Source organism: Nocardioides palaemonis (assembly GCF_018275325.1).
Classification (GTDB): domain Bacteria; phylum Actinomycetota; class Actinomycetes; order Propionibacteriales; family Nocardioidaceae; genus Nocardioides; species Nocardioides palaemonis.
In genome coordinates this window covers 1137757-1192866 of sequence record NZ_JAGVQR010000004.1, presented here as the reverse complement: position 1 = coordinate 1192866, position 55110 = coordinate 1137757, and the positions used below count along the sequence as shown (strand labels likewise).

General features: G+C 72.3%; 60 protein-coding genes (2 of these 60 cut by a window edge). 28 read left to right on the top strand and 32 right to left on the bottom strand.

Annotation, left to right across the window (positions count from 1 at the left end; genetic code table 11):
- Positions 1-193 carry the final stretch of an alpha-glutamyl/putrescinyl thymine pyrophosphorylase clade 3 protein gene (locus KDN32_RS21515; protein WP_307854294.1) on the top strand. 626 nt of this gene lie to the left of the window's left edge, so only the last 193 of its 819 coding nucleotides appear in the window; its start codon lies beyond the left edge, outside the window; its stop codon occupies positions 191-193.
- Here KDN32_RS21515 and KDN32_RS21510 read toward each other — a convergent pair.
- The 6 genes from KDN32_RS21510 to KDN32_RS21485 all read right to left on the bottom strand — a co-directional run bounded on the left by KDN32_RS21510 (position 165) and on the right by KDN32_RS21485 (position 6859).
- Positions 165-1190, bottom strand: coding sequence for an ImmA/IrrE family metallo-endopeptidase (locus KDN32_RS21510; protein ID WP_211734706.1), 1026 nt, complete (start codon positions 1188-1190; stop codon positions 165-167). The two genes, KDN32_RS21515 and KDN32_RS21510, sit on opposite strands and share 29 nt — an antisense overlap.
- 64 nt (positions 1191-1254) lie before the next feature.
- Entirely contained in the window at positions 1255-1575 is a 321-nt protein-coding gene (locus KDN32_RS21505; RefSeq protein ID WP_211734704.1) for a hypothetical protein, read from the bottom strand.
- A gap of 383 nt (positions 1576-1958) precedes the next feature.
- Positions 1959-3260, bottom strand: a complete 1302-nt coding sequence (locus KDN32_RS21500) for an HNH endonuclease signature motif containing protein (RefSeq protein ID WP_211734702.1) — start codon at positions 3258-3260, stop codon at positions 1959-1961.
- A gap of 428 nt (positions 3261-3688) precedes the next feature.
- Positions 3689-4630, bottom strand: a complete 942-nt coding sequence (locus KDN32_RS21495; protein WP_211734700.1) for an Ltp family lipoprotein — start codon at positions 4628-4630, stop codon at positions 3689-3691.
- A gap of 250 nt (positions 4631-4880) precedes the next feature.
- Positions 4881-5525, bottom strand: coding sequence for a hypothetical protein (locus KDN32_RS21490; protein WP_211734698.1), 645 nt, complete (start codon positions 5523-5525; stop codon positions 4881-4883).
- 143 nt (positions 5526-5668) lie between these two features.
- Positions 5669-6859, bottom strand: a complete 1191-nt coding sequence (locus tag KDN32_RS21485) for a RimK family alpha-L-glutamate ligase (RefSeq protein WP_211734696.1) — start codon at positions 6857-6859, stop codon at positions 5669-5671.
- A 61-nt stretch (positions 6860-6920) separates the two neighbouring features.
- Between KDN32_RS21485 and KDN32_RS21480 the strand changes: the two genes are divergently transcribed.
- Entirely contained in the window at positions 6921-7418 is a 498-nt protein-coding gene (locus KDN32_RS21480; protein ID WP_211734694.1) for an ATP-dependent zinc protease family protein, read from the top strand.
- A gap of 6 nt (positions 7419-7424) precedes the next feature.
- On the opposite strand, the gene KDN32_RS21475 is transcribed toward KDN32_RS21480, so the two are convergent.
- On the bottom strand, positions 7425-8783 hold the full coding sequence (locus KDN32_RS21475) for a hypothetical protein (RefSeq protein WP_211734692.1): 1359 nt from the start codon (positions 8781-8783) through the stop codon (positions 7425-7427).
- A 167-nt stretch (positions 8784-8950) separates the two neighbouring features.
- Here KDN32_RS21475 and KDN32_RS21470 point away from each other — a divergent pair, with 167 nt between their 5' ends.
- The 8 genes from KDN32_RS21470 (at position 8951) to KDN32_RS21435 (ending at position 16863) form a co-directional block, all read left to right on the top strand.
- Positions 8951-9880: a phosphodiester glycosidase family protein gene (locus tag KDN32_RS21470; RefSeq protein ID WP_211734690.1), complete on the top strand. Its 930-nt coding sequence runs from the start codon at positions 8951-8953 to the stop codon at positions 9878-9880.
- A gap of 4 nt (positions 9881-9884) precedes the next feature.
- Positions 9885-11003: a bifunctional glycosyltransferase family 2/GtrA family protein gene (locus KDN32_RS23465; RefSeq protein WP_211734688.1), complete on the top strand. Its 1119-nt coding sequence runs from the start codon at positions 9885-9887 to the stop codon at positions 11001-11003.
- Between the two features lie 18 nt (positions 11004-11021).
- Positions 11022-12542, top strand: a complete 1521-nt coding sequence (locus KDN32_RS21460) for a carbohydrate-binding domain-containing protein (RefSeq protein WP_211734686.1) — start codon at positions 11022-11024, stop codon at positions 12540-12542.
- A gap of 170 nt (positions 12543-12712) precedes the next feature.
- Positions 12713-13090, top strand: coding sequence for a hypothetical protein (locus KDN32_RS21455; protein WP_211734684.1), 378 nt, complete (start codon positions 12713-12715; stop codon positions 13088-13090).
- A gap of 112 nt (positions 13091-13202) precedes the next feature.
- Positions 13203-14150, top strand: coding sequence for a succinylglutamate desuccinylase/aspartoacylase family protein (locus tag KDN32_RS21450; protein ID WP_211734682.1), 948 nt, complete (start codon positions 13203-13205; stop codon positions 14148-14150).
- Positions 14151-14160: 10 nt separating this feature from the next.
- Positions 14161-15363, top strand: a complete 1203-nt coding sequence (locus KDN32_RS21445; RefSeq protein WP_211734680.1) for a cysteine desulfurase-like protein — start codon at positions 14161-14163, stop codon at positions 15361-15363.
- A 122-nt stretch (positions 15364-15485) separates the two neighbouring features.
- Positions 15486-15839, top strand: coding sequence for a PadR family transcriptional regulator (locus KDN32_RS21440; RefSeq protein ID WP_211734678.1), 354 nt, complete (start codon positions 15486-15488; stop codon positions 15837-15839).
- Entirely contained in the window at positions 15832-16863 is a 1032-nt protein-coding gene (locus tag KDN32_RS21435; RefSeq protein WP_211734676.1) for a hypothetical protein, read from the top strand. Before KDN32_RS21440 ends, KDN32_RS21435 begins: the two co-directional genes overlap by 8 nt.
- On the opposite strand, the gene KDN32_RS21430 is transcribed toward KDN32_RS21435, so the two are convergent.
- Both KDN32_RS21430 and KDN32_RS21425 read right to left on the bottom strand, forming a co-directional pair.
- A complete protein-coding gene (locus KDN32_RS21430; protein WP_211734674.1) occupies positions 16848-17087 on the bottom strand; it encodes a hypothetical protein in 240 nt (79 codons plus the stop codon). The genes KDN32_RS21435 and KDN32_RS21430 overlap by 16 nt on opposite strands.
- 179 nt (positions 17088-17266) lie before the next feature.
- Positions 17267-18004 carry a slipin family protein gene (locus KDN32_RS21425; protein ID WP_249217285.1) on the bottom strand — a complete coding sequence of 246 codons (738 nt, stop codon included), beginning with the start codon at positions 18002-18004 and terminating at the stop codon, positions 17267-17269.
- A 357-nt stretch (positions 18005-18361) separates the two neighbouring features.
- Between KDN32_RS21425 and KDN32_RS21420 the strand changes: the two genes are divergently transcribed.
- Complete coding sequence (locus tag KDN32_RS21420) at positions 18362-19402, top strand: DNA polymerase IV (RefSeq protein WP_211734672.1); 1041 nt, start codon at positions 18362-18364, stop codon at positions 19400-19402.
- Positions 19403-19512: 110 nt separating this feature from the next.
- Here KDN32_RS21420 and KDN32_RS21415 read toward each other — a convergent pair whose 3' ends face one another.
- The 4 genes from KDN32_RS21415 to KDN32_RS21400 form a co-directional block, all read right to left on the bottom strand.
- On the bottom strand, positions 19513-20220 hold the full coding sequence (locus KDN32_RS21415; RefSeq protein WP_211734670.1) for a ZIP family metal transporter: 708 nt from the start codon (positions 20218-20220) through the stop codon (positions 19513-19515).
- Position 20221: 1 nt separating this feature from the next.
- Complete coding sequence (locus tag KDN32_RS21410) at positions 20222-21700, bottom strand: peptide MFS transporter (protein ID WP_307854276.1); 1479 nt, start codon at positions 21698-21700, stop codon at positions 20222-20224.
- Between the two features lie 75 nt (positions 21701-21775).
- Positions 21776-24328, bottom strand: a complete 2553-nt coding sequence (locus KDN32_RS21405) for an ABC transporter permease (RefSeq protein WP_211734668.1) — start codon at positions 24326-24328, stop codon at positions 21776-21778.
- The gene (locus KDN32_RS21400; RefSeq protein ID WP_211734667.1) at positions 24328-25107 is read right to left on the bottom strand and encodes an ABC transporter ATP-binding protein; all 780 of its coding nucleotides are present in this window, start codon (positions 25105-25107) and stop codon (positions 24328-24330) included. Before KDN32_RS21400 ends, KDN32_RS21405 begins: the two co-directional genes overlap by 1 nt.
- A 97-nt stretch (positions 25108-25204) precedes the next feature.
- On the opposite strand from KDN32_RS21400, the gene KDN32_RS21395 reads away from it, so the two are divergent.
- Complete coding sequence (locus tag KDN32_RS21395) at positions 25205-25807, top strand: LysE/ArgO family amino acid transporter (protein ID WP_307854275.1); 603 nt, start codon at positions 25205-25207, stop codon at positions 25805-25807.
- 203 nt (positions 25808-26010) lie between these two features.
- On the top strand, positions 26011-26403 hold the full coding sequence (locus tag KDN32_RS21390; protein WP_211734665.1) for a DUF1801 domain-containing protein: 393 nt from the start codon (positions 26011-26013) through the stop codon (positions 26401-26403).
- Between the two features lie 129 nt (positions 26404-26532).
- Here KDN32_RS21390 and KDN32_RS21385 read toward each other — a convergent pair whose 3' ends face one another.
- The gene (locus KDN32_RS21385) at positions 26533-26703 is read right to left on the bottom strand and encodes a hypothetical protein (RefSeq protein WP_211734664.1); all 171 of its coding nucleotides are present in this window, start codon (positions 26701-26703) and stop codon (positions 26533-26535) included.
- Between the two features lie 50 nt (positions 26704-26753).
- Here KDN32_RS21385 and KDN32_RS21380 point away from each other — a divergent pair, with 50 nt between their 5' ends.
- Positions 26754-27386: a hypothetical protein gene (locus KDN32_RS21380; protein ID WP_211734662.1), complete on the top strand. Its 633-nt coding sequence runs from the start codon at positions 26754-26756 to the stop codon at positions 27384-27386.
- Here the strand turns inward: KDN32_RS21380 and KDN32_RS21375 are convergent.
- Positions 27376-28344 (bottom strand): helix-turn-helix transcriptional regulator, encoded by a 969-nt coding sequence (locus tag KDN32_RS21375; protein WP_211734660.1) that lies wholly within the window; start codon positions 28342-28344, stop codon positions 27376-27378. The two genes, KDN32_RS21380 and KDN32_RS21375, sit on opposite strands and share 11 nt — an antisense overlap.
- 208 nt (positions 28345-28552) lie before the next feature.
- Between KDN32_RS21375 and KDN32_RS21370 the strand changes: the two genes are divergently transcribed.
- The 6 genes from KDN32_RS21370 (at position 28553) to KDN32_RS21345 (ending at position 34410) form a co-directional block, all read left to right on the top strand.
- Positions 28553-29233, top strand: coding sequence for an alpha/beta fold hydrolase (locus tag KDN32_RS21370; RefSeq protein WP_211734649.1), 681 nt, complete (start codon positions 28553-28555; stop codon positions 29231-29233).
- Positions 29234-29355: 122 nt separating this feature from the next.
- Complete coding sequence (locus KDN32_RS21365) at positions 29356-29682, top strand: ArsR/SmtB family transcription factor (RefSeq protein ID WP_211734648.1); 327 nt, start codon at positions 29356-29358, stop codon at positions 29680-29682.
- A 42-nt stretch (positions 29683-29724) separates the two neighbouring features.
- Positions 29725-30213, top strand: a complete 489-nt coding sequence (locus tag KDN32_RS21360) for an SRPBCC family protein (protein WP_211734645.1) — start codon at positions 29725-29727, stop codon at positions 30211-30213.
- Positions 30214-30271: 58 nt separating this feature from the next.
- Positions 30272-30835, top strand: coding sequence for a dihydrofolate reductase family protein (locus tag KDN32_RS21355; RefSeq protein WP_211734644.1), 564 nt, complete (start codon positions 30272-30274; stop codon positions 30833-30835).
- A 48-nt stretch (positions 30836-30883) separates the two neighbouring features.
- Positions 30884-32728 carry a Na+/H+ antiporter gene (locus tag KDN32_RS21350; protein ID WP_307854274.1) on the top strand — a complete coding sequence of 615 codons (1845 nt, stop codon included), beginning with the start codon at positions 30884-30886 and terminating at the stop codon, positions 32726-32728.
- Positions 32729-32751: 23 nt separating this feature from the next.
- On the top strand, positions 32752-34410 hold the full coding sequence (locus KDN32_RS21345; RefSeq protein ID WP_211734642.1) for an NAD(P)/FAD-dependent oxidoreductase: 1659 nt from the start codon (positions 32752-32754) through the stop codon (positions 34408-34410).
- Positions 34411-34434: 24 nt separating this feature from the next.
- Here the strand turns inward: KDN32_RS21345 and KDN32_RS21340 are convergent, their stop codons facing one another.
- On the bottom strand, positions 34435-34812 hold the full coding sequence (locus KDN32_RS21340) for a DUF1304 domain-containing protein (RefSeq protein ID WP_211734640.1): 378 nt from the start codon (positions 34810-34812) through the stop codon (positions 34435-34437).
- Between the two features lie 107 nt (positions 34813-34919).
- Here KDN32_RS21340 and KDN32_RS21335 point away from each other — a divergent pair, with 107 nt between their 5' ends.
- Positions 34920-35129 (top strand): hypothetical protein, encoded by a 210-nt coding sequence (locus KDN32_RS21335; protein ID WP_211734631.1) that lies wholly within the window; start codon positions 34920-34922, stop codon positions 35127-35129.
- 4 nt (positions 35130-35133) lie between these two features.
- On the opposite strand, the gene KDN32_RS21330 is transcribed toward KDN32_RS21335, so the two are convergent.
- The gene (locus KDN32_RS21330) at positions 35134-35733 is read right to left on the bottom strand and encodes a mycothiol transferase (RefSeq protein WP_211734629.1); all 600 of its coding nucleotides are present in this window, start codon (positions 35731-35733) and stop codon (positions 35134-35136) included.
- 85 nt (positions 35734-35818) lie between these two features.
- Here KDN32_RS21330 and KDN32_RS21325 point away from each other — a divergent pair, with 85 nt between their 5' ends.
- Both KDN32_RS21325 and KDN32_RS21320 read left to right on the top strand, forming a co-directional pair.
- The gene (locus KDN32_RS21325) at positions 35819-36937 is read left to right on the top strand and encodes a WD40/YVTN/BNR-like repeat-containing protein (protein ID WP_211734627.1); all 1119 of its coding nucleotides are present in this window, start codon (positions 35819-35821) and stop codon (positions 36935-36937) included.
- 35 nt (positions 36938-36972) lie between these two features.
- Positions 36973-37200 (top strand): hypothetical protein, encoded by a 228-nt coding sequence (locus KDN32_RS21320; RefSeq protein ID WP_211734626.1) that lies wholly within the window; start codon positions 36973-36975, stop codon positions 37198-37200.
- Between the two features lies 1 nt (position 37201).
- Here the strand turns inward: KDN32_RS21320 and KDN32_RS21315 are convergent, their stop codons facing one another.
- Complete coding sequence (locus tag KDN32_RS21315) at positions 37202-37495, bottom strand: putative quinol monooxygenase (RefSeq protein WP_211734624.1); 294 nt, start codon at positions 37493-37495, stop codon at positions 37202-37204.
- Between the two features lie 56 nt (positions 37496-37551).
- Here KDN32_RS21315 and KDN32_RS21310 point away from each other — a divergent pair, with 56 nt between their 5' ends.
- Complete coding sequence (locus KDN32_RS21310) at positions 37552-37863, top strand: hypothetical protein (RefSeq protein WP_211734622.1); 312 nt, start codon at positions 37552-37554, stop codon at positions 37861-37863.
- Between the two features lie 26 nt (positions 37864-37889).
- Here KDN32_RS21310 and KDN32_RS21305 read toward each other — a convergent pair whose 3' ends face one another.
- Together KDN32_RS21305 and KDN32_RS21300 are read right to left on the bottom strand one after the other, a co-directional pair.
- Positions 37890-38126, bottom strand: coding sequence for a DUF1059 domain-containing protein (locus tag KDN32_RS21305; protein ID WP_211734621.1), 237 nt, complete (start codon positions 38124-38126; stop codon positions 37890-37892).
- A 147-nt stretch (positions 38127-38273) separates the two neighbouring features.
- Positions 38274-39137: a sigma-70 family RNA polymerase sigma factor gene (locus KDN32_RS21300; RefSeq protein ID WP_211734619.1), complete on the bottom strand. Its 864-nt coding sequence runs from the start codon at positions 39135-39137 to the stop codon at positions 38274-38276.
- A gap of 108 nt (positions 39138-39245) precedes the next feature.
- Here KDN32_RS21300 and KDN32_RS21295 point away from each other — a divergent pair, with 108 nt between their 5' ends.
- Both KDN32_RS21295 and KDN32_RS21290 read left to right on the top strand, forming a co-directional pair.
- Positions 39246-40355, top strand: coding sequence for an alpha/beta hydrolase family protein (locus KDN32_RS21295; RefSeq protein WP_211734617.1), 1110 nt, complete (start codon positions 39246-39248; stop codon positions 40353-40355).
- A 35-nt stretch (positions 40356-40390) separates the two neighbouring features.
- Positions 40391-40777, top strand: a complete 387-nt coding sequence (locus tag KDN32_RS21290; RefSeq protein ID WP_211734615.1) for a DUF5818 domain-containing protein — start codon at positions 40391-40393, stop codon at positions 40775-40777.
- Positions 40778-40848: 71 nt separating this feature from the next.
- Here KDN32_RS21290 and KDN32_RS21285 read toward each other — a convergent pair whose 3' ends face one another.
- From KDN32_RS21285 to KDN32_RS21270, 4 genes are all read right to left on the bottom strand, one after another.
- A complete protein-coding gene (locus KDN32_RS21285) occupies positions 40849-43281 on the bottom strand; it encodes an immune inhibitor A domain-containing protein (protein WP_211734613.1) in 2433 nt (810 codons plus the stop codon).
- A gap of 129 nt (positions 43282-43410) precedes the next feature.
- On the bottom strand, positions 43411-44829 hold the full coding sequence (locus KDN32_RS21280; RefSeq protein WP_307854271.1) for an MFS transporter: 1419 nt from the start codon (positions 44827-44829) through the stop codon (positions 43411-43413).
- 37 nt (positions 44830-44866) lie between these two features.
- Entirely contained in the window at positions 44867-45805 is a 939-nt protein-coding gene (locus tag KDN32_RS21275) for a homocysteine S-methyltransferase family protein (RefSeq protein WP_211734611.1), read from the bottom strand.
- 79 nt (positions 45806-45884) lie between these two features.
- Positions 45885-47075 carry an MFS transporter gene (locus KDN32_RS21270; protein WP_211734609.1) on the bottom strand — a complete coding sequence of 397 codons (1191 nt, stop codon included), beginning with the start codon at positions 47073-47075 and terminating at the stop codon, positions 45885-45887.
- A 131-nt stretch (positions 47076-47206) separates the two neighbouring features.
- Between KDN32_RS21270 and KDN32_RS21265 the strand changes: the two genes are divergently transcribed.
- Entirely contained in the window at positions 47207-47647 is a 441-nt protein-coding gene (locus KDN32_RS21265) for a MarR family winged helix-turn-helix transcriptional regulator (protein ID WP_211734607.1), read from the top strand.
- Here KDN32_RS21265 and KDN32_RS21260 read toward each other — a convergent pair.
- Positions 47644-48405 carry a Pr6Pr family membrane protein gene (locus KDN32_RS21260; protein ID WP_211734605.1) on the bottom strand — a complete coding sequence of 254 codons (762 nt, stop codon included), beginning with the start codon at positions 48403-48405 and terminating at the stop codon, positions 47644-47646. The genes KDN32_RS21265 and KDN32_RS21260 overlap by 4 nt on opposite strands.
- An 85-nt stretch (positions 48406-48490) precedes the next feature.
- Between KDN32_RS21260 and KDN32_RS21255 the strand changes: the two genes are divergently transcribed.
- A complete protein-coding gene (locus tag KDN32_RS21255; protein WP_211734603.1) occupies positions 48491-48928 on the top strand; it encodes an MOSC domain-containing protein in 438 nt (145 codons plus the stop codon).
- 1 nt (position 48929) lies between these two features.
- Here KDN32_RS21255 and KDN32_RS21250 read toward each other — a convergent pair whose 3' ends face one another.
- From KDN32_RS21250 to KDN32_RS21220, 7 genes are all read right to left on the bottom strand, one after another.
- Positions 48930-49292 carry a bleomycin resistance protein gene (locus KDN32_RS21250; RefSeq protein ID WP_211734601.1) on the bottom strand — a complete coding sequence of 121 codons (363 nt, stop codon included), beginning with the start codon at positions 49290-49292 and terminating at the stop codon, positions 48930-48932.
- 17 nt (positions 49293-49309) lie between these two features.
- Positions 49310-50047 (bottom strand): phosphotransferase family protein, encoded by a 738-nt coding sequence (locus tag KDN32_RS21245; protein WP_211734598.1) that lies wholly within the window; start codon positions 50045-50047, stop codon positions 49310-49312.
- An 87-nt stretch (positions 50048-50134) separates the two neighbouring features.
- Positions 50135-52393 carry a catalase/peroxidase HPI gene (gene katG, locus KDN32_RS21240; RefSeq protein WP_372446590.1) on the bottom strand — a complete coding sequence of 753 codons (2259 nt, stop codon included), beginning with the start codon at positions 52391-52393 and terminating at the stop codon, positions 50135-50137.
- Positions 52394-52404: 11 nt separating this feature from the next.
- Complete coding sequence (locus KDN32_RS21235) at positions 52405-52866, bottom strand: Fur family transcriptional regulator (protein ID WP_211734596.1); 462 nt, start codon at positions 52864-52866, stop codon at positions 52405-52407.
- 222 nt (positions 52867-53088) lie between these two features.
- Positions 53089-54051, bottom strand: a complete 963-nt coding sequence (locus KDN32_RS21230; RefSeq protein ID WP_211734594.1) for an SDR family NAD(P)-dependent oxidoreductase — start codon at positions 54049-54051, stop codon at positions 53089-53091.
- A gap of 4 nt (positions 54052-54055) precedes the next feature.
- Positions 54056-54925: an aldo/keto reductase gene (locus KDN32_RS21225; protein ID WP_211734593.1), complete on the bottom strand. Its 870-nt coding sequence runs from the start codon at positions 54923-54925 to the stop codon at positions 54056-54058.
- A gap of 10 nt (positions 54926-54935) precedes the next feature.
- Positions 54936-55110: the end of a response regulator gene (locus tag KDN32_RS21220; RefSeq protein ID WP_211734591.1), read on the bottom strand. It continues 461 nt past the right edge of the window; 175 of the gene's 636 nt are visible here — the last part of the coding sequence; its start codon lies off the right edge, out of view; it ends in the stop codon at positions 54936-54938.

Here is a 55110-nt window from a genome sequence, read left to right as displayed (position 1 = left end):
CGGTGCGAGCGGCCCACAATACGGCGCTCGGCTTCTGCTTACCGGGCACTCGAAGGGTCAACCGCGCAACCGGGAGATCGAGCGTCGGCTAGCCCCGCTACGAGACCGGTTGGGAATCGGCTATGACGTGTTCGAGGATGCTCTGTGCAACTGGCAGAAGAGCCCTAGCTCCTTCGTCGCGTTTCGAGGGTAGTGCCGTTCCAAACGTATCGACGTTTGAGGTAGTTGAATTGCTCACGCCTCAACAAGCCGCGGTGCTGCAATTGGCCGACGACGATACCTGGTGAGATCGAGTTCGCGTGGGCAGTTCGGATGATGTTTCGCCTATCAAGGGCACCTCGACTGATTGGGGCTCGACCGATCAAGAACTCCGACGCGAAGTCGTTCGCCTCCTCCTCGAAGCCGTCTATGTCTTCGCGGTCGTCCAAGTTGTCGATAAATGGCATCTCGAGGTTATGGCGCAAAACATGGCCGACCTCGTGGAAGAACGTGAACCAAAGGTGGTCATCGGTGAGGTGGCGCGCGCTGAGCTGGATGAGTGGATGCTGGCCCAGGCGGCGGGCAACCCCGCTTGCCGAGCAACCCTTAGGTGTCGGAAGAACAACCACGTGCAGACCAGCGCCCGCGCACAGCCTGACGAGGTCGCCAACGAATCTCTCCGGCTGCGGAACCCTAGTGAGATCGCGCAGCCGCGGAAGCAGTTCGTTGAGTGCATGGGAATCGAAGGGCGGAAGATCCGCGCGGCTCTCAGCGACGAGGTCGCCGGCTCGGAACCAGGCAGTGGTTGCACCGGCTTCCAAATCGAAACTCGGTGAGGACCGGAAGTGTGCGGCCTCGACCTGCCTGTCGTATCGCTGTTCCCAGGTGCCGATGTCCGGGACGTCGAAGAAGCGCAGACATTCGTCGATCTGGTCCACCCACGAAGACGGCTTCTCCATCCAACCAAACTTGACCATCTGCGCGACCGGCAGCCCTTGGGACCACTTGTCAGCTTGCACCCGCGCTAGGTCATCTTGGTATTGGGCCTCACGGGTCAACCAGAACTCGGTCGTTCCGCCAACTGTCGTGCTGAGGTTTCGAGCGATTGCGACCGTCAGGGGCAGAGCGCCGGCCAGCAGTCGGCGAGCGTCGCTGGCGCTCAGACCAAGAGAGGGCGCCAAGTCGTCGAGATCGAGGCGTCGCTCGCTCATCACCGCTTCGAGAGTCTCTCCCGGGGCTGAGGCCCACCGAGGGGTCAGTCCTCCGGTGTGCAAGTCAGATCACCTCAATCTTCATGAGTTGAACGTACGTCGTTCGGGACCAGTCGATCATCCCAGCGTCGTCGACGCGCGGCTTCGTGTGGTTTGCGATCCACAGGGTGCTCGCGCCACTCGCGAGATCCAGGCTGAGCTCGCGGTTGCTCGGTCCCCCCGTCCGGGGCCTCCCGACGAGGAGGTCAGCGATCGTCGCGGCTGCACGCAGGTCTGCAAGGCGACCGCGCAGACCAGCGCCTACCTGCTCGCCGAATCTCGCGACGGCGGCGGAGTTGTCCTCGCAGAGCCGCCGCAGGGTGGGCGTGTTGAAAGCAATGATCAAAGATAGTCCCCGATGTCGAGCGTCGAACATACCGACGCGCCGCGGCGAGGAGCCGTTTCTCGCCTTGACACGCCGAGACTTGCTTTCGTAATTGTCGTAGCTGCGCGTGGGCGGACGCCCGAGCCGCACCGGTCCTTATCACGTTGCCGCTACATGCTGCCCTAGGTTTTGGAGACCTGCCACGTTCGAGACGCCGGTGCGATGGGCCACGAACCTGTCATCCGTGTGCGCACGGGCGTCGTGACTTGCGGCGACGATCGACACCGGCTGCCGGTGCCGCGGGTCTCACTCGCGTCATTCTGGGCGGTTCGCCGCTGCCGACGAACCCACATCCTGCGATCCAGCAGCGACCGAGCTTGTGGTCACAGGCGGGCAAGGTCTCCTCACGTCCGCATCACGAAGGTGACCGCGTTGTTGGCGTGGATGGTCCTCGCGTAGCGCGGATCGTGGGCCAGCCGGTGGTGGTGCGGGCACAGCAGGCGCCCGTTGGCGACATCCGTGGCACCGCCGCGAGCCCACGGGTCGTCGTGGTGGGCGTGACAGCCCGCCGCCGTCGTCTCGCATCCACGAGCCGTGCAGCCGCCGTCGCGCAGCCCGAGCGCGATCCGCTGCGCTTTCGAGAACAGCCGGCGTGAGCGGCCGAGGTCGAGGACCTGGCCGTCGCCGCCGAGGACGACGGGGATGATCCCGGCCTCGCACGCCAACCGCCGTGCCTGAGCCGCCGACATCCGCGTGCCGTCGTCCAGCAGCGCGACGCCCCGCTCGCCGAGCAGGTCCTGCAGCGTCATCGTCACCACGACCGTGGCGTTGACGCCCGCGGTCTGCGGCATCGCTCCGAGCGGGTACCGCTCGATGAACTCGACGAACGCCTCGCCCATCCGCCGACGCGTCGACTTCCCCCCGCCGGTCTCGTCGCGCAGGTCGGCTTCGGTGTGGCGCGCCGGATTGGCCAAGGCCTGCAGGATTCGCCGCAGCGTCGACCCCACGCTTGAGGGCACCGTGAACGAGCCGTGGCTCCGACCCTCGCCGTCGTCGCTCATCGAGAACCCGACCTGTTCGGCGGCGCGACGCTCCTCGTCCTCCAAGTTCTTCGCCTCGGCCGCCTCCCCGACCTCCGGGGCCACTGCGTCGAGGATCCGCTTGCCGATCTGCTTCAGCCCCCGGGCGTCGTGCTGACGCGCGAAGCCGAGCAGGGCTGCCTCCGCCTGGTCGCGTACGTCGGCGCCGACCTCGGATGGCATGGCCTCGACTGCCTCGACGATGGCCCGGGCCTGCTCCAGCCGCAGCGTCCCGTCCGCGAGCTGACGGGCGACGTCCGCGTGCCGAGGCTCGTCGAGCGCGACACCGAGCCGCGTCAGCCGGCCCGCCTCCGAGCGGGTCAGGCGACTGCGCTGCGCCCACCAGTGGTGGGTGTGCCGCGCGCCGACCGCGTCGCCGAGGCTGCGCCGGTCGGCCTCCGCCACCGCGCCGCACTCCACCCCCGCGACCCGGCTCGCCGCCATCGTGGCCGCGTCGAGCAGCCGCACCACGTCCACATCCACGAGGCCACCTGCCGACAGGTCACCCAGGTCGGTGAGCACGGCGTCGAGGCGTCCGAGCAGCGCGTCCAGCGGCGAGGCGCCCGCACCGGGCACCTGCCACGCGCTCCGTCCCGTGAACTCGGGATCTGCCGGAACCGCACTCATCGGACCACACCCTCACCGCGCCCCGAGGGCGCGTCGACGATACTGGATGGCCTATGTCTGTGGGTGTGTACAGCCTGTTTGGTGGCTAACTGAAGGGCCCGAGCTCACGCTCGATTAACACCTCAATCCTAGCCGTGGGGTCCGACAGTCGCCCTGTGATCGAGCTCGGGCTGGGAGGTCTCGTGACGGGACCCTTCGAGACGGCCGCTGGCGGCCTCCTCAGGGCGGCGTTTCGTCCCTCCTCGACCAGCGAGAGAGATCTTCCCAAGCCCGCCCCCGCGCCTCACGGCGAGCGGCGACCCCGACGGCTCGGGCAGCGCGCGGATCGCGGCACACCCGCGGCGCTACTACGTCAACGTGCACAACGCGACGTACCAGGCCGGAGCCGTGCAGGGGACCCTGCACGGCTGAGCCGGTTGGCGTGGGTGTCAGTACGCCTTGTTCGCGCCGTAGGACGCCTGCTCGTAGGTGAAGCCCTCGAACACCAGCTGGTCGATCAGACCCTGCAGAGAGAAGCTCGTGTAGTCGAGGTAGTTCTTCGCCGACTGCACCGCCTGCTCGTTCCAGTTGACCTTCAGGTAGTCGACGGCGAAGGTCGCGTCGCCGGTGGCGTAGCCCTCGAACTCGAGCTGATCAATCAGGCCAGTGCGCGAGAAGGCCGTGTAGTCGAGATAGTTGGACGCAGTGTCGATCGCATTCGACATGGCCGGGGTGATCTTCGAACGACTGGGGTCAGCCGGGAAGTCGTCCACCGAGTCAGCGACCTTGTCGCCGTCCGAGTCCTTGCTGTAGCGCTCGTCCTTCGGGAAGTCGTCGACCTGGTCCGCGACACCGTCGCCGTCCGTGTCCTTGCTGAACCGCGCGTTCTTGGGGAATGCGTCCTTGTAGTCCGGCACGCCGTCCTTGTCGGAGTCGATGTCGTCCTCGGTCTGGACCCGCTTGTCCTCGGGGGCGACGTCCTCGTCGTCCGGCACTCCGTCACCGTCGGTGTCGACCGGCTCCGTCTCCGTCGCGGGCTCGACATCCGTCCCGGCTTCGGCCCCGGTCTCGGAGGACGGCGAGGACGATGCCGCGGGCTTCTCCGCAGCGGCACTGCCCGACTCCTCGTCGGGCGCCAAGCTGCCGATGACAGCGAGACCGACGACCACGGCTGCGGCGATCGCCCACCAGCGGAAGTACCACGGCTTCTTCACGGTGGCGGCGGGCACGCCTGGCTGATTGACGAGCGGCGCGGCGCTGGGACCTGCCGCCTGCTGCGCACCGGGCATCGGCGCAGTGTGGTCCGTCCATCGCTGGCCGTCCCACCACCGCAGCTGTCCGCTGTCCTTCTGGTCCGGGAACCATCCCGGTGCAGGCGTGTTCGTCGGCATGAGTGCGTCCCCCGTGATGCTGATTGTGAGGTGCGGTCCCACCCCGCACGCTGAGGACGTCAGGATCACATTGACACGGGGTACTCGTCCTCGAATTCGAGGAATGTCACCTGTGTTGGGCAGATAGGGAGGGCCCTCGAGCCCAATGCGATCTTCCTGCCTGGTAGCCCGGGCGGGCTACGTGACGCCATGTAGGCCCCGCGCCGCGTTGATCGGCGGCGGCGGAGCCTGCATCGCGTCCGCCGGGGAACTACTCCCCAGCCGCCTTTGCCGGAACGACATCGGTGAAGGCGAACACGAACGTAGGCGACCTGACTCCACCTACGTCGGTCATCGACTTCTCACCGACACAGTCCTTCTTATCTCTCATGAACTTCCCGCTGAACTGAACCAGATCTCCCTCGCTCAGGTCTGCGACCTGCTCGTAGACAGGGGAATCGCGACTAATGAGCGACGATGCACCGTCGAGCGCATCCGAGAAGCCGTTGTTCCAGGTGCCAAGTGCGATGCGGTCATCAAGCTCAACCTCTAGGGTGCCTGAATCACCACCCATGGTCGTGTCGAGGTCACTCACGACGCCGTACCAGTCCTCGACCGCAAGGCTCTTGGGCAACATTCCGCAGATGGCGTCGTTACGGGTCTCGCGGAGTTGGACGACCTTCATCTCATTGGCCCCATCCGCAGCGTCCTTTGCCGTATTGACGGCGTCAACGAACTCGGCTTGATCGGCGGGGAACGATTCGGAGGCGTCGGCCACCGAGCAACCTGCAAGGAGTGCTGCGGCAACGAGTGTTCCTGCTGCGGCGAGTTGGCGTTCCATGCCCGCGTGGGGCCTCGCCTTTCCGAGCGAGCTGTGGTGACTGTTGTTGGGATGGCGCGAGATGCACTTGCGCATGGTCGAGTCGTAATTCACGCCGCATAGGCGAACACATCGCAGGATTGCACGTCAGGGCATTGGCAAAACTCGCAATGCCCACGCGTCTCGCCGGCCCCACGAACCAGGGCACCCACGGTCTCGACAGCCAACCCCTAAGTTCCTCAGCTGCTTTCCGGCGGCAGGTGCTTCTTCATCAGCCTCCGCACCCGCTTCTGCTTGCGGTCGGGGATCATCGAGCGCATCTCCTCGAGCTTGCCGAAGCAGAGCAGGCGGTCCTCGCCCTCGAGGACGGTCTTGTTGCGCGGGTTGGGGATGACCTGCGGGCCGCGGTGGAGCGTGAGGACGGTGATGTCGCGCTCGTCGAGGCCGGAGTCGCCGAGCTTCTTGCCGACCATGTCGGAGCCGGTGTGGACGACGATCTCGGCGACGCCGTAGCCGGTCGAGACGGTGAGGCGCTGGCGGACGTCGATGTCGGGGAAGGCGACCTGGTTGGCCATGTAGTCGACGATCGCGCCGGCGACGTCGAGCTTGGTGGCGGCCTCGATGCCCTCCAGGCCGGGCGAGGAGTTGACCTCCATCACCTGCGGGCCCTTGCGGCCCTCCAGCATGTCGACACCGGCGACGCGCAGACCCATGATCTGCGCGGAGCGCACCGCGACGCGCTCGAACTCCTCGTCGAGCTCGACCGGCTCGACGCTGCCGCCGCGGTGGACGTTGGAGCGGAACTCGTCGCCCTGCGCGACGCGGCGCATCGCCGCGACCACGCGGTCGCCGACGACGAGGGCGCGGATGTCGCGGCCCTTGCTCTCCTTGACGAAGCGCTGGATCAGCACGTTCTGCCGGGTGCTCTGCAGCGTCTCGATGATCGCCTCGGCCACCTTGATGGTCGGGGCGAGGATGACGCCGATGCCCTGGGTGCCCTCGAGCAGCTTGATCACGACGGGCGCACCGCCGACCCGCTCGATCGCCGGGATCACGTCGGCGCGGTCGCGCACGAACGTCGTCGCCGGCATCGGGATCTTGTGACGCGAGAGGATCTGCGTGGCGCGCAGCTTGTCGCGGCTGTTGGCGATGCCATAGCTGGTGTTGGGCGTGTAGACGTCCATCTGCTCGAACTGCCGCACGACGGCGGTGCCGAAGTAGGTGATCGAGTTGCCGATCCGCGGGAGCACCGCGTCGTACGTCGACAGCTGCTTGCCGCGGAAGAGCAGGTCGGGCTCGTCCCCCGAGAGGTCGATGCCGAAGCGCAGCGTGTTGAGCACCTTGACGTCGTGACCCCGGTCGATCGCCGCGGTGCGCAGGCGCTGCGTGCTGTAGGAGCGGGGCGCCCGGGAGAGGATGGCGAGCTTCATGGTGGGCCATACAACCACCTCGACCCCCGGCCCGACCCCACCCTCCTGAGAGGATGGACAGGTGTCCACGCCCTTCGAAGACCCGAACGACGCACCCGCGTCGAAGGTCGTCGTCGGCTGGCGCGAGTGGGTGGGCCTTCCGCAGGCCGGCGTCGACTTCATGAAGGCCAAGATCGACACCGGCGCGCGCTCGTCGTCGATCCACGCCTTCGACCTCGAGGCCTACGAGCACGACCGCGCCGAGTGGGTGCGGTTCTCCATCCACCCGTGGCAGAAGTCCGACGACGACCACGTCGAGCTCAGCCTGCCCGTCCTCGACATGCGCGAGGTGCGCTCGAGCAACGGCCAGGTCGAGAAGCGCTACGCCGTCGCCCTCGACGTCACCCTCGCCGGGCGCACCATCACCACCGTGATGACCCTCAGCAACCGCGACGAGATGGGCTTCCGGATGCTGATCGGCCGCGAGGCCCTCGAGCGCGGCTTCCTCGTCGACTCCTCGCTGTCCTACGCGGGCGGCAAGCCGAAGCGGGCCGTACGCCGCCGCAACTGGGGTCGCTGACCCGGCTCAGGCCTTCCGGGGCCGCACGATCATCGGGACCCTCACCTCGCAGCTCGAGAGCTTCTCGCCCGAGCAGCGGTCGCGGTTGGCCTTGCCCCGGACGGTGTCGCGGCCGCGGCCGCCGACGAGGAGGTCGCGCCCGCGCGAGCCGGTGATCGTGTCCTTGCCGTCCTCGCCGAAGATCCGGATCTTCGACTTCCGCGCGTCGCAGCCGATCTTGTGGCCGTCGTCGCTCCTCCGCGAGAAGGCCAGCACGTCGTTGCCACGGCGGCCCCTGACGGTCGCGGTGCACGCGTAGAAGCTGACGTGGTCGGCGTGCGCGGTGCCGCCGACGTAGAGGTGCCTGGCGCCGACCCGCACGTCCTCGAAGTAGTCGAAGGAGGCGCCGACCTTCGTGCCGTGCTGCCGGTAGTACATCCTGCCGGCGTTCATCTCGACGTCGAGCCGCTTGCCGCCGAAGAGCTCGATGGAGTCGTCGCCCAGTCCCCCGATGTAGGAGCTGCCCTTGCCGCCGACACCGTCCTCCGAGAGCAGCGTGTCGTCCCCGGCGCCGAGGTCGAAGCGCTGCGGCCCGTCCAGCACGCCCTTGCCGAACGAGCTGTGGACGTGCTCGTCGCGGTCGGTGCCGGTGAAGGAGAGCGACGTCGCGGACGATCGACCGATCAGCTCGAAGCGGGTCGCCTCGCCGGTCCAGGCGAGGACGGGCGCGCCGTCCTCCGTCCAGGACCCGGCGGCGTCGATCGCGATGTCGCCGTCACCGAGGGAGGGCTGCAGCGTGGCCCCGGTGCCCATGACGACCTGCGAGCCCGCGGTCTGGACGCCGCTCCAGCGGACCGTGTGGCCGACCCCGGCGAGCTGGAGCACGTCGGCGTTGGGCACACCGGACATCCCGGTCGTCCACTCGTCCCCGGTCTGGCTGGCGTTGCCGCCCGTGGTGGCCACCACCGTGTCCGGCTCGGTGTCGACGTGCCTGCTGCCCTCCCTCGACCCGGTCAGCACGGTGTCGTGCCCGGCGGAGGCCGTGTAGTGGTCCGAGCCGGCTCCGAGCTCGGCGTCGACCCACGACCCGGAGGCGGAGGCGTCGACGACGTCGTTGCCTGCGCCGGTGCGCAGCGTGACCATGCCCGGAGCGATCGCGTCGGTGACGCAGACCAGGTCGTCGCCACCGAGGGTGTCGACACCGATCGCCCCGTTCGTGACCACGACGTCCGGTCCCTCGGTCCCGACGACGCGCTGCAGCGGCTGGCCGACGATCGTCGCGGCCCTCCCCTGGCAGGTCTCGCCGGCGGCACCGGCAGGTGAGGCGGGGGCGACGCCGAGGCCGGTGGCCAGGAGGCTGATCGCGAGGAGGGGCATCGTGCGCATGAAGGTCTCTTCCGTCCGAGTGCGGGCAACCAGTGTGACGCGGCCAGCGGTCCGGAAGTTGCGGCCGTCGGGACGAGGCGACCCACACCGGATCCCGAGCCGCACCACAGTTCGCGGACAGCGACACCTCCGATCGTCGAGGAGAACCTCGACGACTGGAGCAGCCCATGCCCGCACCCTCGCGCCGCGCCTTCCTCATCGGCGGCCTCACCACCCTGACCCTCACCACCGGCGGCGGCGCGTGGGCGCTCGACCGCTACGTCGTCGACCACGTCGAGGTCGCCGACGCGTCGGCGTACGAGGCCAGCCAGGGCAGTGACGGCACCGAGCTCGACACCTCCGACGCGGTCCTGACCGACGACAGCTGGAGCGCCGACGGCACGACGATCACCGTGAAGAAGGTGACGACCGGCAGCGGCGACGCGACCGTGACCTACGTCGTCGCCGACCTCGTGCTGAGCGACGCGACCGTGCTGCGCTCGGCCTTCGCCCAGGACTCCTTCGGCACCAACATCGTCGACGAGACCTCCGACATCGCCGAGCAGAACGGCGCGGTCTTCGCGATCAACGGCGACTACTACGGCTTCCGCGAGACCGGCATCGTCGTGCGCAACGGCGTCGCCTGGCGCGATGCCGGCGCCCGCGAGGGCCTGGCGTTCTACAAGGACGGGCACGTCGAGCTCTACGACGAGACCGCCACCAGCGCCGACGCGCTCGTCGACGCGGGCGTCTGGAACACCCTCTCCTTCGGGCCCGCGCTGGTCGCCGACGGCGAGGTGCTCGACGGGATCGACGACGTCGAGGTCGACACCAACTTCGGCAACCACTCGATCCAGGGCGACCAGCCGCGCACCGCGGTCGGCGTCGTCGACGACAACCACCTGCTGCTCGTCGTCGTCGACGGCCGCGACCCCGGCTACAGCGCCGGCGCGACGATGACCGAGCTCGCCACCTTGATGAAGGGCCTCGGCGCGGTGACGGCCTACAACATCGACGGCGGCGGGTCGTCGACGATGTTCTTCGACGGCGAGGTGGTCAACCGCCCGAGCAACGGCGGCGAGCGCGGCACCTCCGACATCCTCTACGTCAAGGGCTGAGCCGGTGCCGACCGTCCTCGTCCCGGCCTACCGCCCCGGTCCGGCCCTCCTCCGCACCCTCGCCGACGTCCGCGCCGCCCGGCCCGACTGGCACCTGCTGGTCGTCGACGACGGGTCGGGCGAGGCGTACGCCGACGTCTTCGCGCGGGCGATCACCCTCGGCGCCGAGGTGCTGGCGCTCCCCACCAACCGCGGCAAGGGCGCGGCGCTGAAGGCCGGCTTCGCCCACGTCGCCGCCACCCGCCCGGGATCCCCCGTGGTCTGCGCCGACGCCGACGGCCAGCACGCGCTCGACGACGTCGTCGCGATCGGCGAGCGGCTCCTCGCCGACCCTGGCCGCCAGATCGTGCTCGGCAGCCGCGCCCTCGACGCGGGCGTCCCGCTGCGCAGCCGGATCGGCAACGCCGTCACCCGCCGGCTGTTCGCCGCCGCCACCCGGACCCGTCTCACCGACACCCAGACCGGGCTGCGCGGCCTGCCCGCCGGCGTCCTCGCGTGGGCGTGCTCGGTGCCGGGCGAGCGCTACGAGTACGAGCTGCAGGTGCTGCTCCGCGCCGCCCGCGCAGGGATCGCGCTGGAGGAGGTGCCGATCGCCACGATCTACCTCGACGACAACGCCTCGTCGCACTTCCGCCCGGTCGTCGACTCGATCCGGGTCTACGCGCCGCTGCTGGTCTTCCTCGCCTCCTCGCTCGCCGCGTTCGCCATCGACACGGTGGCGCTGCTCGCGCTGCAGGCCCTCACCGGAGACCTGCTGCTGTCGGTCGTCGGCGCCCGCCTCACCAGCGCCGGGATCAACTTCGCGGTCAACCGCCGCCTGGTCTTCGAGGGCGGCCGGAGGGTCCGCACCCGCACCGCTGCCTGGCGCTACGCCGCGCTCGCGAGCGCCCTCCTCGGCGCCAACTACCTGCTGCTCAGCACGCTGCACGGCGCCGGCCTGGCCCTGCTCCCGGCCAAGCTCGTGACCGAGGTCGCGCTGGTCTCGTCGAGCTTCGCGGCCCAGCGCGCGTTCGTCTTCGCGCCCGGTCGCGGGCTCACAGGAGACGGACAGGACGAGGCCACCTCCGCGACAGGTCGCCCCAGCACGATCGAGGCATCAGGTCGCTCGCGCGGCCCCCGCTGACCCGAAAGGCCGCACCCGATGCGACTCCTCCCTGTGCACTCGAACCGCCTCCGCCACGCCGTCGCCGGCGTCGCCGCCACCGTCCTGCTCGCCGGCTGCGGTGCATCCGTCGCCAGCGACACGACCACCACCTCGACGAGCACCGGCACCACCACCAGCGCGGTCGCCACCTCCGACGGCACGACCGTCGACGAGGTGCTCGCCGACGACGTCGCCGTCGAGACCGGCGACACGTCCTACGACGAGGCCGACGCCACGACCGTCACCCTCGACGGCACCTCTGCCACCTCCGACTCCGACGCGGTCACCTCCGCCGACGGCACCGCGACGATCTCCGCCGCCGGGACGTACGTCCTGACCGGCGAGCTCACCGGCCAGGTGGTGGTCGACAGCGCGGGCGACGGCGTCGTACGCCTGGTGCTCGACGACGCGACGATCACCTCGGAGACCTCAGCCGCGATCGCGGTCACCGACGCCGAGTCGGTGGTGGTCGTGCTCGCCGACGGCAGCGACAACGCGCTCACCGACGCCACGACGTACGCCGACACCTCGGAGGACGCGCCCACCGGCGCGCTGTGGTCGTCCGCGGACCTCACCATCGGCGGCAGCGGCTCGCTCACCGTCACGGGCACCAGCAACAACGGCATCGTCGGCAAGGACGGCCTGGTCATCACCGGCGGCACCATCGACGTCACCTCCGTCGACGACGGGATCATCGGCAAGGACTACCTCGTCCTCACCGATGGCACCGTCACCGTCGACGCGGTCGGCGACGCGTTCAAGTCCACCAACACCGAGGACGCCGGCACCGGCTTCGTGCTGGTCCAGGGCGGCGAGCTCACCGTGTCGTCCGAGGACGACGGCATCAAGGGCACCCAGGTGCTCGTCTCCGGCGGCAGCGTCGTGGTGTCCGGCTCCCACGAGGCGATGGAGGGCTCGGTCATCGTGGTCGACGACGGCACGATCGAGCTGCACTCCGCCGACGACGGCGTCAACGTCAGCTCGTCCGACGACAGTGCCTCGACCGACGGGCAGGCCGGCGGCGAGATGGCCATCGACAGCTCGCTGCACCTCTACGTCAACGGCGGCACCCTCGAGGTGTGGGCCAGCGGCGACGGCCTCGACTCCAACGGCGACGCGACCATCACCGGCGGCGACATCACCGTCTACGGCCCGACCACCGACGGCAACGGCGCGCTCGACGTCAACGGCACCTTCGACGTCTCCGGCGGCACCCTCGTCGCCACCGGCAGCGCCGGCATGCTGGTCGCCCCCTCGACCGACTCCGACCAGGCGTGGATCGCCGCCGCGCTCGACACCACCGCGTCCGCCGGCACCGAGGTCGTCGTGACCGACGCGGCCGGCACCGAGGTGGCGTCCTACACCCCGGAGAAGGACTACGCCTCGATCGTCCTCTCGTCCGCCGACCTCGAGCAGGGAGCCAGCTACACCGTCACCGTCGACGGCACCTCCACGACCGTCACCGCCGGCGAGGCCCCCGCGGGCACCGGCGGCCCCGGAGGCCCGATGGGCGGCTGACCCTCGCGCCACTTCCCACGCACGTGACACCCGAACGAAAGGCACCACCATGAGCAGCGACACCCAGCACCCCCGACCACCGCACCGCCACCCTGACCACGCCGGCGTACGCCGCCGACCAGCCGGCCCTCGACGCCGAGGTCTCCCCGGCCCGCTCGCGCTCGTGGCGGGTGGCGAAGGGCCGCCGCGTCATCGCCGCTGGCGCCGTCGTGGCCGGTCTCGCCATCGGCGGCGCGGGCTTCGGGGCGGGCTACGCCGTCGGCGACGACGGCTCCGCCACCACCGGCACCACGTCGACCACCGACCAGTCCGGGCTCACCGGCCAGCAGGGGTTCCCCGGTGGGCCGGGCGGCGGACCGATGGGCGACATGGACGGCGACGGCGACGGTCCCGGCCAGATGGGCGGCCAGATGGGCGGACCGCCCGGAAGCACCGGCACCGACCAGGGCGGCACGACCGGCCAGGCGCCGGACTTCGACGGCGACGGCCAGCCCGACACCGACAGCGGCTCGGGCTCCGACTCGGACTCGTCGGCCCTCAACAGCTGACCCCCCCGATCGCCCGCCCCGGCACCTCCGATCCCCCGGGAGGAGTCGGGGCGGGCCCCTGCGCCCACTACCCTGACGTCGTGAGCATCCCGACCGGCCGGAGCGCCCGCTAGTGGCGCGGGAGTCCTTCGCCATCGGGGGCGTACGGATCCGGTCCGGCTCGGCACGCGCGCTCGAGCTGCCGATCACCCGGCTCGTGACCGGCGCCGACGTGACGCTCCCGGTGCGGGTGGTGCACGGCCGCGAGGACGGTCCGGCGGTCTGGATCGACGCGGCCATCCACGGCGACGAGGTCGCCGGCGTCGAGGTGGTGCGCCAGGTGATGGCTGGCCTCGACCCCAAGACGTTCCGCGGGACGCTGGTCGCGGTCCCGATCGTCAACGTGCTCGGCTTCATGACCGGCGACCGCTACCTCCCCGACCGCCGCGACCTCAACCGCTCCTTCCCCGGCTCCGCGCGCGGCTCGCTCGCCAGCCGGATCGCCCACCTCTTCATGCGCGAGATCGTGTCGGGCTGCGAGGTCGGCATCGACCTGCACACCGGGTCGGACCGGCGCAGCAACCTCCCGCAGGTGCGCGCCGACCTCGACGACCCCCGTACGCGTGAGCTCGCCGCCGCCTTCGGCGCCCCGGTGATGCTGCACGCCAAGATCCGCGACGGCTCCCTGCGCCACGCGGCCCGCGAGCACGGCGCCAAGGTGCTGCTCTACGAGGCGGGCGAGCCGCTGCGCTTCGACGCGTACGCCGTCGACGCCGGCGTGCTCGGCGTGCGTCGGGTGCTGGCGGCGCTCGGGATGACCGAGCCGGTGGAGGAGCCGCCGGTCGAGCCCAGCCTGGAGTGCCGCGCCAGCGGCTGGGTGCGCGCGCGCCGCACCGGCATCCTGCACCTCGACGCCCAGCTCGGGCAGAAGGTCAGCGACGGCGAGCGCCTCGGCACCCTCTTCGACTCCTTCGGCAAGACGCTGCGCGCGGTCTACGCCAACCGCGACGGCATCGTGATCGGCCGCACCGAGGCGCCGCTTGTCAACTCCGGTGACGCCGTGGTGCACATCGCCAACTAGCGTGCCCCGCATGTCCTTGTCCTTCGACGTCGCAGGCTTCCGCTCGCACTTCCCCTCCCTCGCCTCCGGGATCGCCCACTTCGACAACCCCGGCGGCACCCAGACCCCGGCCGTCGTCGGCGAGGCGATCGCCCGGACCCTGACCGGACCGCTGTCGCAGCGCGGCTCGCTGCTGGTCAGCCAGCGCAACGCCGAGGACGCCGTGGCCGGGTTCCGCTCGGCGATCGCCGACCTGGTGGGCGGGGTCCCCGGCGGCGTGGTGCACGGGCGCAGCGCGACGGCGCTGACGTACGACGTCTCAAGGGCGCTGGCGAAGACCTGGGGGCCGGGTGACGAGGTGGTGGTCTGCGAGCTCGACCACGACTCCAACGTGCGGCCGTGGATCCAGGCGGCCGAGCGGGCGGGCGTGACGGTGCGCTGGCTGCGCCTGGACCCGGCGACCGGCGAGCTCGACCTGTCGTCGCTCGACGCGATCACCCCGCGCACGCGGCTGGTCGCTCTGACCGCGGCGTCGAACCTGCTCGGCACCCGCCCGCCGGTCGCGACCGTCGCGGCCCGGGCCCACGAGGTCGGTGCGCTGGTCCACGTCGACGCGGTGCACCACACCGCCCACGCCGCGCCCGACCTCACCGCGATGGGCGCCGACCTGCTGGTCTGCTCGCCCTACAAGTTCTTCGGCCCCCACTGCGGCGCGCTCGTCGCCGACCCCGCGCTGCTCGAGACGCTGCGCCCCGACAAGCTCGTCCCCTCCTCCGACGCGGTGCCGGAGCGGTTCGAGCTCGGGACGCTGCCCTACGAGCTGCTCGCCGGCGTGACCGCGGCGGTCGACCTGATCGCCTCGCTCGGCACCGGCTCCTCCCGGCGGGAACGTCTCGTGTCCGCCGCCGCGTCGATCGCCGACCACGAGCTGCGGCTGCGGCAGCGGATCGAGGACGGCCTCGCCGACCTGACCGACCACCTGACCCTCCACTCGCGTGCCGCCGACCGGACGTCCACGCTGTTCGTGACGCTGCGCGACCGCTCGCCTGTCGACGCCCACACCTTCTTGGCCGAGCGCGACGTGATGGTCCCGCCCGGCACGTTCTACGCCGTCGAGACCTTCCGCGCCCTCGGCCTCCCCGTCGACTCCGGACTGCGGATCGGGCTCGCCGCCTACAACGACGACGCCGAGGTGGACCGGCTGCTGGAGGGGCTCAGCGCGTTCCTCGGCTGAGGTCCGCGCGATTGCCGGGGTCGAGCGGACCATTGTCCGCTCGACGCCCGGAATGTCGGGCGACAAGCGACAACGGCGGTCGACCAGTGGGCCGTACCTAGGTATGTGCTGTACTTAGCCGCATGACCGACGCCCGCTGGCCCGCACCCTGGGTGCGGGCTGCGCTCGACGTGGCGGTGCTGGCGACCCTGGACGCCGGCCCGCTGCACGGGTACGCCGTCGCGCAGGCGCTCGCGGAGCGCGGTTTCGGGCTGCTCAAGGGCGGCTCGCTCTACCCCGTGCTCAACCGGCTCGAGGAGGGCGGCGACGTCGACGCGACGTGGGTCGAGGGGCAGGGCGGCCCGGGGCGCAAGGCGTACGACCTGACCGCGCAGGGCCGCACCCGGCTGCGGCACGACCTGGCCGCCTGGCGCGAACTGGGGGAGACGATGACGACGATGACGACGGGGCCGACGGGGGCGACGAGGGATGGCTGAGCAGACGACACCGCTGGCGGCGCTGCACGACGAGTTCGACCGGGCGCGCGGCGTGCCCGCGGACGGCGGCTGGGCGTTCGCCGTCTCGTGGCGGCTGCTGCGCCGCGACGTCGAGCCTCACCAGGTGTGCGAGGGGCTCGAGGAGGCGCTCGCGCTGGTGCGGGAGACGCAGGAGTCGCCCGAGGACCTCTTCGGCACGCCGGAGGAGCACTCCGACGCGCTCTACGACCGGTGGGTCGCGGAGGGACGCCTGCACCTCTGGGACGCGTCGAGCATGACGTGGCCCGAGGTCCCGGCATGGGGCTTCGGCCTGGCGTCCTTCTGGACCGGCGCGTTCATGGTGTTCCTCCTCCTCGACGGGCGGACGACGCTGACGTGGACGCTGGGCTGGGTCCTGCTGCCCGTGGGGATCGGCGTGCTCAAGGCCGTCGTGTGGGCGACTTGGGACACGCTGCTGCGTGCCCGGGGCGCGGCCGCGGCGGCCATCGGCACCCTCGGAGCGATCGCCGCCGGTGCGTCCACGCTCGCCCTCGCCAACGAGTGGGCGAAGACCGTTCCGCTCGGCACGGCGAGCACCTGGTCGTACCTCTGGGTCGTCGCCGGCTGCGCGCTCCTCGCGGCCGCGGCGGGCCGGTGGGCCGACGCGCGGCCCACGCCCGCGCCCGCGATCGCCGATGTCGACGAGTGGTCACGCCAGGTCGGCGCGATCCTGCGCGGTCGCTACCACCTCGCCGACGTGCGGGTGGCGAAGATCATCGGTGACGCGCACGCGATCGCCGCCGACGCCGGCCGCACCGTGCAGGAGGAGTGCGGCACGCCCGAGGAGTTCGCCGCCGGCTTCGTGCCCGACCACGCCCGCCAGCGCCGGATCGAGGGAACGATCTGGGCGATCATCGCCGTCGCGCAAGGGGTGTCGCTGGTCGGCGACTTCGGCTGGTTCCGGGCCGCGCTGGCGACGGCGTGCCTGGCCATCGCCTGGCGGCTGCTGCACCGCGACGAGGAGGACGGTCAGTCCGGGCGGTAGGCCCCGCGCGCCTGCTGGGCGACCTCCTGGCCGGAGGTGCCCTCCTCGGCCTGCGAGTCGACGTCGTCGGTGTCGACCGTGTCGCCGACGGTGGCGTTGCCGCCGGGCTCGGCGTCCAGCGCGGCCTGGCGCTCCTCGTCGGAGACCCGCTCACCCGCGGCCGGGAAGGCCGACTCCTCGGGGTGCTCGGCGTACGCGTCCTGCTCGGGCTGGTCGCTGGTCATGGCTCCGACGCTACGCCGCAGGACCCGACGCAGCACCCGCCCGCAGGGGTAGACGCGCAGGCATTGCTCCGACCGGTCGAGGGCGCCGAGCGTGGCGGACCGGGCGCACGGGCACCATTGCCTGCGCGTCTCCGACGGGCGGCGGACCGTGCGTGACGGTCCGCCACCCCCGATCGGGCTCAGTCCTCGCGGGAGGACGTACGCCCCGGCGTGACCACCTCGACCCGGGAGCCGGGCGGCAGCGCCTGGACCAGTCGCAGCTGGGCCAGGGCCGGGTGGTCGTCGAGCAGCTTGGCGCCGTTGGCCAGCGACCGCAGGGCCGCGGTCTCGGCGCGCGCCGCCTCGAGCTGCGCCTGCGCCCGGTGCCGGCCGACGACCAGCTCGGCGTGGGCCGCGCGCAGGTCGGCGGGCAGCACGACGTCCTTCACGACGACGTCGAGCAGCCGGATGCCGACCCCGGCAGCGACCTCGGCCACCGCCTCACGCGCGCCGGGCGCCAGCCCCGTGCGGGGCGAGCGGACCAGCGCCTCGGCCTCGAGTCCGGACAGCGCGTCGCGCAGCGCGAGCTGCACCGCGACGTAGACGGTGTGCACCGGGTCGTGCACCCGCTCGGTGTGGGCGACCGCGTCGGCGACGGCCCAGGTCCACACGGCGGAGACCTTGACCGTGACGCCGTCGGACGTCAGCACCTCCTGCGCGGGCACGACGTCGATGCGCTCGCGCAGGTCGACGACCTGGTAGGTCGCCCGGGTCCGGCGCACGTGCCGGCCGGCGGGCAGGACACGGGTCGGCTCGCCGTCGCGGTGCTCGAGCGCGACCTGCCAGGGCTGGACCGCGAAGGTCGGCCGCAGGCCGTGGCGCAGCGAGCGGCTGGTGACGAGCCGGTCGGGGCGGGAGACGTAGGTGGTCATGGTCATGGCGATCCTCCTTCGGGTCGCTGGTGGGTGTGGGTGGCAAGCGGGCTGGGGTGGTGGTCGGCGACCGCACCGGCGTGCGGGGACACGGACCGTCGTGCTGACCGGTCCGGCCTCAGGGCATGCGGGTGCGACTCGTCACCGGCCACCACCCGTGAGGTGTGAGAGTCGAACTCACAGGAGTGAACAACTCCGATACCGTTGCCGTGGAGGGCGTGTGGCGGGGTACGACGCGCGGAACCGGGCCCCGGAACTCCGGGCCCTGCCGCTGATCCCGCCGCGGACAACGGTAGGCGTCACACGGTCCCGGGCGCACCCGGTTTTCCGCCGGGTGTCGGAGGTCTGCGCCACCATGGGCGGATGGGCCGCTGGGTGCTGCACGTCGACATGGACCAGTTCCTGGTCGCCGTGGAGCTGCTGCGCCGGCCCGAGCTGGTCGGGCTGCCGGTCGTCGTCGGCGGGCGCGGCGACCCGACCGAGCGCGCCGTGGTGTCGACGGCGTCCTACGAGGCCCGCGCCCACGGCGTACGCTCCGGCCTCGCGCTCAAGCTGGCCAGGCGGCGCTGCCCGGACGCGGTGTTCCTGCCGGTCGACTTCCCGGTCTACGAGGAGGCGTCGGCGCGGGTGATGGAGACGCTGCGCGCGGTGCCGGGCGCGGTCGTCGAGGTGCTGGGCTGGGACGAGGCGTTCGTCGGCGTCGAGACCGACGACCCGCTCGCGACCGCTCGGGCGGTCCAGGCGGCCGTGCTGGAGGCGACCGCGCTGCACTGCTCGGTCGGCATCGGCGACACCCTGGTCCGCGCCAAGATCGCCACCGACTTCGGCAAGCCGCAGGGCACCTTCCGGCTCACCCGTGACAACTGGATGGACGTCATGGGCGCCCGCCCGACCACCGCGCTCTGGGGCGTCGGCAACCGGATCGGTGCGCGGCTCGAGGCGATCGGGATCCGCACCGTCGCCGACCTCGCCGCCGCCGACGAGGAGTCGCTCGTCGCCGCGTTCGGCCCCGCCAGCGGTGGACACCTCGGCCGGCTCGGCCGTGGCGGCGGGCGGGCCTGGCCCGACGACACACCCTGGGTCGCCCGCGCCCACGGCCGGGAGACGACCTACCAGTCCGACCTCGCCACGCCCGACGAGGTCCGGGCGGCGCTGTCCGAGCTGGCTGCGCGGGTCGTCGACGACGTACGCCGCGAGGACCGCGCCGTGCAACGCGTCCACCTCAAGGTCCGCTTCGCGCCGTTCTTCACCTTCACCAAGGTCCGCAAGCTCCAGGAGCCGACCCTCGACGTCGAGGTGATCACGCAGACGGCGTTCGACCTCTTCCTCGCCCTCGACGACCAGCGCCCGGTCCGGCTGCTGGGCGTGCGCGGGGAGATGGTGCCGCCCGAGGGCGGCTACTGACCGGCGTCCGTGGAGCGGAGGGCCGCTAGGTCGGGCCGCGCGCTCCACCGTCGGCGTGTCGGACGGCGACACGCCGGCATCTGCCCGTGGCGACCGCCAGCTCGGGCCCCTCAGCCGAGCAGGGACAACCCCGCCGCCAGCGCGAAGCCGACGACGGTGGCCAGGCCCGCCCAGTCCTTCGCCTTCTCCTTGGCCTCGGGGACCATCGAGTCGATCAGCATGGTGAGCAGCGCGCCGGCGGCGAAGCCGTCGACGAAGGCCTGGCCGTCGCTGGAGACCGCGTCGGCGAGCAGCGTCCCGGCGACGGTCGCGGCCGCGCAGCAGGCGGCGACGCCGGTCCAGAGCGCGACGACGGAGCCGCGCGAGCGGCCGGCGGCGCGCATGTCGGCGGCCGAGCCGATCGCCTCGGGGAGGTTGGAGGCGTAGATCGCGACCAGCAGGGCCGGGCTGACCGCACCGCCGGCCGCGATCCCGATGCCGAGGACGGCCTGCTCGGGGATGCCGTCGAGGAACGCACCGACCGCGAGCGGGGTGCCGGCCGAGGCGCCGCCGGAGCGTCCGCCCCAGCGCTGCACGCCGCGGTCGGCGAGGAAGTACGTCAGCCCGCCGAGCGCGAGGCCCGCGGCGACGGCGTACGCGCTGCCGATCCGCAGGCCCTCCTCGGCGAGCTCGAAGGACACACTCGCGACGAGCGCGCCGGCGCCGAAGCCGAGCACCAGGCCCACGACCCGGTCCGACCACGACCGCACCAGCGCGAGGAGGGCGCCGACCACCAGCGAGCTGGCGGCCAGCGCACCCCACCCGAGCGAGGCGAGCACGTCAGTCGACGCCCGCCATGAGCTTGTGGATCGGCTTCGACGCGAGCATCACGACGACACCGGTGACCACCGAGGCGAGGCCCACCCAGATGAAGAACGGGCCCTCGGCGGCCTCGTCGTAGTAGCCCGCCAGCACGCCGGCGAGCGCGGTGCCGAGCGCGATCGAGAGGAAGTAGAGCGCGACCATCTGGGTCGTGTACTTCTTCGGCGCCAGCTTGGTGGTGGCGCTCAGGCCGACCGGCGAGATCAGCAGCTCGGCGAGCGTGAAGACCAGCAGGATCCCGGCCAGGCCCCACAGCGGCGCGGTGTTCTCGCCGCCCGGCATCGGCAGGAAGCAGAAGAACGCGACACCCATCAGCGCGGTGCCGGCGCCGAACTTGAGCGGCGTCACCGGCTGCCGGTCGCCGAGCTTGGTCCAGAGCGCGGCGAAGACACCGGCCAGCACGATGATGAAGACCGGGTTGATCGACTGCACCCACGAGACCGGCATCTCCCAGCCGAACAGGTTCCGGTCGAGGCGCTTGTCGGCGTAGATCGTCACGACCGTGAACTGCTGCTGGTAGAGCGACCAGAACACGACGTTGCAGACGAACAGCGGCACGAAGGCGAAGATCCGGCTGCGCTCGGCGCCCTGCACCTCGCGGTCGGTGAGGATCACCGCGAAGTACGCGACGGCCGCGACCGCGCTGATGCCGATCACGATGTTGGCCAGCCGGTCGGCGGTGATCACGCCGACCCACGTCAGCACGCCGACGACCGCGAGCACCACGACGGCGCCGATGCCGTACGTCGCGAGCTTGCCGTGGGGCAGCGGGTTCGCGACCCGGTTGGTCTCCTCGGGCAGGTTCTTGCGGAAGAGCGCGTACTGGGTCAGGCCCAGGGCCATGCCGACCGCGGCGGCGCCGAAGCCCCAGTGGAAGCCGGCCTCCTTCTGCAGCAGGCCGGTGAGCAGCGGGCCGATCAGGGCGCCGATGTTGATGCCCATGTAGAACAGCGAGAAGCCGGCGTCACGGCGGGTGTCGTGCTCGTCGTAGAGCGAGCCGACCAGCGACGTCGCGTTGGCCTTCACGCCGCCCGAGCCGAGCGCGATCAGCACCAAGCCGACGCCGACGCCGGTCAGGCCGGGCAGCAGCGACAGGGCGATGTGGCCGAGCATCACGCAGACCGCGGAGTAGAACAGCGTCCGCTCCGGGCCGATCAGCCGGTCGGCCAGCCACGCCCCGAGGATCGTGGAGAGGTAGACCGCGCCGCCGTACGCCCCGACGATGCCGGTTGCGACGCCCTCGTCGACGCCGAGGCCGCCGCGGGCCGCGGAGTAGTACAGGTAGATCAGCAGGATGCCCTGCATGCCGTAGAAGCTGAACCGCTCCCACAGCTCGACGCCGAACAGGTTGGCCAGCACTCCGGGCTGGCCGAAGAACCGGGTGTCGGAGTCGCCGCGCGCGGGTCGCGCCTGCGTGGTGTCTGGAATCTGGCTCACCGGCCCACGGTGCCACCGCCCCCCGGGTGTGTCACCACCCGGGGGGTGAGGGCGTGACCCCGCTCACTCGCTGGCTCACTCGCTTGCGATGGCGTCCAGCACCTTCATCCGCGAGGCGCGGATCGCCGGGACGACGGCCGCGAGGACCCCGAAGATCACCGCCACCACGAGGAAGACCAGCAGGCTGGTGATCGGCAGGGAGAGCTCGGTCAGGTCGTCCTTGAGCGACTCGCGCAGCACCACGCCGATGACCAGTCCGAGCACCATCCCGAGCACCGCGCCGAGCAGCGCGATCGACACGGACTCCAGCGTGATCATCCGGCGCAGCCGGCGCCGCGAGAGGCCGACCGCGCGCAGCAGGCCGATCTCGCGGGTCCGCTCCAGGACGCTCAGGCCGAGGGTGTTGACGATGCCGATCACCGCGATCACCACGGCGAGCGCGAGCAGGCCGTAGATGACGTAGAGCAGCTGGTTGACCTGGCCGCTGATCAGCTCCTTGAACTCCTGCTTGTCCTGCACCGACAGGATCGGCAGGTCCTTGACCACGTCCTCGAGGTCCTGCTTGACCGCGCCGACGTCGGCGCCGTCGGCGACGTTGATGCTCAGCGTCGAGTCGCTGCGCTTCACGCCCGCCTCCTCCAGCACCGAGAACGGCACCGTGATGCCGCTGGTGACCGGGGTGTCCTCGAAGACGCCCGCGACCTCGAGCGGGATGGTCTTCCCGCCGGGGAACTCGACGTCAACCGTGTCGCCGGTGGTGGCCTTAAGGCTCTCCGAGCGGCCCTGGCTGAGCAGCACCTGGTCGCCGCTGAGCTCGTCGGTCCCGGACTCCATCTTCAGGGTGTAGACGTCGGTGAAGGCGGCGTCGACGCCGTTGGCGAAGGCCTGGTCGGGCTTGCCGTCGACCTCGACGCTCACCGGTACGCCCTGCTGGCGCGAGACGACCGCGACGCCGTCGACCTGCTCCATCTGGTCGCCGTACTGCGTCGGGAAGCCCTGGAACGTCGGCAGCTGGACGAGGAAGTCGCTGGTGAACTGGTCGTCGACGATCTTGTCCTGGGTGGCGCTCAGCGACGAGGCGAGGACGCCGACGGCGGAGACGACGGCGAGGCCGATCATCAGCGCGGAGGCGGTCGCACCCGTACGCCGCGGGTTGCGCAGCGCGTTCTCGCCGGCGAGGCGGCCGGCGGTGCCGAAGACCCGGCCGAACAGGCCGCGGCACAGCAGCAGCACCGGCTTGCCGACCACCGGCGCGAGGACGGCGGTGGTGACCACCCAGATCACCGCGCCCGCGCCGATCCAGATCGCGTCGGTGCCGGGGGCGCCGACCAGGCCGGCCGCGACCAGGGCGGCGCCGACCACCATCGCGATCGTGCCGAGAACGAGGCGGCGCCCCATGCCCTTCTCCTGCACGACGAGGTCGTCGCGCATCGCCGCGACCGGCGGGACCTTCGCCGCCCGGCGGGCGGGGACGAAGGCCGCGACCATGGTGACCACGATGCCGACGACGTAGCCCGAGACGATGGTGAACGGGGTCAGCGTCAGCACGTCGCCGGAGATGTCGAGGCCGAACGAGCGGAAGAGCCCGGCCAGCCCCCGCGAGAGCCCGAGCCCGAGCAGCAGCCCGAGGGTCGCGCCGACCACCGACATGAGGAACGCCTCGACGAGCACCGAGCGGGTGACCTGCCGGCGGCTCGCGCCGAGCGCGCGCAGCAGCGCCGACTCGCGCACCCGCTGGGAGACGAGGATCGAGAAGGTGTTGAAGATGATGAACGCGCCGACGACGATCGCGATCACCGCAAAGGTCGTGAGGAAGATCGAGATGACGTCGAGGAACTGACCGATCTGGTCCTGGGTCTCCTTGACCACCTTGTCGCCGGTGACGGCGGTGAAGCCCTCCGGCGTGACGGCCTTGGCCGCGTCGACCAGCTCGGTCTGCGAGACGCCGTCCTTGGCGGTCAGGGAGACGCTGGTGAAGCCGTCCTGGCCGTCGAGGAAGATCTCCTGCGCCTCCTTGGTGTCCATCAGGACGAGGGTGGCGCCGGCGGTGCCGCCGCCGTTGAAGTCGGCCGTGCCGACGAGGGTGAAGGTGCGTCGCGGCTCGCCGGTCGGCACGATCATCGTGACGGTGTCACCGACCTCGTAGCCGCCGCGCTCGGCCGACGAGGTGTCGATGGTGACCTCGCCCGGCTTCTCGGGCCACCCGCCCTGGTTGAGCTCGAGGATCGGCTCGCCCTGCATGTTCTCGCCGGCCGCGTAGTTGAACGCCAGCGTCGGGGCGCCCTGGCCTCCGACCAGCTTGTCGTCCTTGCCGAGCAGGAACGAGCCGAGACCGTCGACCGAGCCCTCCGCCTGGGCGACCTCGGGCAGCGCGGCCAGCTTGTCGACGTCGGCCGGCGTCACCAGCGCGGTGGTGCCGACGCCGGCGTTGGCGCCCTGCACGTCGCCGGCGGGGCGCACCTGCGCGTCGGGCGTGGAGCCCTTGACGATGTTGTCGAAGGTGGCGTTGAGGCCGGTGCTGAAGGTCATCACGCCGGCGAGGAAGCCGATGCCGAGCACGATCGCGAGCGTGCTCATCAGCAGCCGCACCTTGCGGGCGACCAGGTTGCGCCAGGTCAGGCGGAGCATCAGCCGGCCGCCTTCTGCGCAGCGGCGTCCTGCAGGCGGCCCATCTTCTCGAGGATCTGGTCGCGGTCGGGCTCGCGCAGCTCGTCGACGATCTTCCCGTCGGCGAGGAACAGCACGCGGTCGGTGTACGACGCCGCGACCGGGTCGTGGGTCACCATGACGACGGTCTGGCCGAACTCGTCGACGCTGCGGCGCAGGAACCCGAGCACCTGGGCGCTGCTGGTGGAGTCGAGGTTGCCGGTGGGCTCGTCGGCGAAGACGATCGACGGCTTGCTGACCAGCGCGCGGGCGCAGGCGACGCGCTGCTGCTGGCCGCCGGACATCTCGCTCGGCCGGTGGCCGAGCCGCGGGCGCAGGTCGACGGCGTCGACGACCTGGTCGAACCACGCGCGGTCGGGCTTGCGGCCGGCGAGGCTCAGCGGCAGCAGGATGTTCTCCTCCGCGCTGAGCGTCGGCACCAGGTTGAAGGACTGGAAGACGAACCCGATGCGCTCGCGGCGCAGCGTGGTGAGGTCCTTGTCCTTGAGCCGCCCGAGCTCCGTGCCGTCGACGACCGCCTCGCCCCCGCTGGGGGTGTCGAGCGCCGCCAGGCAGTGCATCAGGGTGGACTTGCCGGACCCCGACGGGCCCATCACGGCGGTGAACTCGCCGCGCATCAGGTCGACGCTCACGCCGTCCAGGGCGCGTACCTCCGCCTCCCCCTTGCCGTAGGTCTTCACCAGGTCACGTGCGCTCGCGGCGACCTCGGTCGCCACGCCCTCCCGGGGCTGCTCAGTCATGGGGGAAGTGTCCCAGCCCTCCGAAGCGGCCTGCCATGGGATATCGCCCCTAGTCGTCCCTGACATCCGTCAGGGTCGCCGGCCCTAGATTGGGCCCGTGGGAGACGTCGTCGCCGGGCTGCTGACCGGCCTGTCGCTCATCGTCGCGATCGGTGCGCAGAACGCGTTCGTGCTGCGCCAGGGCCTGCGCCGCAGCCACGTCGGACTGGTCGTCGCGGTGTGCGCGCTCTCCGACGTGGTGCTCATCGTCGCCGGCGTCGCGGGCATCGGGGTGCTGCTCGACCGCGCCGCGTGGGCGGTCGAGGTGGTGCGGTGGCTGGGCGTCGCGTTCCTGACGGCGTACGGCGTGCTGTCCCTCCTCCGGGCCCGGCGTCCGGAGGCGCTTGCGGTCGGGGACGGCGTGGTCGAGTCGCGCCGCGGGGTGCTCGCACGGGCGGTCGCGCTGACGTGGCTCAACCCGCACGTCTACCTCGACACCGTCCTCCTCCTCGGGTCCGTCGCCGGCACCCACGGTGACCCGGGACGCTGGTGGTTCGCCCTCGGTGCGTGCGTCGCGAGCCTGCTGTGGTTCGCCGGCCTGGCCTACGGCGCCCGCCTCGCCGCGCCCCGCCTGGCCAGCGCTCGCGCCTGGCAGGTCCTCGACGTCCTCGTCGGGCTCGTGATGCTGGCGATCGCGCTGCGCCTGGCCCTCAGCGGCTAGCTTCTCGCTGGTCGAGGAAGGACGACGGCCTGCACCCCCGCTGGTCGAGGAAGGACGACGGCCCGCACCCCCGCTGGTCGAGGAAGGACGAAGTCCTGTCACGAGACCCGGACAGCCGGACGACCACCCTCGGGGGTCTCGTGACGGTCGCTGCGCGACCTCCTCGACCAGCACGGGCCCGGCGGATGGTCGATGATGGGGCGATGACCGATCAGACCTCCGTCGACGACGTCCTCTCCGCCACCGCCGACGAGCGCCGGCGCGAGGACGCCCGCGCTGCGATCGAGCTGATCACGCGTACGACCGGTGCCGAGGCGCGGGTGTGGGGACCCTCGATCGTCGGCTTCGGCCACGCGCCGTACACGACTGCCGACGCCAAGGTGCACGACTGGTTCGCCGTCGGGTTGTCACCGCGCAAGGCGGCGCTGACGTTCTACGGCCTGCTGCAGGAGGGGCCCGACGAGCTCCTCGACCGGCTCGGGCCGCACACGACTGGCAAGGGCTGCCTCTACGTCAAGCGCCTCGACGCCGTCGACACCTCCGTGCTCGGCGAGCTCGTCGCGCGGGCCTGGCGGGACAAGCACGTCGGCGACTGACCGCCCCCCTCCACCGGCCGTTGGTCGAGGAAGGACGACGTCCTGTCACGAGACCCGGACAGCCGGACGACACGGTGGCGGGTCTCGTGACGGTCGCTGCGCGACCTCCTCGACCAACGGGGGCGGAGGTCAGACTTTCTCGGCGGCGCGGGCGAGCGCCTCGTCGTGCCGCTTGTGCAGGCGCTCGCGGATCTCGCCGGCGTCGTAGTGGCGGCGTACGCGCTCGTCGCGCGCGACGGCCGCACCGGTGGCGACACCGGCCAGCACACCGGCGAGTCCGAGCAGCTTCCACGCGCGCATGCGGGCAGCGTAGCCGGCGTCCCGCGAGCCGGTGAGGCAGACTTCCGCGCATGGCACCGGCGCTGACGCTCGACGAGGCGGTCGACCTGACCCGCAGCGGGGACATCTGGCTCTTCCGCGGGCGTCGCGCCCCGGACCGCGCGATCCGCGCGGTCACCAACTCGCCGGTCAACCACGTCGGGATGGCGGTGGTCGTCGACGACCTGCCGCCGCTGATCTTCCACGCCGAGCTCGGCAAGAAGCAGAAGGACATGTGGACCGGCGCCCACCACCGCGGTGTCCAGCTCCACGACCTGCGCGAGGCGGTCGCGCGCTGGCAGGGCGACTACAAGCAGGACGCGTGGCTGCGCCAGCTCGAGCCGGAGATCGGCCGCGACGAGGAGGACGGCATGCTGCGCGCCGTCGCGCGTCTCGACGGCGTCTCGTTCCCGAGCATGACCAAGCTCGCCTCGCGCTGGCTGCGCGGGCGCGACGCCTACGTCCCGCGCAAGAAGCGCGGTCGGCGGGTCACGCCGGAGGCGGCGTTCTGCGCCGAGATCGTCGCGACCTGCTACATCGAGATGGGCATCCTGCTCGACGACCGCAGGGCCACCTGGTACGACCCCGGCAAGTTCTGGAGCGGCGACTTCCTGCCGATCTCCGACGGCTGGACCCTCGGCAAGGAGGTCGCGGTCAACCGCTGACCGGAGCCTCCAGCGACGCGCGCAGCCGATCGGCGACCTCGGCGACCGCCGTCCGGAGCTCGGGCCCGCCCACGACGCGGAACGCGAACGGCACGCCCGCGAGCCACTCACCGGCGTACGCCTGGGCGTTGCTGGTGCTGCCGACCAGCTCGCACCCGCCGTCCGGCAGCGCTCGCAGGTCGCCGAGCGTCGGGCGGATCCAGGGCCGCACCTGCTCGAGGGGCAGGTCGAAGACCACGTGGGTCTCGTGCTCCCAGCCCTGGCCGAGGTTGGCCTCGAGCTCGGCGGCCGGGTCGAGGTCGGCGGGGACGGCGAAGGTGCCGTCGAGCTCCTCGACCGCGGTGATCCGGTCGATGCGGAAGGTCCGCAGCGCGTCGGCGTGGTGGGAGTGGCACAGCAGGTACCACCGGCCGTAGCGCACCACGACCGACCACGGATCGACCTCGAACGTACGCGGGTTGCCGGCGGCGGTGCGGTAGCCCAGGCGCACCTGGCGCTGGGCGGCCACCGCGGCGACGAGCGTGCTGGTGACCTCCGGGTCCGGCTTGGCCGGGAACCGCTCGGGCACCGTGCGCGCGGTCTCGCGCATCGCGACCGCCTGCCGTGCGACGTTGGTCGGCAGCACCCGCAGGATCTTGCCGAGCGCGGAGCCGACCGGGTCGTCGGGGTCGGCCACCCGGTGCTGGGAGTCGAGCGCCGCCATCACCAGGCCGAGCGCCTCGGTGGCGGAGAAGACCAGCGGCGGCAGCCGCAGCCCGCGCCCGAGGGTGTAGCCGCCGTAGGGCCCGCGGGTCGACTCCACCGGGATGTCGGCCTCGCGCAGGATCGCGACGTAGCGGCGGGCGGCGCGCTCGGTGACGCCGAGCCGGCCGGCCAGCTCGGTCGCGGTGATCCCGGGCCGGGACTGCAGGACGTCGAGCGCCCGCAGCGCCCGGGCGGTCGGGCTGATCTCGCTCATGGATCCATGGTCGCACTGGTTCCGGACGCCTTCCGTCCGGAATGGTGTCTACGGTGGCGGGACAGCGAGTGGTTTCGAGGCTCGCTGCGCTCGCACCTCAACCACCGAGGGGCGCACTCGCACCTCAACCACCGAGGGCCGCGCTCGCACCTCAACCATCGAGGGGCGCGCTCGCACCTCAATCACCGAGACACAGGGAGAACGACTGATGGACATCGTGCTGATCGCGGGGATGTGGCTCGACGCCTCAGCCTGGGACGACGTGCTGCCCGAGCTCGAGCGGCTCGGCCACCGTCCCGTGCCGGTGACGCTGCCCGGCCAGGGTGACGGCGACGCGAGCGCGACCTACGACGACCAGGTCGCAGCGGTGCTCGCCGCGGTCGACGCCGCGGACCGCCCGCTCGTGGTGGGCCACTCCGCGGCCTGCACGCTCGCCTGGACGGCGGCCGACCAGCGCCCGGACGCGATCACCGGCGTCGCGCTGATCGGCGGGTTCCCCGCGACCGAGGGCGACACCTACGCCGACTTCTTCGAGCCGGTCGACGGCGTGATGGCCTTCCCGGGCTGGGAGCCGTTCGAGGGCCCGGACTCCGCCGACATGTCGGCCGAGCTCAAGGCTTCGGTGGCCGCCGGCGCCCACGCGGTGCCGGTCGGCGTCACCCGTGGCGTCGTGCGCTGGAGCGACGAGCGGCGCCACGGCGTGCCGCTGACTCTCGTGTGCCCCGAGTTCAGCCCCGAGCAGGCCAGGGAGTTCATCGCGTCGGGCGACGTCCCGGAGCTCGGCGCCGCCACCGCCCTCGAGCTGGTCGACATCGACTCGGGCCACTGGCCGATGTACACCCAGCCGGCCGCGCTCGCCGCGCTGCTCGACGAGGCGACGCGCCGCTGAGCCCCGGCATCTGAGGACGTCCTGCAGCCCCGGAGACCCCTCCCGGCTGCAGGGCGTCCTCAGATGACTTTCCGGGGTGGGGGTCTTGACAACGTACAACCATTCGGTTGTACGTTAGGTCCATGATCGAGGACGCGGAGGACCGGGCGGACGCGTGGTTCCACGCGCTCGCCGACCGCACCCGGCGCGACGTCCTGCGCCGCGTGCTGGCCGGGGAGCACTCGGTCTCGGCGCTGGCGCAGCACTACGACATGAGCTTCGCCGCCGTCCAGAAGCACGTGGCCGTGCTCGAGCGCGCGGGCCTGCTGACCAAGCGTCGGCAGGGTCGCGAGGCACTCGCGAGCGGCGACGTGGAGGCGGTCCGCTCCGTCACCGCGATGCTCACCGAGCTCGAGGCGCTCTGGCGCGGCCGCATCCAGCGGATGGACGACCTCCTCGCCGGCGAATGACCCACCACTGACCCACACCCACCCGCAGAACGGACCGGAACCATGCCTGTCACCGACGTGCAGCACGACCTCGACGCCCTCACCCTGACCATCACCGCCGACTTCGCCGCACCGGTCGAGCGCGTGTTCGCGGTCTACGATGACCCGCGCCAGCTCGAGCGGGTCTGGGGCCCGCCGACCTACCCGGCCACCTTCGTCGACCACGACCTGGTCCCCGGCGGTCGGATGAACTACTACATGACCAGCCCCGAGGGGCAGAGGTTCTACGCCTACTGGGACGTCACTGGCGTCTCGCGGCCCGACGGCTTCACCTTCAACGACGGCTTCGCCCTCGACGAGACCTTCGCGCCCAACACCTCGATGCCCGAGTCGCGCGCCGACTTCACCTTCACCGCCACCGACGGCGGCACCCGCGCCACCTTCGTGACCGCCTACGCCAGCGCCGACGACCTGCAGAAGGTGCTCGACATGGGTGTCGTCGAGGGCTCGACCGCCGCCATCAACCAGATCGACGACCTCGTCGCCGCCTGAGCGACGACCCGCCACCGACTGATCCACCCACCGACCCGTCCCATCGAAAGGCCACACCGTGCGACCGATCGTCATCACCACCTTCCTCTCCCTCGACGGCGTCATGGAGGCGCCCGGCGGCGGCGACCACCCGCACGCCGGCTGGACGTTCAAGGACGTCGCGTTCGAGGAGGCCGCCTACGACATCAAGGGCCGTGAGACCGAGCAGGCCTCCGCGCTGCTGCTCGGGCGTCGGTCCTACGAGGAGTTCGCGCCGGTGTGGCCCTCGATGGAGGAGTTCACCACCTACAACGCGATGCCCAAGTACGTCGTGTCCACCACCCTCGAGGGCGACACCGTGCCGTGGGGCGACGGCGAGGTCACCGTGCTGCGCTCGGTCGACGACGTCGCGGCGCTGAAGGAGACCGACGGCGGCGAGATCCACGTGCACGGCAGCGCCCACCTCGCCCAGGAGCTGGCCCGCGCCGGCCTGGTCGACCGCTACCACCTGCTCGTCTTCCCGCTCCTGCTCGGCTCCGGCAAGCGGCTCTTCGGCGAGGGCCCGAAGACGTCGCTGCGACTCACCGAGCACGCGGCCTACGCCAACGGCATCACCCTGCAGGTCCTCGAGGTCGTCCGCTGATCGCGAACGACGTGGCCCGAACGGGCACCGACCCGCCAGACTCGTCTGGTGGAACTCGCCCTGCTCCTCGTCTCGATGGCGGCCGTCGTCCTGGCCGCGACCGCCGTCAGCGACCGCCTGCACGTCCCGGCCCCCCTGCTGCTCGTGGTGGTGGGGGCCGTGGCGTCGTACGTCCCCGGCGTCCCGACCATCCACCTCGAGTCCGAGGTGGTGCTGCTCGGGCTGCTGCCGCCGCTGCTCTACGCGGCCGCGATCCAGACCTCGCTGGTCGACTTCAACGCCAACCGCGGCTCGATCCTGCGGCTGTCGGTCGTGCTGGTGGTGATCACCGCCCTCGTCGTCGGCGCGGTCGTGCACTGGCTGGTCCCGGGCATCGGCTGGGCGGCGGCGATCGCGATCGGAGCCGTCGTCGCACCGCCGGACGCGGTCGCGGCGACCGCCGTCGCCCGGCGGATCGGGCTGCCGAGACGGGTCGTGACGATCCTCGAGGGCGAGTCGCTGCTCAACGACGCGACCGCCCTGGTCGCCCTGCGCACCGCCATCGCCGCCCTCTCCGGGGGCGTGGCGATGGCCGAGGTCGGCCTCGACTTCGTCGTCGCCGCGGGCGGCGGCACCGCGATCGGCGTGCTGTTCTTCCTCGTCGTCGCCTGGCTGCGCAAGCGGCTCACCGACCCGCTGCTCGACACAGCCCTGTCCTTCCTCACGCCGTTCGCCGCGTTCGTCGCGGCCGAGGAGATCCACGCCTCGGGCGTCATCTCCGTCGTCGTCGCCGGCCTGCTGCTCGGCCACAAGGCGCCGATCATCCAGACCGCCCAGTCCCGGATCACCGAGCGGATCACCTGGCGCACGGTCGCCTTCGTCCTCGAGAACACCGTCTTCCTGCTGATCGGCCTCCAGCTCGACTGGATCCTCGCCGACGTCTCCGAGTCGACCCTCGGCGCCGGCCGGATCGCCGTCGTCTGCGCGGCCACCCTCGTCACCGTCGTCGGCGTGCGGATGGCCTGGGTCTTCGGCACGCTGCTCTTCCGCCGGCTCGGCAACGACCCGCTGCCGGCGTCCTGGACGTTCCTCATCGGCTGGGCCGGCATGCGCGGCGTGGTCACGCTGGCGGCCGCCTTCGTCATCCCCGAGGACGCACCCCACCGCGAGGTGCTGCTGCTGGTCGCGTTCACCGTGGTGGCCGGCACCCTGCTGGTCCAGGGGCTCAGCCTCCCGTTGCTGACCCGGCTGCTCAAGGTCCCCTCGCCCGACCCGGCCGAGGACGCCCTCTCCCGCGCCGGCCTGCTCCAGCAGGCGGCCGACGCCGGGCTCGCCAGGCTGGCGGAGATGGACTTCGACGACCACCACGGCGTCGACGCCCAGGTCCGTGCCCGCGTCGACCAGCGCACGTTCGCGGCGTGGGAGCAGCTGTCCACCGCCGAGGGCGAGGAGACGCCGTCCGAGCTCTACACCCGCGTGCGCCGCGAGATGATCGCCGCCGAGCGCACCAAGGTGCTGCGCGTGCGCAGCAAGGGCCGGCTCGCCTCCGAGGTGGTCAGCGAGGTGCTCGGCATGCTCGACATCGAGGAGTCGATGCTCGACGCCGGCACCGAGGCGCGCACCAGCGTCCGCAACACCTCGATGGGCTTCACCGGCGGCCGGATCTGCGACGACCTCGAGCAGTTCCCGGCGATCGAGACGGTCGCCGACCCGGCCTGCGCGACCTGTCTCGCCGACGGCACCCGCTGGGTGTCGCTGCGCCAGTGCCTGACCTGCGGGCACGTCGGCTGCTGCGACTCCTCCGTCGGCAAGCACGCCACCGCCCACTTCCACGACACCCTGCACCCGGTGATGCAGTCCGCCGAGCCCGACGAGGCCTGGCGCTGGTGCTACGTCCACAACCTCACCGGCTGACGTCCCCGCACTAGGCTGGAGGTATGGGAGCACCCGCGATCGTGGTCGCGTCGGCGAACCACGGTGAGGTCCTGGCCGACACCTTCGCCCGCTACGAGCGGGAGTACGACGTCCGGCTGGTGCAGGACGAGGCCAGCGCGAAGCACACGGCGAAGGACCTCGTGGCCACCGGCCACCAGGTCGCGCTGTTCGTCATCGACACCGACCACGACGAGCAGATGCTGTTCGCCCTGTTGGGCGGCACCCGCAAGACCGTGCCGACCGCCCGGCGGCTGCTGGTCTCCCACATCAGCCGGTTCCGCGCCGACAACCAGACCTTCCGGCACGCCGTCGCGGCCGGCAAGGTCGACGCGCTGCTGCTGATGCCGCAGGGCCCGCGCGACGAGGAGTTCCACGGAGCGGTCGGCGAGCTGCTCAACGAGTGGAACGCCACCGTCGCGACGCCCGTGGTCGAGAACGTCCGGATCATCACGCCGGAGAAGGACGCGCTCACCCGCCAGCTGCTCGACTACCTCGGCCGCGTCGGCCTGCCCGCCGGGGTGCACCACCCCGACAGCGAGGTCGGCCGCGCGGTGATGGCCGACTGCCCCGAGGACGAGGGTCGCTGGCCGGTCGTGTCCTCGCTCGCCGGCTGGTGCGGGCACTGCCCCGACGTGCGCTCGCTGGCCAACCAGCTCTACGGCCGCCCCGACGAGATCGACGTGGACGAGGTCGTCGACCTCGTCGTGGTCGGCGCGGGCCCCGCCGGCCTCGCGGCGAGCGTGTACGCCTCGAGCGAGGGCCTGCGCACGGTGTGCCTCGAGGCCGAGGCGATCGGCGGGCAGGCCGGCACCAGCTCGATGATCCGCAACTACCTCGGCTTCCCGCGCGGCATCTCGGGCATGCGGCTGGCCCAGCGGGCCCGCGGGCAGGCGCTGCGCTTCGGCACCCGCTTCTTCACCGGCTGGCCGGCCACCGGCATCTCGCCGTGCGAGGACGGCGGCCACCACGTCGTCCACACCGAGGGCGGCGACGTCCACACCCGCTCCGTCCTGGTCTCGACCGGCGTCGACTACCGCCGGCTCGGGGTCGAGGCGATCGAGGAGATGGTCGGGCGCGGGGTCTTCTACGGCGCCGCGATGGCGGCGGCCCGCGAGCTCGCCGGCGACCACGTCGTCATCGTCGGCGGCGGCAACTCCGCCGGACAGGCCGCGATCCACGCGGCGCGGTTCGCCAGCCGGGTGACCATCCTGGTGCGGCGTCCCGACCTGGCCGCCACCATGTCGTCCTACCTCATCGACGAGATCGAGTGGAACCCGCGGATCACGGTGCGCGGCTCGGCCTGCGTCGTCGACGGCGGGCCCGACGACGTGGGCCACCTCGCGTGGCTCGAGGTCGAGGACCAGGTCACCGGCGAGCGCGACCGGGTCGAGGCGCGCGGGCTGTTCCTGCTGCTCGGCGCGGAGCCCGAGTGCAGCTGGCTGCCCGAGGAGGTGCTGCGCGACGCGCGGGGCTTCGTGCTCACCGGCCGCGACGTGCCGCGCGAGCTGTGGGTCGACGACGTCCCGCCGAGCGACCTCGGCACCACCGTCCCCGGCATCTTCGCGGCCGGCGACATCCGCTCGGGCTCGATGAAACGGGTGGCGTCGGCCACCGGTGAGGGCGCGTCGGTCGTCTCCGCCGTGCACACCTGGCTGGGGTGAGCCGCTCCCTGCCCAGCCGTCCCGTCAGAGCTGGAGCAGCAGGAACACCACCGCCAGCGCCGGCAGCGTGCCCTGGGTGATCGCGGCCCGGGCCATCGACCGGTCGTGCGTGACCAGCACCAGCGCGGCCGCAAGCATCGACCCGGTGCCGGCCAGCGCGAGGGCGGCGCCGGTCCCGCGCTCGGAGCCGAGCAGGACCAGCCCCACGGCCGTGATGATCGCCAGGAAGAGGTTGTAGAACCCCTGGTTGTAGGCCAGCGGCCGGGTGACCTGGGCGTCCGACTCGGACGTCCCGAAGGTCTTGCGGGTCGCGGGCTCGGTCCAGCGGAACGACTCGAGCACCCAGATGTAGACGTGCAGCGCTGCTGCCAGCGCCGCGAAGATCACCGCGAGGATCGTCATGGACGCACCCTAGGGCGCCCTACCCCTCCGTGGGTGGCACGTCTCCGCCCGCGGGCGGAGAGTGAGGCGCGCGGCGACCCCCGCCGTGCTGAACGAGGAGGTCCAGCGTGGGACGACTGATCGGCATCCTGCTCGTCGTGTGGCTCGTGATCGGGGCGTTCGCAGCCTGGCAGCGCGGCTACTTCGACGACGCCGAGGCCAGCTGCTCGGAGACCAGCGACATCGTGCTCAACGTCGTCGCCGGCCCGCTCAACTACACCGGGATCAACCCCAAGACCGACTGCCCGGACGTCGAGGTGCCCCAGCCGTCGCAGTAGCGGCTCACCCCCAGGGCAGCCGCCAGTCCTCCGGCGGGTCCTCGCCGACTCGTCCGTCGACGGCCTCGCGCAGCAGGTCGGCGTGGCCGGTGTGGCGGCCGTACTCCTCGAGGAGGTCCACCAGCAGGCGGCGCAGCCGCGGGTGGTTGCCGTTGCCGTCGTCGACGTGCGCGACGACCTCGAGGCCGCCCTCGGCGAGCGCCTCGTCGATCCGGCGGGTGTTGCGCACGACCGCGTCGTCGAAGACGGCGTACGTCTCCGCTGCCGTGAGGCCCTGCGGTCCGGCCTCGAACTCCCACTCGTCCGTGCCGTCGTGGCCCAGCGACCGCCACGGCTCGACCATCTCGTCGCCGCGCAGCTTGGTCACGAGGTAGTAGTCCTCGGCCAGCGCGAGGTGGAGCAGCAGCCCGCCCAGCGACAGGGACGACGAGGGGATCCGGTGGCGCAGCCCGGCCTCGTCGAGGCCGTCGGCCTTCCAGCGCAGGGTGGCGCGCATGCGTCCCAGCGCTCCGGTCAGGTGCTCGGCCTCCGTCCCGTCGATCGGCGGCTCCCACGGCGGGGGCACCCACACGTCGCGGTCCTGGTCGGTGTCGTCGTCGCTCATGACCCCATCGTGGACCCGGATCCGGACGATCAGCGACCGGTTGACCCTCTGGACACGGAGGTCGCGCACCCAGCAGGCTGGCCGGATGCGACGACCCGGACTCCTCCGCACCCCCGCCCTGCTCCTCACCGCACTCCTCCCGGCGCTCGCCCTCGCGGTCCCGGCGACCGCCGGCCACGGCCCCGGCAACGGCCACGGCAACGGCCACGGCCCGAAGTCGGCCGACCCGTTCCGCCACCGCTGGGTCGAGGGGGTCCTCGACGCCGACCAGAACTTCCGCGGCCTCGAGGCGGTCTCGCGCAAGGAGGCGTGGGTGACCGGCGAGAGCCTGACCGACGGAGGGGCGGCCCGGGTCTTCCGGACGACCGACCGTGGCCGGACCTGGGTCGACGTCAGCCCCGCCGACGCCGAGGGACTGTCGTTCCGCGACGTCGAGGTGGTCGGGAAGGTCGCCCACGTGCTGGCGATCGGCCCGGGGGAGGCCTCGCGGATCTACCGCTCCACCGACGGCGGCCGGAGCTGGACCGAGGCGTTCCGCAACGACGACGAGAACGCGTTCTACGACTGCATGGGGTTCTACCCCGGCGGCCGCCGGGGGCTCGCGGTCAGCGACCCGGTCGACGGCAAGCTCCGCATCCTGTCCACCCGTGACCGCGGCCGCTCGTGGAAGGTCTTGCCCTCGAGGGGCATGCCCGACAGCGCCGACGAGTTCGGCTTCGCGGCCAGCGGCGACTGCCTGGTCACGGCAGGCAAGGCCGCCTTCATCGTCACCGGCGGCGCCCAGAGCCGCGTCCTGCGCAGCGACGACCGCGGCCTGACCTGGACAGCCGTCGCGTCCGGGATCCCGGCCGGCGAGTCGGCCGGCGGCTTCGCGGGCGCCTTCGCGTCCCCGCGCCACGGTATCGTGGTCGGCGGCGACTTCGCCGACTCGACCGACACCGTGGCCACCACGGCGTGGACCCGCGACGGTCGCACGTGGACCCTCGGCTCCGACCTGACGCACATCGGGGAGGACGTCACCTTCGTCCGCGGCTGGAAGGTCGCGCTCGCGACCGGCGACTACGACGGCTCCGCGGGCTCGAGCCTCACCACCGACGGTGGGCGCACCTGGACGCGCGTGAGCGATCTCGGCTACCACGTCGTCGACTGCGTGGCGAAGGTCTGCTGGGCAGCCGGCAGCGCCGGCCGGGTCGGCCGCGGCTGACCCCTCCGGCTCCGCGCGGGCGTCGAACGTCCTGCGTGACCGACACCTTCTTCGCCAGCCGGAGCGTCCCGCGGCACCTCGTCCGCGGGGCGCTCGGGCTGCCGCTGCTGGTGGCGGCGTTCGTGCTGGTGCCGTGGTGGGGGCCGCTCGCGCTGCTGCTGGCGGTGCCGGCCGTGGTGCTGCTGCGGGGGTGTCCGACCTGCTGGGCGCTCGGACTCGCGCAGACCTGTGCGGTGCGCGACGCAGCCAGGGGCGAGGACTGACCTACTCGACCGGGCGCAGCGGGTGGATCGCCACCTCGCCGTCGAGCGCGCCCCCGGCCGCGGCGAAGGCGGCCGCCACGTGCGGCGTGGTCATGTGGGCGTCGAGCGCCTCCTGGCCGGTCCACCGCTCGACGGTCACGAACGTGCCGGGCGCGGCCGCCGACTCGAACAGGTCGTAGGCCAGGCAGCCCTCCTCGGCGCGGGTCGCGGCGACCAGCTCGGTGAGCGCGGGCCGGACCTGGTCGACGGCCTCGGGCTTGACGGGGATGGTGGCAACGACGTGGAGCTCGCTCATGGGTTCCCTCTCGCAGGTGGACCGCCAGTCTGCACCCTGCTGGCTAGGCTCGTCGCGTGCCCGACCTCTCCCGCGTCCCCACCGCTCCCCTCCTCGCCGCCGGCCTCGTGGGCGGCTTCACGCTCGCCCAGCGCACCGGCGTACGCCCCCTCGGCGGGGCCGCGATGCTCGGCGCCAACGCCCTCGCCGCCCGCCGGTGGTACGCCGTCGGCGGCGCGCCGCTGGTCGCCGGGCTCACCGCGGGCTACTGGACCGCGATGGGGGTCTCGCACCCGCTCGCGAAGAAGGTCGGCACCTGGCCGTCGGTGCTCGGCGTCACCGCCGCGGCCGCCGGCGCGGCCCACGTGCTGGCCGACCGCCGGGCCTGACCCGCCCCAGCCGCTGCTCCCCCGACTCAGTCCTCGGGGAGCGCGGCGAAGGCCGCCTGCATCTCGCGGTACCAGCCGAGCGACTTGCTCGGGTGCCGCCAACGGCCCTTCATCTCCTTGCGCGCCGGCAGGTGGGCGGCGTCGCCGTCCTTCTCGGCCTGCTTGAGGTGCTGGTCCTGCGCGTTGATCACGTCGTCGTGGGTCTCGCCGTGGTGGGCGAGGTCGCAGGGGCCGCCGAGCTGGCGGCAGGTCATCGTCTTCATCGTGTCTCCTCCTGTGGTGCTGCCTGGTGGTGTCACACCCCGGGCCATCTCCCAGGGTGGCTCGGGGCCTGTTGCGTCACGGTCCGTGTCGGAACGGGGCGACGGGCGTCCACGGTGGTGAACCACCCCGTGTCGGAGCGGCGGCTCTCAGCGCGGGTCGGGGCCGTCGCGGCGTACGACGCGGGCGAGCAGGTCGGGCGCGGCGCGGAAGGTGATCGCGCGGACCATGCCGTCCGCGACCTCGAAGTCGAAGACCACCTTCGCCTCGCCGCGCAGGAACCAGGCGGACGCGGGCCGGTCGTCGACCAGCACCGCGAACGCCGACTGGGCGCTGCCGTTGAAGAACGCGGCGACCTGCTCGCGCCCCTCGATGCTCGCGGGCGTCCCGGCCAGCACGGCCGCCTCGTCGGCGCCGACGACCGCGTCGGGGGCGAGCAGCTGCAGGAGCCGCGGCAGGTCGCCGCCGCGCGCCGCGGCCATGAAGGCGTCGACGACCTCCCAGTCGGCCAGCGTGTCCTCGGCCCGCGGCTGGGCGACCTTCGCGCGGGCCCGCGAGGCGAGCTTGCGGGCCGCCGTCGGGGTGGTGCCGAGCAGCGCCGCGATCGTGGGGAACTCGAAGCCGAAGCTGTCGTGCAGCACGAACGCGACCCGCTCACGCGGGGTGAGCCGGTCGATCACCGCCTGCAGCGCGATCCCCACGGTGTCGGCCAGGGCCACGTCGTCCGCGGGGTCCGAGGAGTCCGCCGTCCAGGGCGCGGCGTCGTCCAGCTCGTCGTCCTCCACCGGCACGGGGGTCCGGGCGCGCAGCCGGTCCAGGCACAGCCGGGTGGTCACGGTGGTGAGCCAGGCGGGCAGGTTCTCGATGGCGTCGTCTGCGCGACCGCTCGCCCGGTCCAGCCGGAGCCAGGCCTGCTGCACGACGTCCTCCGCCTCGGCGTGGTCGCCGAGCACCCGGGTCGCGAGCCCGACCAGCCGCGGTCGCTCGGTCTCGAAGGCCTCTGTCTGGTCCATCCGTCCCCCACCTCTCGTCGGCATCCTCCACCCCTACGACGACCGCGCGGCGCCTGGTGTGACCGATCCGCGGAGGATTTTCTGGGACCGCCCCCGCACACTGGGGGGATGGCGCTGCGCGTGAGGGACGCGGGTCGGCTCGCATCGACGGCGACGGCCCTGGTCCTGCTCGCGGGCTGCACCTCGACCCCGGAGGACGACCCGGCGCCGGCGGATCCGAGCAGCTCGCCCTCGGCCTCCACGTCGGCGCCCCCTCCCCCGTCCGAGGAGCCGTCGGAGGAGCCGTCGGAGGAGCCGGCCGAGCCGGAGCCGACCGAGCGACCGCGCCCGATCTCGCTCGCCGCGCTGGCCGAGGCCGACCTGACCGGCGGCGGACTGCGGCTGGGGGCGGTCCGCGAGCGCACCGCGACCTACACCTCCTACGACGTGACGTTCCGCTCGACGACTGCCGGCGCGGGGACCGCCCCGCTGCGGATCAGCGGCGTCCTCAACGTCCCCGCGGGACGTGGGCCGTTCCCGGCGGTCGTCCTCGCGCACGGCTACATCGACCCCGCCTCCTACGTGCGCGGACAGGGCATGACCCGCGAGCGGGGATTCCTCGCCGAGCGCGGCTTCGTCGCGCTGCACGTCGACTACCGCAACCACGCCGAGTCGACCGACGACCCGCGGATCGAGACCGCCGTCCGCCTCGGCTACGCCGCCGACGTGGCGGCCGCGGCGCGGGCGCTCGCCGCGTCCCGCGACGTCCGCGTCGACCCCGACCGGATCGCGCTCTTCGGTCGGTCGATGGGCGGCGGGGTGATGCTCAAGGCACTCGTCGCCGAGCCCGGCCTGTTCGCGGCCGGCGTCGGCTGGGCGTCGGTGTCGAGCCTCGAGGGCCAGAACTTCGACCACTTCCAGCGCCCCGACGCTCCCGTCGCAGCCCTGCGCGCCGGCTTCCGCGGTCGGCACGGGCTCCCCGACGACGACCCGGCCTTCTGGCGCGGCGTCTCGCCCCGACCAGACTTCGACGAGATCACCGAACCGGTGCTGCTGGTCCACGGCCGCTTCGACGACACCTGCCCGCCGCCCTGGGCGCGTGCCACCCAGCAGGCGCTCACCGCGGCCGGGGTCGACTCGACGCTCGAGTGGTACGACGACGGGCACGCCTTCGGGCCGGCGTTCGTCGCCGCGATGGACCGCACGGTCCGCTTCCTCCGCGCCCGCATGCCCGCCTGACGGATCCGTCGGGCGCTCCCGACCGTCCCACCGACATGCGCCACCTCCTCGGGACCGCCCTCGCGTGCTCGTTCCTCGCCCTCACCGCGGGCTGCGGCGACGAGCCGCGCGACGCCGCGCCGCAGCCGGACGGGTCGCCGACGTCGACGTCGAGGACGCCCGAGCCCACCGCGAGCCCGACGAAGCCGCCGAGCGAGGGGCTCGAGAAGCTGCGCGTGGTCGGGTTGGTCGTCGAGGTCGGGGACTGCGTGGTCGTGCGCGACGACAACGGCACCACCTGGACGATGACCGGCGACCGGGCGGGCGACCTGACCCTCGACGAGCGCGTCCAGGTGACGGGCACGCCCCAGCTGGCGGCCACCGGGTGCGGCGGTCCGCCCGTCGAGGTCAGCCGGTTCACCTACCTGCCCCTGCCGGAGTAGGGACGGAACGCGACGGGGCCGGGAGCCCACGGCTCCCGGCCCCGCCGGTGGTGCATCAGGGGTGCGTCAGGTCACTGCACCCGGATCCGCATGCTGGTGCCGCTCTGCGAGAGCACCCGGATCTTCACCCCGACGCCCGCGACCTTCACGCCGACCCGGGGCAGGCCCGCGTCGACGAACGGCTGGAAGTAGCGGTTGGGGTCGCTGTCGTCGAACAGCGGGTTCGCCGCCCGTCCGCGGACGTAGGAGCGCTGCCCGCCGGCCGTGAGGTAGAACGAGTCGCTCTTCTGCAGCCCGAACGGTGCGTCGTAGGTCTGGATGCGACCTCGCCACGGCGTGCCCTGCAGGTTGTAGTGCGCCTGCGGGTTGGCGTCGACCGGGAGCACCAGGCCCCCACCGGGGTGCTGGCTGGTGTTGTTGTCGACGAACGAGGAGTCCCAGTAGTTGACCAGCAGGCCGTCCTGGTAGGGGAACTTCTCCACGAAGTCCGGCCGGTCCGCGAAGCTGAAGTTGTACGGGCCGGTCTGGAGGTACTTGTCGTAGGAGGTGTAGGTGCGGTTGCTGGCCAGGTAGAACTGGTCGTAGGTGGTGTCGTAGCCCGCCCCGATCGAGCGGAAGCCGTCGAGCGTCCAGCCGTTGGGGGAGGACTCGGCGCCGTCGGCGAACACCGTGGTGCCGCCGTTGGTGACGCGGATGTCGTCGACCAGCAGGCCCGACCAGCCCAGGCTCGGGTCCTGGCCCTGCACCGCGCCATCGGAGACGTAGCGCGCCCGCAGCCCGATCGTCTGGCCGGCGTAGGCGGACAGGTCGAAGGACGCGTCGACGTAGCCGTCGCTGACACCGTCGATCCCGGCCTCGGCCGCAGCGTCGGCGTCGTCGTCGATCGCGGCGGTGTCGAGCGCCGTCCAGGTGCCGCTGCCGGCGGGCGCCTCGACCTCGAGGTAGCCGAAGTCGTAGTCCTCCTCGATGTTCCACGCGGCCTTGAGCGACAGCGTCGTGGTGCCGGCCGGGACCGCGAGGTCGGCGCGCGACATCGACGCCGAGTAGCCGTCACCGGAGCCGGAGAACCACTGCCGGGTGCCCTCGGGCGGGGTCAGCAGGCTCGTGGTGACCTGCTTGTCGGGCAGCACGACGGCGACGCCCTGGGCCTTGGCGGAGTTGTACTCGTGGGGGCCGAGGTCGATGGTGCGGTCCTGGCCGGCGACGACCGTCTCGTAGTCGAGCCAGCCGAGCTGGAGCTTGTCCCACACGCCGAGGTCCGCGGCGCGGGTGCCGATGCCCTGGTCGCCGGCGGCCGAGACACGGCTCTGCGCCATCAGCGTCCACCAGCTGACCGGGTTGTCGCCGGACGCGGCCGTGTCGTAGTGGTCGGGCAGCCCGAGGTCGTGGCCGTACTCGTGGGCGACGACCGAGATGCCGCCGTTCTCCGGCTGCACGGTGTAGTCGGCGACCCAGATGCCGGTGTTGCCGATCTGGGTGCCGCCGTCGGGGTTGGCGACGCCGCCGACCGTCGGGCCCTGGCCGGTGCCCTGGAAGGCCTTCCAGCGGTGGCTCCAGATCGCGTCCTCGCCGTAGATCGGGTCACCGTCGGCCTGGTCGCCGCCGGAGTGGATGATCTGGAAGCGGTCGATGTAGCCGTCGGGCTCGTCGAAGTTTCCGTCGCCGTCGAAGTCGTAGCGGTCGCGGATGTCGTACTGCGACACGATCCGCTTGATCTGGGCGTCGGTCTTGCCGGCCGCCTTCTGGTCCGCCACCCACTGGGTCATGCCGTCGGAGACGAGGTTCCAGGTGTTGCTGCACACGTTGCTGGCGCACGGGTAGCCGTTGCTGCGGCCGTAGCGGGCCTCGTTGTAGGGCACCGTGGTGAAGTCGGTGACCATGCCCTCGACGCTGTAGCGACCCGACGACTGGCGCTCGTAGTAGCTCTTGAGCGAGTCGGCGAGCTCGCCGTCACCGAAGTAGAGGTCCTTGTAGTACTTCTTGGTGTACTTCTTGCGCCACTGGGTGGAGTTGTCGTCCGGACCCGGTTGGGGGATCTCGTTGAAGCCCGGGCCCTCGAACGTCGTGGGGCCGGGGACGGCCGGGTCGGTGTCGCGGTCGGGATAGCTGGGGTGGCGCTGGTTGCCGAAGTCGACGAGGAACACGAAGACCTTGTCGGTGCGCTCGTTGCTGAGCTCGACGTACTGGTCCTGCGTGGCGCCGCCCGCCTTCCGGCGCGCCTGCGTGCCGCGCGCGGCGGCCGGCTCCTTGCCGACCTTGAGCACGGTGTTGCCGGCGACGGTCTGCGGCGAGGCCTCGCCGCTGAGCACGTCGGCCCACGCCTGCTGGCGGAGGGCGGCCTGCTTCTCCGCCTCCGGGTTGGGCAGCACGTGCTCGGTGTTCGCCGCATGCGCCTCCCCGACGCTGCGGTGAGCCGACTGCGGTGCTGCGGCCGAGGGGGCCAGGGACAGTGCCCCGGCTCCGGTGATCAGGGCCAGTGACAGCCCGAGGGTCGTGGATCTCACGAGTCTTCCTTTCCGAGAGACAGCCGGCCGGGCGGGTCCGCCCCCGAGAACCTGGCTGCCGATCGAAACCCTAGGCGTGACCTACGACACTGACCAGACCCCGTGCTCCACGGACTGGACCGGCGTGGCTCACGAACCGGGCTGCGCCTCGAGCCGCTGCGGCGGCGCGGCGGCGTAGGCCGAGGACAGCCGCCGGTAGGGCCTGGAGGCGAGGGCGAGCAGCACCGTGACGAAGGTGATCGCCCCGGCCAGCATGAAGACCAGGGCGATGCCGCGGGCATCGCCGTCACCGACCAGCCAGCGCCAGCTGTCGCGTCCGCGCTCGGACTCCATGTGGGGGATGAGGGCGAACTCCGCGATGGGCCCGATGAGGAACGCCGACACCGGGCTCGCTGCGACCTCGACGCTCTGCGCGAACCCGAAGACCCGTCCTTGGGTGCGGAACGGCACGACCCGCTGGAGGATCGTCTGCTCGGCCGACTCGGCGGCCGGGATGATGGCCATGAAGACGAAGATGCCGACCACGTAGAGCCAGGCCCACTCGCGGACCGTGAACGTCATCCCGAGCACCGCGACCCCCAGGTTGACCAGCAGCAGCGTGCGGACCGGGTTGGCACCCAGCCCGAAGCGGGCGACGAGGCCACCGCCGACCACGAACCCGAGGCCGGTCACGCCGAGGACGAGTCCCCACGCCTCGACGCTGAACAGCTCGAGGCCGTAGGGGTCCATGAGCGCCATGTAGACGCCGCCGACGAGGTTGTTGAAGGTGGAGAACGCGATCAGCGCGACCAGGCCGGGCACCGCGACGATCGCGGCGACCGCGCCCCGGACGTCGAAGCGCGAGCCACCCGCCTCGGGGTCGGGAGCGACCTCCGGGATCACGATCGGCAGCAGGTGGAGGAGCGAGAGCCCGGTGAGGGCGACCGCGACCGCGACGGTCCAGCCCATCCCGAGCAGGCCGACACTCAGGCCACTGAAGACGCTGGTGATCATGAACGCGATGCCCTGCACCGTTCCGACGAGGCCGTTGGCCTTGTCGCGGCCGTCCTCGGGGACGAGCAGGGTCACGGTGGTCGACAGCGCGATGTTGCGCAGGCTCTCGACCACCCCGCCGACGAGGATGACCGCGGTGAACAGCCAGAACCAGGCGTTGCCCCAGTCGGCGAGCCGGTCCTCCCCGAGCAGCAGCCACAGACCACCGGCGGCGGCATAGGCGACGAGGGTGATGGTCGAGGAGGTCACCATCACCTGCTTCTTGCGGTGGTGGTCGACCAGCGTCCCGAAGAAGGTGCCGAAGACGGCGGTGAAGAGCATGTAGCCGCCGCCGATGATCGCGGTGGCCATCACCGAGCGGGTCTCGAGGTAGGCCCAGAAGGTGAGCGCGAACCAGAGGTAGCTCGACGTCACGTTGGCGACCAGCGTGTTGCCGAGCACCTGGCGGAAAGCCCGGGCGGTCTCCGGACCGCGGGTCACCCCCGGCGGGAGGTGGGCCTCGACCTGCGGCGCGGCAGGATCCGCGGGGATCGCGTCGGGCTCGTCGAGGGGCACTCGACGAGCGTAGGCGTCACCACCGACACCGCGCCCGCTAGTTTCCGGTCGGCGACCAGTCCTCCCACACGGCCGCCACGTGGCGCACGTCGGTGCCGCAGCAACCACCGAGGATGCGGACCGACGGCAGGTCGGCGGCCAGCGCCCGCGTACGCGTCGCGAGGTCCCCGAGGTCGCCCTCGTCGAGCTCCTCGGCCTCGTCGAGCTCGGCGTGGCTGAGCCGCGAGGAGTTCACCCGGAGCCCCGCGACGCGACCCTGCCAGGCGCCGCCGTCGAGGCCCGGGGCCACGTGGTCGGGGTGGGCGCAGTTGACCAGCAGGTGTGACGCCGCCGCGTCCGTCGCGCGGTCGAGCGCGTCGACGGCCGCCCCGAGGGTGGTGCCGTCGGGCAGGCGTCCGTCGGTCTCGACGGTGAAGGACACCGCGACCGGGAGGCCGACGTCCTGCGCGGCCCGCACCACGCCGACGGCCTCCGCGACGGTCGTGAGCGTGTACGCCGTCGCGAGGTCGGCGCCGGCGTCGGCGAACGCCCCGACCTGGTGGCGGTGGTAGTCGGCGTAGGCGTCGGCGTCGAGGTCACCGGCGGTGTAGCCGTCACCGCGCGGGCCGACGGTCCCGCCGACGAGCACCCGGTCGACCTCACCACGGGCCTCCTCCGCGAGCGCGCGCAGGAAGGTGACCGCGTCCCGGTTGACGCGTGCGGTCGCGTCCGCGTCGTAGCCCAGCCGCGCGCCCCAGTCGGTGCTGGCGCGCCAGGTCGGGGTCTCCAGCAGCAGGCCGGCCGCGGCGCTCGCGGCAACCGCGCCGTAGCCGCGGAAGTAGTCGCCGAGCAGCCGGCGCCCGTCGCCGTCGTCGAGCAGCGGGAAGGCGGCGAAGTCGGGCAGGTCGACGCCGTGGTGGAACAGCAGGTCGGTCTCGAGCCCGCCGTCGGTCACCCACCCGCGGTCCGTGTCCGGCAGCTTCCAGGGCGTGGTCATGGGCACCTCCGGGGGTCGATCTCCCGGTCTAGCACCGTCACCGTCCCACGTCACCGCGGTCTGGACCGGTGTGCCCGCATCAGGGCACGAGCACCTCGGGGCGTACGCCGTCCGCCGTCGGCTCGCCGGCTCGAGGTCCGCGCGGGTCGGCCGCCACCAGCAGCACCAGCGCCAGCCCGGTCAGCCCGGCACCGGCCCAGATCGGCGAGACGTAGCCCAGGCCGGCCGCGATGGTGACGCCGCCGAGCCAGGCGCCGAGCGCGTTGCCGACGTTGAAGGCGGCGATGTTCGCGCCGCTCGCGAGGGTGGGCGCGCCACCGGCGTGGGTCATGACCCGCATCTGCAGGGCCGGCACCGTCGCGAAGCCGAAGCCGCCCATCAGGACCAGCGCGAGCACGGTCATCGGCTTGCTCGAGGCCGTCAGCGCGAAGGTGGTCATCACGACGACGAGCGCGGACAGCGCGACGAGCAGCGTCCCGCGCACCGAGCGGTTCGCGGCGCGGCCGCCGAGGACGTTGCCGGCGACCAGGCCGACACCGAAGAGCACCAGCAGCCACGGCACGGCCGACGGGGCGAAGCCGGTGACGCCGGTCAGGGTGAAGGCGATGTAGGTGAAGGCGCCGAACATGCCGCCGTAGCCGAGCACCGTGAGCAGGAGCGAGACCCAGACCTGGGGCTCGGTGAACGCCCGGACCTCGCGGCGCAGGTCGGCCCCGGAGTCGCCGCGCTGGGCGGGGACGAGGGCGGCGATCGCGACCAGTGCGAGCACGCCGATGACGGTGATCGCCCAGAACGCGGCGCGCCAGCCCCACTGCTGGCCGACGAGGGTCCCGGCGGGGACGCCGAGGACGTTGGCCAGGGTGAGCCCGCCGAACATCAGCGCGATCGCGCCGGCCTTCTTGTCCGGGGCGACCATGTCGGCGGCGACGACCGAGCCGATGCCGAAGAAGGCGCCGTGGCAGAGCGCGGCGACGACGCGACCGACGAGCATCGCCTCGTAGGTGGGGGCGATCGCGCTGAGCAGGTTGCCCACCACGAACAGCCCCATCAGCCCGAGCAGCACCTGCTTGCGCGGGAGCCGGGTGACGCCGGCGGTGAGCGGGATGGCGCCGAGGGCGACGGCGAGCGCGTAGCCCGAGATCAGCCAGCCCGCGGTCGCCTCGTCGACGGCGAAGTCGGTGGCGACCTCGGGGAGCAGGCCGGCGATGACGAACTCGGTCAGGCCGATGCCGAAACCCCCGACGGCGAGTGCCAGCAGTCCTGGCTTCATGGTGTCCTCCAGTGATGAGCGTGTGCAAAAGAACGCGTGTGCAACTTCTTTGTCGAGGTTAGTTGCACACGCGGCATGTTGCAAACGCTGGTAAAGTGACCCTGACGACATCCCGAGCACGGAGGAACCGGATGGGCATCAGCGACGACGCCGTGGAGGTGCGCGCCCGCGGCTGGCGGCGCCTGGCCGCGCTGCACCAGCTGATCGAGGCGCGGCTCGAGCGCGCCCTGCAGGCCGAGCACGACCTGTCCGTCGTCGAGTTCACGGTGCTCGACGCACTGTCGCGCCAGGACGGGTGGCACCTGCGGATGGCCCAGCTGGCGCGCGCCACCGGCCTGTCGCCGAGCGCCACGACACGCCTGGTCAACCGGCTCGAGGGGCGCGGCCTGATCACCCGCATCCTGTGCGAGGACGACCGCCGCGGGATCTACACCGAGCCGACCGAGGCCGGTCGCGCACTGCTCGCGCTCGCCCGCCCGACGCACGACGCGGTCCTCGACGAGGCCCTGCGCGAGGCGGGCGACACCCCCGAGCTCAGCGACCTCGCCCGCACGGTCGTCGAGCTGGTCTAGCGACCTGCCCGTCCCCGACGGCCCCGACGGCTCCGGGCACGCAGGTCGCGGGCGTCGGCTGCCCACCGCTGCAGGCGCCGCTCGGCACCCCAGAAGACCGCGGCGATGACGATGCCGAACACGAGGATGGTCGCGAGCGTCACCGCGACCGGCCCGTAGCCGAGCTCCTCGACGTTCGCGAAGCCGTAGGGGTAGGCGTGCACCACCGCTCCGCGTGCCAGCATCCACGCGATCCACACCAGCGGCACGACCAGCGCCAGTGGCACCTCGCGGAGCGTGACCCAGCCGCGCGGACCCCACACCACCCAGACCAGCACGGTGAGGGCGGGCGTGACGACGTGCAGCACCGGGTCGGTGAGCAGGGACCAGCCGGTCACGTCGACGGCGGGCGCCAGGAGCACCTGGTAGACGATCGCGGTCACCGTGATCATCAGCAGCCCGGTCAGGCGCAGCACCCGGACCACGCGCGTGGGGCGCAGCGGGCGGGCCAGCAGCAGGGTCACCGAGACCGCGACGACGACGTTGGACCAGATCGTGAAGTAGCTCAGCGTGTCGGCCACGCGCGCCAGCGTCCCGGCCGCGCCCCGCGCCGTGTCCCCGTAGAGCCCGGCCTCCACCGGCACCCGGTCGTAGCCGTCGAGCGCCGAGACGACCAGTGTGACGGCCAGGCCGAACCAGGCGACCCCGGCGTTGACGGCGTACGCCGCGCGGGCGGTGGCGGTGGGCTCGGTCTCGCGCGCGGCGGGCGTGGTGGTCACGGTCGGAGTATGGCGCTCAGGCGGGCGGGAAGGTCTCCGCGACCCGCTGCATGCCTGCGGGCCCCCTCCGAAGTACGGTCGTGGCGTGCCCCCACGCGTCCATGCCATCCACCTCGCCCCGGGACGTCGGCTGCCCACGAAGTCCGTCGAGCGGGTCGAGGCCGAGGCAGGTGCGGGTCTCGTCGGCGACCGCTACCACGGGTCGCGGCACCGCCACGTCACCGTGCAGTCGCTCGACGACCTGCGGGCGGCAGCCGAGGTGCTCGGGCGCGAGGTCGACCCCGGCCTGACCCGCCGCAACGTCACCCTCGACTCCGGTGCGCTGCCGACCCGCCCCGGCGAGCGGCTGACGATCGGCGACGTCGAGCTCGAGGTCGTCCGGATCGCTGCGCCCTGCCGCCTCCTCGACGACTGGCTCGGCGAGGGCGCGATGGCGGCCCTGAAGTCACCGCGCGGCGGCACCGTGTTCCGGCTGCTGACCTCCGGCACGGTCCGCGTCGGCGACCCCGCCGCGTGGGGATAGGTCAGGGGTTCTGCACCAGCCGCAGCAGCGTGCCGTCGGGATCGACGAGGTAGCCGATCCGCATCCCCGAGTGCTCCACGGTCGGCGGGTGCAGCCGCGGCCAGCCGGTGCGCTGGTCGGGCACTCCGGCGCCCACGCACGCGGCGTACAGCCCATCGAGGTCGTCCACCCGCAGGCAGCAGCCTGCGGCGGTCGAGGCCGGGTCGACGCCGGGGTCGGGGAAGAACTCCAGCACCAGCCCGCCGCGCTGGAGGATCATCCAGCCGGGGTCGCGGTAGGTCGTGGTGAACCCGAGACCGCCGTAGAAGGCGGCGGTCGCGTCGAGGTCGCGGGACGGGAGGTTGGGCGTGGCGTGGTCGACCATGCACCGACGCTACGGGCTCACATCCGCGCGCGCAGCACGTCGAACTCGCAGCCGGGCGCGTCCGGGTCGAAGCCGTGCTCGAGCAGCCAGCGGGCAGCGAGCAGGCTGCGGGCCGACCACCAGCCCGTGATCGCGTCGACGTCGACCCCGCCGCCGTAGCCGGCGAGCACGTCGTCGAGGCGGTCCTCGTGGCCGAGGGTGAGCACCGCGAGGTCGTACGTCGCGTCGCCCGGACCGGCCTCCGACCAGTCCAGCACCCCGGTGACCGAGTCGCCCTCGACGAAGACGTGCAGGGTCTGCAGGTCGCCGTGGGTGAAGACCGGGTCGTGGGGCCGCAGCGCCGCGCGGGCGACCTCGAGGTTGCGCTCGACCAGGTCGGCGGGCAGCAGCCCGTCGGCCACGAGCGAGCGGGCCTCGACGGCCAGGTCGTCCCACGAAGGGGTCCTGCGCGGGCTCGGCCAGAGCGGCAGCGGCGCGTCGTGCAGCGCGCGCACCATCGCGCCGGCCGCCGACCAGGCCGCGGCCGGCGACGTGTCGGGGACGCCGAGCCGCCCGAGCGGCACACCCCGCAGCCGTCCGAGCGCCACCACGGGCGGCGTGTGCCACAGCACGGGGGCGGTGGGCACCGGCGCCAGCCGCATCGCCTCGAGCTCGCGCCTGGTCCGGCTCGGCTCGCCGTCGACCTTCAGGAAGACGTCGCCCACGCGGAGGGTCGCCCGCTCGCGGTGCGCGACGACGACCTCGACCTCCTCCACCCGCCCAGTATCACTGCCGACGAGCCCGGACGCGCCGCGGCCCGGGCCCCACGAGGGGACCCGGGCCGCGGGTGGGACGAGGAGGCGTCAGCCCTTCACGTCGTACCGGTCGTTGTCCATGACCTTGGCCCACGCGGCCACGAAGTCGTGGACGAACTTCTCGTGCGACCCGTCCTGGGCGTAGACCTCGGCGACCGCGCGGAGCTCGGAGTTGGAGGCGAACACGAGGTCGGCGCGGGTGCCGGTCCAGGCGTTGCCGCCCGTGCTCGCCTCGAAGCGGTCGTTGGAGCCAGCCGGGCTCCAGACCGTGCCGAGGTCGAGCAGGTTGACGAAGAAGTCGTTCGTCAGCTGGCCCGGGCGCTCGGTGAGCACGCCGTCGGTGGACGCCGCGGTGTTGGCGCCGAGCACCCGCAGGCCGCCGACCAGCACGGTCATCTCCGGCGCGGTCAGGTTGAGCAGGTTGGCCTTGTCGACCAGGAGGTACTCCGCCGGCAGCTTGGAGTCGGCCCGCACGAAGTTGCGGAAGCCGTCGGCCTGCGGCTCGAGCCAGGCGAACGACTCGACGTCGGTCTGCTCCTGCGTCGCGTCGCCGCGACCCGGGGTGAAGGGCACCTCGACGGGGACGCCGGCCGCGGACGCGGCCTTCTCCACGCCGACGTTGCCGGCGAGGACCACGGTGTCGGCGAACGAGATGCCGTTGGCCTCGGCGATGCCCTCCAGCACGCTGATCGCGCCGGCGAGCTGCTGCGGGTCGTTGGCCTCCCAGCTGCGCTGCGGCTCGAGGCGGATCCGGCCGCCGTTGGCGCCACCGCGCTTGTCGGAGTGGCGGTACGACGACGCGGCCGCCCACGCGGTGGAGACCAGCTGGCTGACGGTGAGGCCGGAATCGGCGACCGCCTGCTTGACAGCGGCGACCGTCTCGGCCGACGGGACCTGCGTCGGAGCGGGGATCGGGTCCTGCCAGAGCAGCTCCTCGCTCGGGACCTCGGGGCCGAGGTAGCGGGCGACCGGGCCCATGTCGCGGTGGGTCAGCTTGAACCACGCGCGGGCGAAGGCGTCGGCGAACTCGGCCGGGTTCTCCAGGAAGCGGCGCGAGATCTGCTCGTAGGCCGGGTCCATCCGGAGCGCGAGGTCGGTGGTGAGCATCGTCGGGAGACGCTTCGCGCCGCCCTCGTCGGGCGCGGGGATGATCGCCTCGGCGTCCTTGGCCACCCACTGCGCCGCACCGGCCGGGCTCTTCGACAGCTCCCACTCGTACTGGAAGAGGATCTCGAAGAAGCGGTTGCTCCACTGGGTCGGCACGTCGGTCCAGGTGACCTCGAGGCCCGAGGTGATCGCGTCCTTGCCGACACCGGAGCCGTACTTCGACAGCCAGCCCATGCCGCCGGCCTCGATCGGGGCGGCCTCGGGCTCGGGGCCGACGTACTCCTCGGGGTCGGCCGCGCCGTGGGTCTTGCCGAAGGTGTGGCCGCCGGCGATCAGCGCGACGGTCTCCTCGTCGTTCATCGCCATCCGGGCGAAGGTGTCGCGGATGTCGTGCGCGGCGAGCTTCGGGTCGGGGTTGCCCTCCGGACCCTCGGGGTTGACGTAGATGAGGCCCATCTGGACCGCGGCGAGCGGGTTGTCGAGCTCGCGGTCGCCCTTGTAGCGCTGGGCGCCACCCTGGTCGCCGCCGAGCCACTCGGTCTCCGGACCCCAGTAGACGTCGGCGTCCGGCTCCCACGCGTCGACGCGGCCGCCGGCGAAGCCGAAGGTCTCGAAGCCCATCGACTCGAGCGCGACGTTGCCGGTCAGCACCATCAGGTCGGCCCACGAGATCGCGTTGCCGTACTTCTTCTTGACCGGCCACAGCAGGCGGCGGGCCTTGTCGAGGTTGCCGTTGTCGGGCCAGGAGTTGAGCGGGGCGAAGCGCTGCTGGCCGGTGCCGGCGCCGCCGCGGCCGTCCTGCACGCGGTAGGTCCCCGCGCTGTGCCACGCCATGCGGATCATCAGCGGGCCGTAGTGGCCGAAGTCGGCCGGCCAGAAGTCCTGGCTGTCGGTGAGGACCGCCGCGATGTCGGCCTTGAGGGCCGGGAGGTCGAGGCCGGAGAACGCCTCGGCGTAGTCGAAGTCGCCGCCGAGCGGGCTGATGGCCGGCTGGTTCTTGGCGAGGATCTTGAGGTTGAGCCGCTCGGGCCACCACTCGGAGTTGGCGTCACCCTGGGTCGGGTGGACGTTGCCACTGTGCAGGACGGGGCAGGAGGCGGCGCCGCCCTGCTCGTTCATCTCGCCGACCTCGGCGTTGGCCTCGTTGCTCGCGGAGGTGTCGGTCGCGCGGGCGGAGTCGTTGGGCAGGTCGTCGGACATGCGGGGTCCCTTCAGGAGAGGTGGGCGGTGGACGGTTCGGTGGGACGGATGGCGCAGGTGGGGCACAGGCCCCAGTAGGTGACCTCGGCCTCGTCGATGACGAAGCCGTGGTCGTCGGACGCGTCGAGGCACGGCCGGTGGCCGACGGCGCAGTCGACGTCGGCGACCGTGCCGCACGAGCGGCAGACCACGTGGTGGTGGTTGTCGCCGACGCGCAGCTCGTAGCGGGCGGCGGAGCCGGCCGGCTGGATCCGGCGGACCAGTCCGGCGTCGCTGAGCGCGCCGAGGACGTCGTAGACCGCCTGGTGCGACACGGTCGGCTCCTCGTCGCGTACCGCCGCCAGCACCGAGCCGGTGTCGGCGTGCGGGTGGCGGCGGACGGCACGCAGGACGGCGAGGCGCGGCCGGGTGACCCGCAGGTCGGCGCCGCGGAGCAGCTGCTCGAAGTCAGCCTCGGTGCTCGTGTCGTCCATCGGCTCCACCCTGCCGCGCTTTCTTGAACCAGTCAAGTTTTTCGGGTGGCGGCGGGGCCGGCCCCTCGGGGGTAGTCCAGTGGCGAGATGTCGTCGATGCGCCACCGGGACGACATCTGGCCACTGGAGCACCCCCGGCCGACGACGGTTCGCCACTGGACTACCCCGAGCGACGGCGGAGGCCCGACCGGGGACGGAGCCTCGACCGAGCCCGTACGCCGCTCAGGGCAGGCCGGCGGCGTCCGCCAGCCACGCCCAGGCCCTGGCGACGGAGTCGGCGGAGGGGCGGGTGGTCGGCAGGATGCTCGTCGGGCGCTCGACGCGGTCGTGCCAGAACCGGCCGGTCGGCGGCGCGGGCTCGACGGCGGCGAGCCAGACGCTGGTGTCGGCGCCCTGGGCGTCGTCGCGCAGCACCGGCCGGGTGACCTTCTGGAAGGTGGGCAGTGACTCCTGCACGCCCGGGGTGTCGGCCCATCCCGGGTGCATCACCGCGACCGTGATGTCCTCGTCCGCCCACCGCTCGCCGAGGAGCGGGGCCAGCTCCACCTGCATCCGCTTGGAGCGCGCGTAGGCGGTCGTGGGCGAGTAGTCGCCGGTGAGGTAGCCGGGGTCGTCGGCGCGCAGCGACTGGGCGTACATCCCGCCGCTGCTGACCAGCACCACCCGCCCGCCGCGGAGCGTGCCGCGCAGCGCCTCGGTCATCACGACGGGGCCGAGGACGTGCACGGCCATGCTCAGCTCGTGGCCCTGCGCCGACTCGGTGCGCTCCGGCGGCATCACGCCGGCGTTGTGCACCACGGCGTGCAGCTCGGGGACCTCCGCGGCGAAGGCGTCGGCGAAGCGGCGTACGTCGTCGAGGTCGCCGACGTCGCAGCGCCACAGCCGCAGGTCGGCGTCGGGCTGCGCAGCCCGGATCCGGTCGACCGCCCGCCCGCCCTTGGCCTCGTCGCGCACCACGAGGTGGACGGTCGCGCCGAGGTCGGCCAGACCGGCCGCGGTGGCGATGCCGAGGCCCGAGCTGGCGCCGGTGACCAGGACCTGCCGGCCGGCGAGGACGCCGGGGGCCGGGTCCGCCGGCCAGCCCGGCAGCGCCTTGCGGACCGCGAGGCCGATGGTGGTGTAGCCGAGCACGAGCGAGCGGTCCAGGACCGTGTCGACGGCGCGGGTCAGCAGCGGGCGGGACACGGCGTCAGCTCGCGCCGAGCCGGGCGAGCTCGTCTGCGGTGAGCTCGATCGCGGCGGCCGCAGCCGAGTCGGTGATCGAGGACGGGCGCTTGGCGCCGGGGATCGGGATCACGACCGGCGACTGCGCGAGCTCCCACGCGAGCGCGACCTGCTGGGCGCTGACTCCGCGCTCGGTCGCGACCTCGGCGAACGCGGGGTGCTTCTCGGCCAGCTCCTTGGCGTCGGAGAGCCCGCCCAGCGGGCTCCACGGCAGGAACGCGATGCCGAGCTCGTCGCAGACGTCGATCTCGGGCTTGCTGGAGCGGAACTTCGGGCTGAACTGGTTCTGCACGCTCACCAGCGCGTCGCCGAGCACCGCGTGCGCGGCGCGGATCTGGTCGGGGTCGGCGTTGGACAGCCCGACCGCGGCGACCTTGCCGCTGTCGGCGATCTCCCTGAGCGTGCCGATCACGTCGTCGTAGGAGACCTTCGGGTCGGGGCGGTGGTGCTGCCACAGCGCGATCTGCTCGACGCCGAGGCGCTGGAGGCTGGCGTCGACGGCGCTGCGCAGGTGGTCGGCGGAGCTGTCGGTGTCCCAGCCGCCGCCCTCGGTGCGGACGTGGCCGCCCTTGGTGGCCAGCACGACCCGGTCGCGGACGCCGAGCTCGTCGAGGATCGAGGCGATCAGGCGCTCGTTCTCGCCCTGCGCGTCCCGGCCCTTCTCCTCGCCCGGCCCGTAGGCGTCGGCGGTGTCGAAGAGGGTCACGCCGGCGTCGAGCGCCGCGGTCACGGTGTCGAGCAGCTGCTGGCGCGGCTGCGAGCCGGTCTGGTCGAAGGTCATCAGGCCCAGGCCGATCGCGCCGACCTGGTGGGTGCCGAGGGTGCGTGTCTGCATGCTCCCGAGACTACGAGGGCTCGACCAACCCGTTGCGCTGAGCCCAGAGCGCCGCCTGGGTGCGGTCGGCGACCCCGATCCGCTGGTAGGCCGAGGTGAGGTGGGCCTTCACGGTGCGCTCGGTGACGCCGAGTCGCTGGGCGATCTGCTTGTTGAGCAGGCCCTGCACGACCAGCCGCAGCACC

Bases quoted from the DNA above. Each gene is read 5' to 3' on its own strand.
- KDN32_RS21510 (WP_211734706.1), bottom strand. From the start codon at position 1,190: ATGAGCGAGCGACGCCTCGATCTCGACGACTTGGCGCCCTCTCTTGGT.
- KDN32_RS21500 (WP_211734702.1), bottom strand. From the start codon at position 3,260: ATGAGTGCGGTTCCGGCAGATCCCGAGTTCACGGGACGGAGCGCGTGG.
- KDN32_RS21495 (WP_211734700.1), bottom strand. From the start codon at position 4,630: ATGCCGACGAACACGCCTGCACCGGGATGGTTCCCGGACCAGAAGGAC.
- KDN32_RS21490 (WP_211734698.1), bottom strand. From the start codon at position 5,525: ATGCGCAAGTGCATCTCGCGCCATCCCAACAACAGTCACCACAGCTCG.
- KDN32_RS21485 (WP_211734696.1), bottom strand. From the start codon at position 6,859: ATGAAGCTCGCCATCCTCTCCCGGGCGCCCCGCTCCTACAGCACGCAG.
- KDN32_RS21475 (WP_211734692.1), bottom strand. From the start codon at position 8,783: ATGCGCACGATGCCCCTCCTCGCGATCAGCCTCCTGGCCACCGGCCTC.
- KDN32_RS21470 (WP_211734690.1), top strand. From the start codon at position 8,951: ATGCCCGCACCCTCGCGCCGCGCCTTCCTCATCGGCGGCCTCACCACC.
- KDN32_RS21460 (WP_211734686.1), top strand. From the start codon at position 11,022: ATGCGACTCCTCCCTGTGCACTCGAACCGCCTCCGCCACGCCGTCGCC.
- KDN32_RS21445 (WP_211734680.1), top strand. From the start codon at position 14,161: ATGTCCTTGTCCTTCGACGTCGCAGGCTTCCGCTCGCACTTCCCCTCC.
- KDN32_RS21440 (WP_211734678.1), top strand. From the start codon at position 15,486: ATGACCGACGCCCGCTGGCCCGCACCCTGGGTGCGGGCTGCGCTCGAC.
- KDN32_RS21435 (WP_211734676.1), top strand. From the start codon at position 15,832: ATGGCTGAGCAGACGACACCGCTGGCGGCGCTGCACGACGAGTTCGAC.
- KDN32_RS21430 (WP_211734674.1), bottom strand. From the start codon at position 17,087: ATGACCAGCGACCAGCCCGAGCAGGACGCGTACGCCGAGCACCCCGAG.
- KDN32_RS21425 (WP_249217285.1), bottom strand. From the start codon at position 18,004: ATGACCATGACCACCTACGTCTCCCGCCCCGACCGGCTCGTCACCAGC.
- KDN32_RS21420 (WP_211734672.1), top strand. From the start codon at position 18,362: ATGGGCCGCTGGGTGCTGCACGTCGACATGGACCAGTTCCTGGTCGCC.
- KDN32_RS21405 (WP_211734668.1), bottom strand. From the start codon at position 24,328: ATGCTCCGCCTGACCTGGCGCAACCTGGTCGCCCGCAAGGTGCGGCTG.
- KDN32_RS21400 (WP_211734667.1), bottom strand. From the start codon at position 25,107: ATGACTGAGCAGCCCCGGGAGGGCGTGGCGACCGAGGTCGCCGCGAGC.
- KDN32_RS21390 (WP_211734665.1), top strand. From the start codon at position 26,011: ATGACCGATCAGACCTCCGTCGACGACGTCCTCTCCGCCACCGCCGAC.
- KDN32_RS21385 (WP_211734664.1), bottom strand. From the start codon at position 26,703: ATGCGCGCGTGGAAGCTGCTCGGACTCGCCGGTGTGCTGGCCGGTGTC.
- KDN32_RS21380 (WP_211734662.1), top strand. From the start codon at position 26,754: ATGGCACCGGCGCTGACGCTCGACGAGGCGGTCGACCTGACCCGCAGC.
- KDN32_RS21375 (WP_211734660.1), bottom strand. From the start codon at position 28,344: ATGAGCGAGATCAGCCCGACCGCCCGGGCGCTGCGGGCGCTCGACGTC.
- KDN32_RS21370 (WP_211734649.1), top strand. From the start codon at position 28,553: ATGGACATCGTGCTGATCGCGGGGATGTGGCTCGACGCCTCAGCCTGG.
- KDN32_RS21365 (WP_211734648.1), top strand. From the start codon at position 29,356: ATGATCGAGGACGCGGAGGACCGGGCGGACGCGTGGTTCCACGCGCTC.
- KDN32_RS21360 (WP_211734645.1), top strand. From the start codon at position 29,725: ATGCCTGTCACCGACGTGCAGCACGACCTCGACGCCCTCACCCTGACC.
- KDN32_RS21345 (WP_211734642.1), top strand. From the start codon at position 32,752: ATGGGAGCACCCGCGATCGTGGTCGCGTCGGCGAACCACGGTGAGGTC.
- KDN32_RS21340 (WP_211734640.1), bottom strand. From the start codon at position 34,812: ATGACGATCCTCGCGGTGATCTTCGCGGCGCTGGCAGCAGCGCTGCAC.
- KDN32_RS21330 (WP_211734629.1), bottom strand. From the start codon at position 35,733: ATGAGCGACGACGACACCGACCAGGACCGCGACGTGTGGGTGCCCCCG.
- KDN32_RS21325 (WP_211734627.1), top strand. From the start codon at position 35,819: ATGCGACGACCCGGACTCCTCCGCACCCCCGCCCTGCTCCTCACCGCA.
- KDN32_RS21315 (WP_211734624.1), bottom strand. From the start codon at position 37,495: ATGAGCGAGCTCCACGTCGTTGCCACCATCCCCGTCAAGCCCGAGGCC.
- KDN32_RS21305 (WP_211734621.1), bottom strand. From the start codon at position 38,126: ATGAAGACGATGACCTGCCGCCAGCTCGGCGGCCCCTGCGACCTCGCC.
- KDN32_RS21300 (WP_211734619.1), bottom strand. From the start codon at position 39,137: ATGGACCAGACAGAGGCCTTCGAGACCGAGCGACCGCGGCTGGTCGGG.
- KDN32_RS21295 (WP_211734617.1), top strand. From the start codon at position 39,246: ATGGCGCTGCGCGTGAGGGACGCGGGTCGGCTCGCATCGACGGCGACG.
- KDN32_RS21290 (WP_211734615.1), top strand. From the start codon at position 40,391: ATGCGCCACCTCCTCGGGACCGCCCTCGCGTGCTCGTTCCTCGCCCTC.
- KDN32_RS21275 (WP_211734611.1), bottom strand. From the start codon at position 45,805: ATGACCACGCCCTGGAAGCTGCCGGACACGGACCGCGGGTGGGTGACC.
- KDN32_RS21270 (WP_211734609.1), bottom strand. From the start codon at position 47,075: ATGAAGCCAGGACTGCTGGCACTCGCCGTCGGGGGTTTCGGCATCGGC.
- KDN32_RS21265 (WP_211734607.1), top strand. From the start codon at position 47,207: ATGGGCATCAGCGACGACGCCGTGGAGGTGCGCGCCCGCGGCTGGCGG.
- KDN32_RS21250 (WP_211734601.1), bottom strand. From the start codon at position 49,292: ATGGTCGACCACGCCACGCCCAACCTCCCGTCCCGCGACCTCGACGCG.
- katG (WP_372446590.1), bottom strand. From the start codon at position 52,393: ATGTCCGACGACCTGCCCAACGACTCCGCCCGCGCGACCGACACCTCC.
- KDN32_RS21235 (WP_211734596.1), bottom strand. From the start codon at position 52,866: ATGGACGACACGAGCACCGAGGCTGACTTCGAGCAGCTGCTCCGCGGC.
- KDN32_RS21225 (WP_211734593.1), bottom strand. From the start codon at position 54,925: ATGCAGACACGCACCCTCGGCACCCACCAGGTCGGCGCGATCGGCCTG.